This is a genomic window from Falsihalocynthiibacter sp. CO-5D18 (assembly GCF_041205445.1).
Classification (GTDB): Bacteria; Pseudomonadota; Alphaproteobacteria; order Rhodobacterales; family Rhodobacteraceae; genus Falsihalocynthiibacter; species Falsihalocynthiibacter arcticus.
In genome coordinates, this window is sequence record NZ_JBGFCF010000006.1 from 112,829 (window position 1) to 170,499 (window position 57,671).

At 51.7% G+C, this 57,671-nt stretch carries 53 protein-coding genes (2 of these 53 running past the window's edge); 35 read left to right on the forward strand and 18 right to left on the reverse strand.

The genetic code is table 11. The features are described from left to right. From AB9F27_RS10085 to AB9F27_RS10095, 3 genes are all read left to right on the forward strand, one after another. Positions 1 to 378: the 3' end of a tyrosine-type recombinase/integrase gene (locus tag AB9F27_RS10085; RefSeq protein ID WP_369757703.1), read on the forward strand. It extends 528 nt beyond the left edge of the window; the window shows 378 of its 906 coding nt (coding positions 529-906); its start codon lies off the left edge, out of view; its stop codon occupies positions 376 to 378. Positions 379 to 1,439: 1,061 nt separating this feature from the next. Continuing rightward, positions 1,440 to 2,243: an alpha/beta hydrolase gene (locus AB9F27_RS10090; RefSeq protein WP_335583972.1), complete on the forward strand. Its 804-nt coding sequence runs from the start codon at positions 1,440 to 1,442 to the stop codon at positions 2,241 to 2,243. A gap of 172 nt (positions 2,244 to 2,415) precedes the next feature. Further along, positions 2,416 to 3,753, forward strand: a complete 1,338-nt coding sequence (locus AB9F27_RS10095; RefSeq protein ID WP_369757704.1) for an APC family permease — start codon at positions 2,416 to 2,418, stop codon at positions 3,751 to 3,753. 15 nt (positions 3,754 to 3,768) lie between these two features. Here AB9F27_RS10095 and AB9F27_RS10100 read toward each other — a convergent pair whose 3' ends face one another. Further along, complete coding sequence (locus tag AB9F27_RS10100) at positions 3,769 to 5,928, reverse strand: glycoside hydrolase family 99-like domain-containing protein (RefSeq protein WP_335583970.1); 2,160 nt, start codon at positions 5,926 to 5,928, stop codon at positions 3,769 to 3,771. A gap of 110 nt (positions 5,929 to 6,038) precedes the next feature. Next, positions 6,039 to 6,833, reverse strand: a complete 795-nt coding sequence (locus AB9F27_RS10105; RefSeq protein ID WP_335583969.1) for an ABC transporter permease — start codon at positions 6,831 to 6,833, stop codon at positions 6,039 to 6,041. An 88-nt stretch (positions 6,834 to 6,921) separates the two neighbouring features. Between AB9F27_RS10105 and AB9F27_RS10110 the strand changes: the two genes are divergently transcribed. Continuing rightward, positions 6,922 to 8,226 carry a hypothetical protein gene (locus AB9F27_RS10110; protein ID WP_335583968.1) on the forward strand — a complete coding sequence of 435 codons (1,305 nt, stop codon included), beginning with the start codon at positions 6,922 to 6,924 and terminating at the stop codon, positions 8,224 to 8,226. Between the two features lie 4 nt (positions 8,227 to 8,230). Further along, complete coding sequence (locus tag AB9F27_RS10115; RefSeq protein WP_335583967.1) at positions 8,231 to 8,914, forward strand: ABC transporter ATP-binding protein; 684 nt, start codon at positions 8,231 to 8,233, stop codon at positions 8,912 to 8,914. Between the two features lie 21 nt (positions 8,915 to 8,935). Here AB9F27_RS10115 and AB9F27_RS10120 read toward each other — a convergent pair whose 3' ends face one another. Then, the gene (locus tag AB9F27_RS10120) at positions 8,936 to 10,102 is read right to left on the reverse strand and encodes a nucleotide sugar dehydrogenase (protein WP_335583966.1); all 1,167 of its coding nucleotides are present in this window, start codon (positions 10,100 to 10,102) and stop codon (positions 8,936 to 8,938) included. A gap of 267 nt (positions 10,103 to 10,369) precedes the next feature. On the opposite strand from AB9F27_RS10120, the gene AB9F27_RS10125 reads away from it, so the two are divergent. Then, complete coding sequence (locus tag AB9F27_RS10125) at positions 10,370 to 11,311, forward strand: bifunctional enoyl-CoA hydratase/phosphate acetyltransferase (RefSeq protein ID WP_335583965.1); 942 nt, start codon at positions 10,370 to 10,372, stop codon at positions 11,309 to 11,311. Next, positions 11,308 to 12,465, forward strand: coding sequence for an acetate/propionate family kinase (locus AB9F27_RS10130; RefSeq protein WP_335583964.1), 1,158 nt, complete (start codon positions 11,308 to 11,310; stop codon positions 12,463 to 12,465). The genes AB9F27_RS10125 and AB9F27_RS10130 overlap by 4 nt, the downstream gene beginning before the upstream one ends. Here AB9F27_RS10130 and AB9F27_RS10135 read toward each other — a convergent pair. From AB9F27_RS10135 to AB9F27_RS10145, 3 genes are all read right to left on the reverse strand, one after another. Next, positions 12,462 to 13,916, reverse strand: coding sequence for a heme biosynthesis HemY N-terminal domain-containing protein (locus tag AB9F27_RS10135; RefSeq protein ID WP_335583963.1), 1,455 nt, complete (start codon positions 13,914 to 13,916; stop codon positions 12,462 to 12,464). The genes AB9F27_RS10130 and AB9F27_RS10135 overlap by 4 nt on opposite strands. A 10-nt stretch (positions 13,917 to 13,926) precedes the next feature. After that, positions 13,927 to 15,168 (reverse strand): mitofilin family membrane protein, encoded by a 1,242-nt coding sequence (locus AB9F27_RS10140; RefSeq protein WP_335583962.1) that lies wholly within the window; start codon positions 15,166 to 15,168, stop codon positions 13,927 to 13,929. 87 nt (positions 15,169 to 15,255) lie between these two features. Continuing rightward, positions 15,256 to 16,035: a uroporphyrinogen-III synthase gene (locus AB9F27_RS10145; protein WP_369757705.1), complete on the reverse strand. Its 780-nt coding sequence runs from the start codon at positions 16,033 to 16,035 to the stop codon at positions 15,256 to 15,258. Here AB9F27_RS10145 and tsaD point away from each other — a divergent pair. The 8 genes from tsaD to speB are packed head-to-tail and all read left to right on the forward strand — an operon-like array spanning position 16,024 to position 24,001. Then, the gene (tsaD, locus tag AB9F27_RS10150; RefSeq protein ID WP_335583960.1) at positions 16,024 to 17,121 is read left to right on the forward strand and encodes a tRNA (adenosine(37)-N6)-threonylcarbamoyltransferase complex transferase subunit TsaD; all 1,098 of its coding nucleotides are present in this window, start codon (positions 16,024 to 16,026) and stop codon (positions 17,119 to 17,121) included. The genes AB9F27_RS10145 and tsaD overlap by 12 nt on opposite strands. Beyond that, positions 17,118 to 18,080, forward strand: a complete 963-nt coding sequence (locus AB9F27_RS10155) for an NAD(P)H-dependent glycerol-3-phosphate dehydrogenase (protein WP_335583959.1) — start codon at positions 17,118 to 17,120, stop codon at positions 18,078 to 18,080. Before tsaD ends, AB9F27_RS10155 begins: the two co-directional genes overlap by 4 nt. A 1-nt stretch (position 18,081) precedes the next feature. Beyond that, on the forward strand, positions 18,082 to 18,351 hold the full coding sequence (locus AB9F27_RS10160; RefSeq protein ID WP_039002912.1) for a YciI family protein: 270 nt from the start codon (positions 18,082 to 18,084) through the stop codon (positions 18,349 to 18,351). Then, on the forward strand, positions 18,351 to 18,770 hold the full coding sequence (locus AB9F27_RS10165) for an EVE domain-containing protein (RefSeq protein ID WP_335583958.1): 420 nt from the start codon (positions 18,351 to 18,353) through the stop codon (positions 18,768 to 18,770). The genes AB9F27_RS10160 and AB9F27_RS10165 overlap by 1 nt, the downstream gene beginning before the upstream one ends. 43 nt (positions 18,771 to 18,813) lie before the next feature. Then, positions 18,814 to 20,745 carry a biosynthetic arginine decarboxylase gene (gene speA, locus AB9F27_RS10170; RefSeq protein ID WP_335583957.1) on the forward strand — a complete coding sequence of 644 codons (1,932 nt, stop codon included), beginning with the start codon at positions 18,814 to 18,816 and terminating at the stop codon, positions 20,743 to 20,745. A gap of 22 nt (positions 20,746 to 20,767) precedes the next feature. Next, the gene (locus tag AB9F27_RS10175; protein WP_335583956.1) at positions 20,768 to 21,973 is read left to right on the forward strand and encodes a saccharopine dehydrogenase family protein; all 1,206 of its coding nucleotides are present in this window, start codon (positions 20,768 to 20,770) and stop codon (positions 21,971 to 21,973) included. A 2-nt stretch (positions 21,974 to 21,975) separates the two neighbouring features. Continuing rightward, positions 21,976 to 23,151, forward strand: coding sequence for a carboxynorspermidine decarboxylase (gene nspC / locus AB9F27_RS10180; RefSeq protein ID WP_369757706.1), 1,176 nt, complete (start codon positions 21,976 to 21,978; stop codon positions 23,149 to 23,151). Position 23,152: 1 nt separating this feature from the next. Next, positions 23,153 to 24,001 carry an agmatinase gene (gene speB / locus AB9F27_RS10185; RefSeq protein ID WP_335583954.1) on the forward strand — a complete coding sequence of 283 codons (849 nt, stop codon included), beginning with the start codon at positions 23,153 to 23,155 and terminating at the stop codon, positions 23,999 to 24,001. A 236-nt stretch (positions 24,002 to 24,237) separates the two neighbouring features. Here speB and AB9F27_RS10190 read toward each other — a convergent pair whose 3' ends face one another. Then, the gene (locus tag AB9F27_RS10190; protein WP_335583953.1) at positions 24,238 to 24,579 is read right to left on the reverse strand and encodes a DUF2853 family protein; all 342 of its coding nucleotides are present in this window, start codon (positions 24,577 to 24,579) and stop codon (positions 24,238 to 24,240) included. Positions 24,580 to 24,765: 186 nt separating this feature from the next. Continuing rightward, positions 24,766 to 26,160 carry an adenosylhomocysteinase gene (gene ahcY / locus AB9F27_RS10195; RefSeq protein WP_335583952.1) on the reverse strand — a complete coding sequence of 465 codons (1,395 nt, stop codon included), beginning with the start codon at positions 26,158 to 26,160 and terminating at the stop codon, positions 24,766 to 24,768. A 177-nt stretch (positions 26,161 to 26,337) separates the two neighbouring features. Between ahcY and AB9F27_RS10200 the strand changes: the two genes are divergently transcribed. Continuing rightward, positions 26,338 to 26,931: an HD family hydrolase gene (locus AB9F27_RS10200; RefSeq protein WP_335583951.1), complete on the forward strand. Its 594-nt coding sequence runs from the start codon at positions 26,338 to 26,340 to the stop codon at positions 26,929 to 26,931. A gap of 3 nt (positions 26,932 to 26,934) precedes the next feature. Here AB9F27_RS10200 and AB9F27_RS10205 read toward each other — a convergent pair whose 3' ends face one another. Continuing rightward, positions 26,935 to 27,489 carry an ActR/PrrA/RegA family redox response regulator transcription factor gene (locus AB9F27_RS10205; protein WP_039002900.1) on the reverse strand — a complete coding sequence of 185 codons (555 nt, stop codon included), beginning with the start codon at positions 27,487 to 27,489 and terminating at the stop codon, positions 26,935 to 26,937. A gap of 88 nt (positions 27,490 to 27,577) precedes the next feature. Further along, the gene (locus AB9F27_RS10210) at positions 27,578 to 28,195 is read right to left on the reverse strand and encodes an SCO family protein (protein ID WP_335583950.1); all 618 of its coding nucleotides are present in this window, start codon (positions 28,193 to 28,195) and stop codon (positions 27,578 to 27,580) included. Between the two features lie 87 nt (positions 28,196 to 28,282). On the opposite strand from AB9F27_RS10210, the gene regB reads away from it, so the two are divergent. The 8 genes from regB to trxA all read left to right on the forward strand — a co-directional run bounded on the left by regB (position 28,283) and on the right by trxA (position 40,282). Then, positions 28,283 to 29,683, forward strand: a complete 1,401-nt coding sequence (gene regB / locus AB9F27_RS10215) for a sensor histidine kinase RegB (protein ID WP_335583949.1) — start codon at positions 28,283 to 28,285, stop codon at positions 29,681 to 29,683. A 235-nt stretch (positions 29,684 to 29,918) separates the two neighbouring features. After that, complete coding sequence (locus AB9F27_RS10220; protein ID WP_335583948.1) at positions 29,919 to 31,436, forward strand: PAS-domain containing protein; 1,518 nt, start codon at positions 29,919 to 29,921, stop codon at positions 31,434 to 31,436. A gap of 40 nt (positions 31,437 to 31,476) precedes the next feature. Beyond that, complete coding sequence (gene tsaE, locus AB9F27_RS10225) at positions 31,477 to 31,947, forward strand: tRNA (adenosine(37)-N6)-threonylcarbamoyltransferase complex ATPase subunit type 1 TsaE (protein ID WP_335583947.1); 471 nt, start codon at positions 31,477 to 31,479, stop codon at positions 31,945 to 31,947. After that, on the forward strand, positions 31,940 to 32,929 hold the full coding sequence (locus tag AB9F27_RS10230; RefSeq protein WP_335583946.1) for a phosphotransferase: 990 nt from the start codon (positions 31,940 to 31,942) through the stop codon (positions 32,927 to 32,929). The genes tsaE and AB9F27_RS10230 overlap by 8 nt, the downstream gene beginning before the upstream one ends. Continuing rightward, positions 32,922 to 33,605, forward strand: a complete 684-nt coding sequence (locus tag AB9F27_RS10235; RefSeq protein ID WP_335583945.1) for a nucleotidyltransferase family protein — start codon at positions 32,922 to 32,924, stop codon at positions 33,603 to 33,605. The genes AB9F27_RS10230 and AB9F27_RS10235 overlap by 8 nt, the downstream gene beginning before the upstream one ends. Beyond that, complete coding sequence (addB, locus tag AB9F27_RS10240) at positions 33,598 to 36,519, forward strand: double-strand break repair protein AddB (RefSeq protein WP_335583944.1); 2,922 nt, start codon at positions 33,598 to 33,600, stop codon at positions 36,517 to 36,519. Before AB9F27_RS10235 ends, addB begins: the two co-directional genes overlap by 8 nt. Then, positions 36,516 to 39,902, forward strand: a complete 3,387-nt coding sequence (gene addA, locus AB9F27_RS10245; protein WP_335583943.1) for a double-strand break repair helicase AddA — start codon at positions 36,516 to 36,518, stop codon at positions 39,900 to 39,902. The genes addB and addA overlap by 4 nt, the downstream gene beginning before the upstream one ends. Before the next feature lie 59 nt (positions 39,903 to 39,961). Continuing rightward, entirely contained in the window at positions 39,962 to 40,282 is a 321-nt protein-coding gene (gene trxA / locus AB9F27_RS10250; RefSeq protein WP_039002893.1) for a thioredoxin, read from the forward strand. A gap of 53 nt (positions 40,283 to 40,335) precedes the next feature. Here trxA and AB9F27_RS10255 read toward each other — a convergent pair whose 3' ends face one another. After that, the gene (locus AB9F27_RS10255; protein ID WP_335583942.1) at positions 40,336 to 41,238 is read right to left on the reverse strand and encodes a hypothetical protein; all 903 of its coding nucleotides are present in this window, start codon (positions 41,236 to 41,238) and stop codon (positions 40,336 to 40,338) included. A gap of 105 nt (positions 41,239 to 41,343) precedes the next feature. Here AB9F27_RS10255 and hslV point away from each other — a divergent pair, with 105 nt between their 5' ends. Genes hslV through AB9F27_RS10280 form a run of 5 tightly spaced genes read left to right on the forward strand, consistent with a single transcriptional unit; the run spans position 41,344 to position 46,686 of the window. Next, positions 41,344 to 41,904: an ATP-dependent protease subunit HslV gene (gene hslV, locus AB9F27_RS10260; protein ID WP_039002891.1), complete on the forward strand. Its 561-nt coding sequence runs from the start codon at positions 41,344 to 41,346 to the stop codon at positions 41,902 to 41,904. Continuing rightward, positions 41,905 to 42,981, forward strand: a complete 1,077-nt coding sequence (locus AB9F27_RS10265) for a hypothetical protein (protein WP_335583941.1) — start codon at positions 41,905 to 41,907, stop codon at positions 42,979 to 42,981. Next, complete coding sequence (gene hslU / locus AB9F27_RS10270) at positions 42,978 to 44,285, forward strand: ATP-dependent protease ATPase subunit HslU (RefSeq protein ID WP_335583940.1); 1,308 nt, start codon at positions 42,978 to 42,980, stop codon at positions 44,283 to 44,285. The genes AB9F27_RS10265 and hslU overlap by 4 nt, the downstream gene beginning before the upstream one ends. Before the next feature lie 19 nt (positions 44,286 to 44,304). Then, positions 44,305 to 45,402 carry an alpha/beta hydrolase gene (locus AB9F27_RS10275; protein WP_052274903.1) on the forward strand — a complete coding sequence of 366 codons (1,098 nt, stop codon included), beginning with the start codon at positions 44,305 to 44,307 and terminating at the stop codon, positions 45,400 to 45,402. A gap of 60 nt (positions 45,403 to 45,462) precedes the next feature. Then, a complete protein-coding gene (locus tag AB9F27_RS10280; protein WP_335583939.1) occupies positions 45,463 to 46,686 on the forward strand; it encodes an MFS transporter in 1,224 nt (407 codons plus the stop codon). Here the strand turns inward: AB9F27_RS10280 and AB9F27_RS10285 are convergent. From AB9F27_RS10285 to AB9F27_RS10295, 3 genes are read right to left on the reverse strand one after another with little or no spacing between them, the layout of a single operon-like run. Continuing rightward, positions 46,669 to 47,265 (reverse strand): Smr/MutS family protein, encoded by a 597-nt coding sequence (locus tag AB9F27_RS10285; protein WP_335583938.1) that lies wholly within the window; start codon positions 47,263 to 47,265, stop codon positions 46,669 to 46,671. The two genes, AB9F27_RS10280 and AB9F27_RS10285, sit on opposite strands and share 18 nt — an antisense overlap. Next, positions 47,262 to 48,287, reverse strand: coding sequence for an MltA domain-containing protein (locus AB9F27_RS10290; RefSeq protein WP_335583937.1), 1,026 nt, complete (start codon positions 48,285 to 48,287; stop codon positions 47,262 to 47,264). The genes AB9F27_RS10285 and AB9F27_RS10290 overlap by 4 nt, the downstream gene beginning before the upstream one ends. Before the next feature lie 3 nt (positions 48,288 to 48,290). Next, entirely contained in the window at positions 48,291 to 48,947 is a 657-nt protein-coding gene (locus tag AB9F27_RS10295; RefSeq protein WP_335583936.1) for a Tim44/TimA family putative adaptor protein, read from the reverse strand. Between the two features lie 108 nt (positions 48,948 to 49,055). Here AB9F27_RS10295 and AB9F27_RS10300 point away from each other — a divergent pair, with 108 nt between their 5' ends. Together AB9F27_RS10300 and secB are read left to right on the forward strand one after the other, a co-directional pair. Continuing rightward, on the forward strand, positions 49,056 to 49,541 hold the full coding sequence (locus AB9F27_RS10300; protein WP_335583935.1) for an FxsA family protein: 486 nt from the start codon (positions 49,056 to 49,058) through the stop codon (positions 49,539 to 49,541). A 60-nt stretch (positions 49,542 to 49,601) separates the two neighbouring features. Next, the gene (gene secB, locus AB9F27_RS10305) at positions 49,602 to 50,117 is read left to right on the forward strand and encodes a protein-export chaperone SecB (RefSeq protein WP_039002881.1); all 516 of its coding nucleotides are present in this window, start codon (positions 49,602 to 49,604) and stop codon (positions 50,115 to 50,117) included. 1 nt (position 50,118) lies between these two features. On the opposite strand, the gene dnaQ is transcribed toward secB, so the two are convergent. From dnaQ to AB9F27_RS10325, 4 genes are read right to left on the reverse strand one after another with little or no spacing between them, the layout of a single operon-like run. After that, positions 50,119 to 50,808, reverse strand: coding sequence for a DNA polymerase III subunit epsilon (gene dnaQ, locus AB9F27_RS10310; protein ID WP_039002880.1), 690 nt, complete (start codon positions 50,806 to 50,808; stop codon positions 50,119 to 50,121). Further along, positions 50,801 to 51,400, reverse strand: a complete 600-nt coding sequence (gene coaE, locus AB9F27_RS10315; RefSeq protein WP_335583934.1) for a dephospho-CoA kinase — start codon at positions 51,398 to 51,400, stop codon at positions 50,801 to 50,803. Before coaE ends, dnaQ begins: the two co-directional genes overlap by 8 nt. Beyond that, a complete protein-coding gene (locus AB9F27_RS10320) occupies positions 51,397 to 52,233 on the reverse strand; it encodes a shikimate dehydrogenase (RefSeq protein WP_335583933.1) in 837 nt (278 codons plus the stop codon). The genes coaE and AB9F27_RS10320 overlap by 4 nt, the downstream gene beginning before the upstream one ends. Continuing rightward, positions 52,230 to 52,829 (reverse strand): nucleoside triphosphate pyrophosphatase, encoded by a 600-nt coding sequence (locus AB9F27_RS10325; protein WP_335583932.1) that lies wholly within the window; start codon positions 52,827 to 52,829, stop codon positions 52,230 to 52,232. The genes AB9F27_RS10320 and AB9F27_RS10325 overlap by 4 nt, the downstream gene beginning before the upstream one ends. A gap of 404 nt (positions 52,830 to 53,233) precedes the next feature. Here AB9F27_RS10325 and hemJ point away from each other — a divergent pair, with 404 nt between their 5' ends. From hemJ to mnmG, 4 genes are all read left to right on the forward strand, one after another. Continuing rightward, the gene (gene hemJ / locus AB9F27_RS10330; protein ID WP_335583931.1) at positions 53,234 to 53,686 is read left to right on the forward strand and encodes a protoporphyrinogen oxidase HemJ; all 453 of its coding nucleotides are present in this window, start codon (positions 53,234 to 53,236) and stop codon (positions 53,684 to 53,686) included. Positions 53,687 to 53,811: 125 nt separating this feature from the next. After that, positions 53,812 to 55,083, forward strand: coding sequence for a transcription termination factor Rho (gene rho, locus AB9F27_RS10335; RefSeq protein WP_335583930.1), 1,272 nt, complete (start codon positions 53,812 to 53,814; stop codon positions 55,081 to 55,083). Positions 55,084 to 55,132: 49 nt separating this feature from the next. After that, a complete protein-coding gene (gene mnmE / locus AB9F27_RS10340; RefSeq protein ID WP_335583929.1) occupies positions 55,133 to 56,416 on the forward strand; it encodes a tRNA uridine-5-carboxymethylaminomethyl(34) synthesis GTPase MnmE in 1,284 nt (427 codons plus the stop codon). A gap of 12 nt (positions 56,417 to 56,428) precedes the next feature. Further along, a protein-coding gene (gene mnmG, locus AB9F27_RS10345) for a tRNA uridine-5-carboxymethylaminomethyl(34) synthesis enzyme MnmG (protein WP_335583928.1) crosses the window boundary here: on the forward strand, positions 56,429 to 57,671 show its 5' portion. The gene runs 623 nt beyond the window's last position; 1,243 of the gene's 1,866 nt are visible here — the first part of the coding sequence; it begins with the start codon at positions 56,429 to 56,431; its stop codon lies beyond the right edge, outside the window.

Genomic DNA, 57,671 nt, shown 5'->3' on the forward strand with positions numbered 1-57,671 from the left:
GATGAGCTGATCGCTTTACCGCCAAAGCGTCCTAAAAACCGCAAGACAGGAAGCTTCATGTCCTGCCGTGTCTTTGGTTACGGCAGTTCAACCGGCTACAACAACCGCTGGAAGACGATCTGTAAGCGGGCGGGTATCCAATACCTGTCTGCCCATCCAGCTGGGCGGCATGGCTTTTTCACCGAATTAGTCGTTCGGCAGGGCGTCGATCCAGTCACAGCCGCCAAAGCTGGGCGCTGGTCAGACCCCAATTTGCCGATGCGCATTTATGCCCATGCAGAGACGGATGAGGCCGATGTCAGAGCCCGTTTTCGTACAAACCATGTACAGGAAGACCCTGTACAAACACCCAAACCACCGAAATCAAAGAAGGAATAATGCTATGAACGGTTCCCTCCTAAGGGGCAGGTTGGTGGTTCGAACCCACCCGGGGTCACCAACAAAATCAAGCCAAGACAATCGCTTGAAATCCCATCAACGCGCAGAGAAACATCATAATGTGTTTCGAAAATTTGCACTTTTTCTGTTCATTAGCTGAAAATGAAAACGCCGCGTCTTTTTATAAAGACAGCGGCGTTTGGTCTTCTGAGGCGTACGAAAACTCTCTAGAGGAATGTATCCCAATTTGAGGTATCTCTGCAACATCAATCGGCACACAAGACGAACACAAACGCAGTGCCTAAATGATGGTATTTAGTCAGTCTTTTGGAACTGAATGCACCTTACGGCGATCAGCTTCATGAACACGTCGGCTACCCGACCGGTCGTTTTGTCCCTTACCGCTCGTACAAAATTCTTGTGTTCAGTTGGATTAAGGCGCGCAGCACTGCACTTTAGCAATGCTGGCAAACGTCTACCAGCTTGGATGGGGCATTTCATGCATCCCTATACCCCCCACTGTCTGGTTCCTGAAATTGTCATACCATCCTTCCCCTAGTTGTTGGGAGAACGCGTACGCGGATTAGGCGGCGGTGTTCACCGCGAATTCCTTGGTGAAGTTTATAACTCACAAAGCCGTCGATTTGGGTTCGTGGAAACAGAATTGACACCTTGATGGATCGCCTCTGCCTCACGGGCAACGCTTACCAGCGACCTCGCCCGTGGCAAACAAATCACGGAATTTGGCATTCTGGGACAAAGCATGACTCGCTTTGTAGCGCGGCAGGACAAAAACGGTCCCGCCGGACAATGGACCGAAGATTTGGTAACACAGGTACTCTACAGGGACGGTGCTAGAGGGCGTGGGATGTGCCGATCGATTTTAGCTGCATCGAACGTCCACAGTATCCCCGCTTTTAGGGCGATGCTTCCGCAAAGGTGATTCATTCCTGAAAAAACGATATAGTGAGGTTATTCTTCCTCGCAGGCCTAGCGACAAATTAATGGCCTCTGACACGGTCCAATGTGCTACAAAGCGTCATTCCTAGGGAGGGAGAAAAATGCCTCACGTTGAGCTAAATGGTGCCCATATTCATTTCACCGACACCGGCGGGACTGGCGGCGTAATCGTGTTTTCCCACGGCCTCCTATTTAATGGCGCCATGTTTGAGGAACAAATTGCCAATTTCCAGAAACAATATCGCTGTATTACTTTCGATCACCGCGGCCAGGGGCAGAGTGGTGTGACCAAAGGCGGATACGATATTGACACACTCACCGAAGATGCTGCTGCCCTCATTGAGCATCTTGGGGTCGCGCCTTGTCACTTTGTCGGTTTGAGTATGGGTGGATTTGTTGGCATGCGATTGGCCGCAAAACATCCGGAATTGTTGAAAACGCTCACCCTGCTCGATACCTCCGCGGACCCTGAACCGATCGAGAACGGACCGAAATACCGTATGCTCAATTTTGTTGCCCGCTGGATCGGTTTGTGGGCCGTAACGGGGCGCGTTTTGCCGATCATGTTCGGGCAGACATTCCTGAACGACGCGGCTCGGGTGAAGGAAAAGAAACGGTGGGCGGATGCGATTGCAGGCAATCATCGCATTGGTATATCGCGGGCAGTGTCGGGTGTGATTGAGCGCGATGGCTGTGCCGAACTTCTGAACAATGTTAAATTGCCCGTCGGGATCGGGGTTGGAGAGGAGGATGTAGCCACTGACCTTGAAAAATCTGAACGCCTTCATGCGGCGATTGAGGGGTCGGAACTATTCGTCCTAAAGGGCGCAGGCCATTCTTCTTCAATCGAGACACCAAAATTGGTCAACGACCTCATTGAGCGGACAATAGGCCGTGTGACTTAGGGGGGTCTTTCGGGAGAACTTCCCTTTGTTGCGCTCCTATTGAAACACTGCCGCATTTCTTAATACTTGTGCACGGAAGCGACCTCTCCAATCAAGTGTTTCAGACTAGCTACCTATTTGAATACATTGCAGGATCAAGTTGAGCCCGCATGATTAATGGACACATCACCCAATGCCTAAGACCCCTTTTGAGACAGTAAATCCGGACTCTAAAAAACTTGGAACACTGTCGACCTTGTCGATTGGCCTCGGCGGAATGGTCGGCGGCGGAATCTTTGCTGTAACGGGGTTGACGATTGAGTTGACCAAACAGGCCGCACCACTTGCCTTTGTCATTGCTGGGATTGTGGCCTTGCTGACCAGCTATTCCTATCTGAAATTGACGCTGGCCTATCCGGGCGAGGGCGGCACTGTTGATTTCCTCTGTCGCGGTTTTGGTACGGGTTTATTCACAGGGGCCGCCAATATCCTCCTCCTGCTGAGCTACGTGGTTTTGCTGGCGATTTACGCCTATGCCTTCGGAAGTTATGGCGCGGATCTCTTTCCTCATGAGTCGCAAAATTTCCTGATACATTTATTAACCAGCGGCGTCATAATCGGCCTTGTCGGCTTGAACGTTCTGGCAGCTAAACTCGTCATCAAATCCGAAAACGTGTTCAATATCATCAAAATGGTCCTGTTGGTCGGTTTCATCATTGCGGGTTTCCTCACACCGATGGACTGGACACGATTGGACCCCGTCGGCGCCGTGACGCCCGTCGCTCTCATTGCAGGCAGTATGCTGATTTTTCTGAATTTTGAGGGGTTTGAGCTGATCGCCAATGCTTCCAAAGATGTGGCCGACCCGCGCCGCTCCTTACCGATTGCCTACATTGGCGGAGTGCTCATTGTCATTGTCCTCTATGTCCTGATTGTGAGCGTTGTTTTGGGACATATGAGCCTTGAGCAGGTCGGCGCCAATAGGGACACGGCTCTTTCCGCTGCGGGCCGAGAGGTTCTGGGCAAGAACGGATATATAGCTATAGTCGTGGCCGCCTTAATGGCCACAAGCTCGGCGATCAATGCAACGTTTTTTAGTACAGGTCGCTTAGCCTATGTCATTGCCAAGACGGGGCAGTTGCCTAAGGAAATCGAACGAACAATCAGAAACGAACATTCCGAGGGGGCCATCATTTGCGCGGCTCTGGCACTAATCGTTGCTAATTTCATTCCCCTGCAAGCCATTGCAACAGCGGGCAGCGCCGGTTTTTTGCTCCTGTTTTTCTTCGTGAATGTCGCGAGTGTCCGTTTAGCCAAAGAAACGGGTGCTCGGGCGTGGATATCTGGCCTTGCGGCCTTCACCACTGCGGGAGCCTTGGGTGCGCTATGCTGGAAAGTCGCTGAAAACCCAGCAACACGTAGCCACCTCGTAATTGTAGGCGCGATGATCGTGGCCTCTGTGCTAATCGAGTTTCTTTATCGCTCAGCGACCGGTCGCAAAATCTCCCTCAGACGCCATAAAGCAATCTGATATGGGCAGGTGTTTTTAGCCGAGGCTACGCGGTTTGATATTGCGTTTCGCCGTTTCCAAATATGCAGATCCATAATGCTTACTAGGCTCTAATATGGCGTTTTCGGCCCATTCGTTCCATGCGTTGATAAACAACTCGTTCCGATAGGACCCTTCAAGGCGATGGGCGCGTATCGACTTCAACCAACGATCAAATGATTGCGGGTTGGCCCCATATGCCATATGCGCGGCAGCCCCACGACGTGCGGTATTATCCCAGCTTGGCATAACCCCGGCAATTGTATTGGCAGGGAGGCCACGCACGTAGGATTTCTTCGCGCTGTTTTCAATCACACCGTCATAGCTATAGATAAGGCCTGAAAAAGAGCCTGAATATTCGGAATCAAGACTATCAATTTCGATCAAATCTTTTTCAACGACCATTCCGTGCGGCGGCATTTCAATCCAGAAATCAAAAACGTCTTCGGCGACAGATTGATCGCCCGAAATATGGAACCGTACCGCGCCCAACTCCACTTCACCAATTCCAGAATCGCGCCAAGCTTGCCGCATTAGAGCCACATTTTGAACGGGGTTCGGCATGTCTTCGGGGCGATAAATCACGAATCTTGGGTCGCGACCATTTGGCCGTTGATAGCGAGCGTCCCGCATATATGGGAGGCTGTCCTCGACCAAGCGCTCTTCAAAACCTTCACCATAGGATTGATCCAGAAGGATTTCGCCCGAGAGGCCATCCCAATTGCGCCGCCAGCTTTCGTTGGCCCAACAAAGATAGAATGGGAAGTCAATTTCTGGGGCGTTAAGGAGGTTATTCATCGGCGTTTCTAAGATACGCGTCCGATCAAACCAGTAGTGATAGACACAAAACGCGTCGATTCCGGCATCCTTGGCCAACTCGGCCTGCTGCCCCATGACCGACGGCAATCGCAAATCATAGAACCCTAAATCGGCGGGTAAAACGGGTTGTTGGTGGGTTTTGTACTGGGGTTTCGCAGCGACGGTCGACGTCCATTCGGTAAACCCTTTGCCCCACCATTTGTCATTCATTTCAGTTGGATGGAACTGCGGCAGATAAAAACAGGAGGTAAATTCAGGCAATGGCAATGGGTCAGCAACAGGTCTCGACATGATTTCGGAGGTTTGACGCGTGGTCTGCCCCCCATTTGTAGCCAAGAACCCGACACCGCGTTCAAACGCATGGGCGAGTGTTCCGTCGACCTGGCCCAACTCATATTCGAAATCGTCCTCTGTCAGACGCATCCCCTTTATCATAGACAAGATTTCGGGCTTCAACCAATAAATGGACCCCGCTGGGAATGAAATCCCCTTCTCTGTGATAGGAACTTCGACCCGCGCCAACATCGCTTTTGTCCGCTCGAAATTAGACCCCCACCAGCGCGTTTCGGTAAAATGTTGACCGTCTGCAACAAGGAACCCTGCGGTCTCATCTGCCAAGAATGCATCAGTGATAAGGGACGTATTTTGCCCATCTAGAAGACCCGAAATCAAGTGATCTCGCCATTTTTCGCCATCGGTTCGATGCGGGGATTTCTTGGTATGAAACTTACAAATCGCGGAATAACCGTCCAGAACACTCGAATTCGCGAGATAGACAAAAGGGAAGATATCGCGACCGTGGTTATGCAACTCAAAACAACGCGCAGACGGGAAAGTCGCGCGAATATCGGCGAACATTTCATCCGTTTCACTCGGATCAAAGGTCGCTGTCACAAACAGGTCAAATTCGATATCTAGATCCAACAGACGCGCCTTAAAGTCTGACCACAAGTCATGATAAAACACGTGGATGACGATGGCAAACTTGGCCTTTTGGCCCTCGATCAAGGGTCTGACAACTGCAGTTTTCTTCCCATCTCGCGAGGACGCACCCGGGCGCACAGCAGTCGCACGTCCTTCGTTTTTGCCGCGCTCCAGATAATGCCGCAGGGCCTGTCTATGTTCAGGGCCAATATCTTTATTCAAACGCATGTAATCTCTGGGAGCGAAATCTGGGTTGGGACGCAACCCCAAACTCTCGCCATAAAGCACATAATGCCGTTCAGGGAACCGATGGTAAAAACGATTGATATTACTGTTTGTACGCAAATAGAACCCGCGGTCAAACTCTGGACTGCGCTTCAAAATATTCACGTATTTAACCGCTGACGGCGTCATGAAAGCGACTTTAAAAGAGGCCTTAAACCTCCGCTTTAGTGTCTCAATAGTGTGAAAATCCAAAAGGCCCGTCCCGAAAATTTGCGATGGTGAAAAATTCAGATTTTTCATCAGTCATTGAGAATAGTGCGGTTGTAACGGTTGAGCAAGAGAAGCCCAATGCCAAAAGCCGCGAATGACCCCAAATAGACGTAAAGAGGCTCGATATAACTGCCCTGATAATTCGTGTAAAAGCCGCGCCGCATTTCTCCCACTACATGAACAAGGGGGTTAAATACCAAAAACTCATTAAACGGACGAGGAATTGAGTCAAAAAGAAACAATACCCCAGAAATGATGAGAAGGGGCTTGTTTACAATGGCCCAAGCTTGCCCCCAGATTGGAAACATCGACATAAGAAAACAGTTTAATGTTCCAACCCCAAGCCCCAAGGCTGCCGCCATGCACATCGCGTTGATTATATGAAAGGGATCGAGAATTGGTCGCATATCGCCAAACCAAATAATGCCCCATATCACGAGGGCAAATACCATTATATGGGTCAAACTCGTGAGCAAGAAACGTGCGAGTATGGCATCAAAATAGGTAACCGCCGGATAGCTCAAAAGGGATTTAGAAAACTGAATCGAGGCCGCAACCTTTGATGAGAGGCCGAGATAGAAAACAAAAGGCAAAAAACCGGACGCATAGAAAAGGGGGAAGCTCGTCCCGAGGGGGGGAGCGCGAAATGCCGCGGAGAAGACGATCGACAACAGGGCAATACCCGCGACGGGTTCAAGGATCGCCCAAGCATATCCCCCTGGCGATCGGCCATAGCTGGTCGCCATTTCTCGAAGCAACAATGCGCCAACCGTACGGGCCGTCTTGTGCCTTCTCGCATGCAGGCCTTTCGCGAAGAATGCCACCGATCCACCCTTTTTTGTTCTATGGTTTCCCTTTTAATAGATATGAAGGAAGTGTTATCAATAGGCAAATGATCAGATGGGGAATCCAGTGTCGACACAGAAGGTAAATCCGGGATCCGGTCCCGTTGCTCAGCCGGCGGCCCCCAAGAATGCAAACCCGAATCAAGGGACGAGCCCCATTCGCCCTACGACTCCAGCACAACCCAAGGCAAATCCTGCCGCTCCCAAACCAGCGGCGGCAACACCAAAGCCAACCGTGGTTACCATAGCACCGCCAGCAAACAGAGCCAAACTAGAGCGGCGGCATGGGCTTATCGCTGTCCTTTTCGCCCTTATTGTTGTTGTGCCAGTGGGCCTCTGGGCTGCTTACCTTTATCAACGTGCAGAAGATCAGTTCGTATCAACCGTTGGGTTTTCGGTTCGAACAGAAGAAGCGCAATCGCCACTGGATATATTGGGTGGCTTGGGTAGTCTCTCCGGATCGGGCTCCCGCGACGCGGATATTCTCTATGAATTCATCCAGAGCCAAATCATGGTCCAAACCATTGACGCACAACTCGACCTACGAAAGCTATTCTCTATTCCCGAAACCGATCCGATTTTCTCGTTTGATCCGGAAGGTTCAATAGAAGATCTGGTGAAGTATTGGCAACGCATGATCCGCGTAAACTACGATACCGGCACACAACTTATTGAACTCCAAGTTCGGGCCTTTACTCCGCAAGACGCCCAAAATATCGCACGGGCGATTTTTGAGGAAAACTCGCGAATGATTAACGCGCTTAGCGCGATTGCCAGAGAAGACACAACGCGTTACGCCCGCGAAGAGCTGGACAAATCCATCGCGCGCCTGAAAATCGCGCGGGAGAAAATGACCCAATTTAGGCTGCAAAATCAAATCGCCGATCCGGAAACGGAAATCGTGGTGCAAACTGGCTTGATGAATGCCCTTCAACAAAGGCTTTCGGACGCGCTTATCGAACTTGATTTGCTCAGTGACATTGCGTCGAAAACCGACCCTAGGATCACCCTCGCTCAGCGAAAAATCGATGTTATTCATGCGCGGATCAATGATGAGCGGCGGAAGTTTGGGTCCAATCCAACCGGCCAAGGTGGCGAAGATTTTTCCACAATGATCGGCGAATTTGAAAGCCTGATTGTTGATCGTGAGTTTGCCGAGAAATCCTATCTTGCCGCCTTGCAGGCCTATGATTTTGCTTTGGCCGAGGCCAGCCGTCAGAGCCGGTATTTGGCTGCCTATGTGAAACCAACCTTGGCAGAAACAGCCCTTCATCCAAAGCGCGAGCTACTGTTAGGTCTAGCAGCCCTGTTTTTATTCATGATCTGGGCAATTCTAACGCTGGTCCTATATTCCATCCGAGATCGCCGGTAATTCTATGATTCAGCTTTCGAATCTCAGCAAGACTTTCTTTCTTAATGGAAAGTCTAAAGTTGTTGCGCAAAACATTAACGCGGTCTTCCCGTCTGGTGTTTCGATTGGGCTTTTGGGGCGAAATGGAGCAGGCAAATCCACGTTGCTGCAAATGATTTCTGGCACGCAACGGCCAACCTCGGGTTCGATAAGTTCAACGGGGTCAATTTCCTATCCGGTTGGTTTTGCAGGAAGTTTTCATCCGGAACTCACAGGGTCTCAAAATGCACGGTTCGTTGCCCGTATTTACGGCGTGGATACGGAAAAATTGACCGAATTTGTTAAGGATTTCGCCGAATTGGGCGTGCATTTCGACCTACCGTTTCGAACCTATTCCTCGGGAATGCGATCGCGTTTAGCATTTGGCGTGTCGATGGGAATCAAATTCGATACCTACCTCGTGGATGAGGTCACATCTGTTGGCGACGCGGCGTTTCAAACAAAAAGTTCCGCGCTTTTTCAGGAACGCATGAAGACAAGCGGCGCAATTGTTGTGTCTCACTCCCTGCCGATGATAAGGAAATTGTGTTCGGCTGGTGCGGTCCTAGAGAAAGGCCGCCTTTTTTACTACGACGGTATTGAAGATGCGATAAAGCATTATAACCACGTGATTCAGGGCCGAACCCCGCCTTGGATTGTCGAATACTAGCCGTATTCCACAGAATTGATCCTAATCAGAGCCAAAAAGATCACGCGTAAACACTTTGTCAGCGACGCTAAGAAGCTCGCTGGATGTTCGATTTGCCACGATCACATCGGAACATCTTTTGAATTCCTCAAAGTCCGAGAAAACCTTGGAATGGAAAAATTCATTTTCATGCAAAGCGGGTTCATAGACAATTACGTCGATACCCTTGGCCTTAATCCGCTTCATGATCCCTTGAATCGAACTTTGGCGAAAATTGTCTGAGCCTGTTTTCATAACAAGGCGATATATACCGACAACTTTAGGGCCACGTGCGATGATTTGATCGGCGACAAAATCTTTGCGGGTGCGGTTCGCATCCACAATGGCACGGATCAAGTTTTGTGGAACTTCCGAATAGTTTGCCAACAATTGCTTGCTGTCTTTGGGTAGGCAATACCCGCCATATCCAAACGACGGGTTGTTGTAATGGCTTCCAATGCGTGGATCCAAGCCAACACCGTCAATGATCTGACGTGCATCCATTCCCGAAGCCAAGGCGTAACTGTCCAATTCGTTAAAATAGGCAACGCGCATCGCCAAGAACGTATTAGCAAAAAGTTTGATCGCTTCTGCTTCGGATGCGCCAGTAAAAAGGGTCTCGATGTCCTCTTTTATAGCGCCTTCCTTCAGCAGATCAGCGAATATCTTCGCCCGCTCGCTCTTTTCACCGACAACAATTCGGCTAGGATATAGGTTATCATAAAGTGCACTCCCTTCCCGTAGGAATTCAGGGCTAAAAACTACTTGATTAGTCTCTAACTCGGCTGAAATTCTCTTTGTAAAACCCACGGGTATCGTTGATTTTACAACAATGGTTGCCGTGGTGTTCACGGAAATGACTTCCTTGATAACCGCCTCAACTGTGGATGTATCAAAGAAATTTGTCGAGGGATCGTAATTGGTTGGCGTCGCAACAATGACATAGTCGGCATCACTATAGGCGCGATTCCGATCGTCTGTTGCCAACAGTGAAAGTTGCTTATTGGTCAAAAATTCCTGAAGTTCCGCGTCTTCAACTGGGCTCCGGCGCGCGTTCACCGCCTCCACGCGTGAAATGTCTAAATCCACAGCGATCACGTCGTTATTTTGTGCCAATAAGACCGCATTTGACAAGCCCACATACCCAATCCCAGCTACACAAATCTTCACGTCAATTCCTAACTTTAAAACTCATATTTTTGTACGCTTGGTCTATCAGAGGTTCAGAAAAGACACACACTGAATTCAACCCTTGCAAGAACACGGTTCGATTCTGTTGCTCAACTGGACAATTTCTTGCCTTGCGATCTAAGCTACCGGCTATACTGTTCCCAAATATTGTGTGGGTGGGATTTGGTTTTCGTGACAAGAAACGCACGAAAACCCGGCGTAAGACACGTATTGTTACGCTCAAACATGGGCAATTGAGGGCTAAGTATGAACATTCAGGAATTCCCCTTACAGCGGGCTGGTGCCGATCTTGACCATTTGCTGGAAAAAGCAAAATCCTTTGATCCCGTTGTGACCGCCGTGATCCATCCTTGTGATGCGCTGTCCTTAGCTGGAGCCCTTAAAGCGTGGGATCTTAAGCTCATTGTGCCCATTCTAGTTGGCCCAGAGAAACGAATTCGGAGCGTGGCCGATCAAGAAGGTCTTTCGTTGGACGGGGTTAGAATCGTTGACTCCGAGCATAGTCACGATTCGGCCGAGCGGGCGGTTCGCCTTGTCCGCGAGGCGAATGCTCAGGCCTTGATGAAGGGTGCGCTACACACTGACGAAATAATGACCTCCGTATTGGACAAAACGGAGGGTTTGCGAACAGAGCGCCGTATGACCCATGTGTTCTTTATGGACGTGCCAGCTTATCCCAAACCGCTCCTTATCACCGACGCTGCAATCAATATCGCACCCGACTTATTGACCAAGGCCGACATTGTTCAGAATGCGATAGACCTTGGGATTGCGCTTGGAATATCGGTACCAAAAGTTGCCATTTTGTCAGCCGTCGAAACGGTTAATCCGCGTATACCCTCAACAATTGAAGCTGCAGCGCTTTGTAAAATGGCGGAGCGTGGCCAGATAATAGGTGGCATCGTCGATGGCCCTCTGGCATTTGACAACGCTATTTCACCCCAAGCTGCCAAGGCGAAAGGGATCATTTCCGATGTCGCCGGCCACGCGGATATTCTTGTCGCCCCAGACCTAGAATCCGGAAATATGATCGCCAAGCAGCTTACGTATCTTGCGGGTGCGGAATCAGCGGGACTGGTTTTGGGCGCACGCGTCCCCATAATTTTAACCAGCCGCGCTGACGGAATCCGCAGCCGTATCGCCTCCTCGGCGCTCGCGTCCCTTTATAGAGCTTCTCAGTTCAAATGAAGGCGGTTCTTGCGCTCAATGCTGGATCATCCACATTGAAGTTCAGTCTCTATCGCGCCTTAAAAGAGCCGAAACTCATTTTGTCCGGCATGGTCGACAATATAGCAGGTGCCGCTGAACTTATCCTCAATCGAGGTGGCAAGAAGACCAATACTCCCGTCCAAGCGGCGACACCACAAAGTGCCTTGGACGCAGTTCTGTCGGGACTATCCAGCGATTTCGCGAAACTGGATATTGTCGCTGTCGGCCATCGGATCGTACATGGTGGTACCCGATTTGGTGCTCCCGAAATCCTCACACTCGAAACAATGGAAGCACTGGGCGACCTGACTCCCCTTGCGCCACTCCACCAACCATTCAATCTCGCGGGTGTACGAGTCGCGCAAATCGCCTTTCCGTCTGCGATTCAAATCGGTTGCTTTGACACCGCCTTTCACCGCGAGCACCCGTGGGTAAATGACACTTTCGCGCTGCCCCGAGAGTTCTATGATCAAGGTATTCGCCGTTACGGATTTCACGGGTTGAGCTATGAATTTGTAACCGAAGAACTCATGCGTCGCTATCCAGACCTCAAAGACAAGCGGATCATTATCGCTCACCTAGGGAACGGTGCGTCTATGTGTGCGATCAAAAACGGAAAAAGCCGCGCGTCTTCGATGGGCTTCTCGGCTCTTGATGGCCTACCGATGGGAACCCGCTGCGGACAAATTGATCCCGGAGTAATTCTCCACCTCATTGAGCAAAGAGGAATGACCCCACAGGAGGTTACGCATCTTTTGTACCATCAAAGTGGTATGAAAGGTTTGTCCGGAATTTCCGGTGATATGCGTAAGCTACTGGCGTCTGATGCGTCGGCAGCCAAGGAAGCGTTGGATTATTATGTATTCCGTGCCCGACGGGAAATTGGGGCTTTAACCGCAGTTCTTGAGGGCCTTGATGCCTTTGTTTTTTGCGGAGGTGTTGGAGAAAACTCCGCCGTTCTTAGGCAACGTATAACCAGCGGTCTTGGTTATCTCGGCCTCTTCGTAGACCCCATTAGAAACGCCCGAAATTCTTCGCAGATCGGTACAGGACCCGTTCAAGTATTGACGATCCCAACAGACGAAGAATATGTGATTGCTCGCGCGGCGGTGCAATCTCTAAACAGTCTCTAATCAAAGGTCTTTGGTTCATCTGGGACTATTTCCGCATCCTGAACGTCTTCCTCTGCATCCAAGTCGTCGTTACGAATACTCTCGGTAATGAGCGCCAGCATTGAAGCAGAATTTGTTGATTCACTTTCGGGTTCCGATGGCGTTTTCCAACTCAATGTATCAATGCTATTGCATTTGGTACAAACTGGCACCCAAACACCGTGCACTTGCCCACAGTTATCGCAAACCCATGCCTCGCTTCGGGGGGCGGTAACTGCTTTTGCAAGCCATCCCCGAACAGTCGCATCGTCCGCGCCTTCACCCCGTTCAATCGCCGCCATCAATGCCAAACTACGGGAGGACGGTGACGTTTCTGCCAATGTCCCCATTTTTCTCCGCGCCGTGGGAAAGTCTTCCGCAGAAATAAGGAGTTCCGCCAAAAGCATTATCGTCTCGGGGTGGCCTGTGCGCTGTGTGGTGAGGGCCTCAAATCGCTTCAACCGTGCTTTTGCATCTTCGTTTGTATCAATTCGAGCAAAGGCTGCCGCCAAATCGGGATGGGGTTGAGCAGCCCACGCTTTTTTCAACAACCGCGCGGCAAGCTTTGGTTTGCCCTGCTCCATATAGACATCCGCGGCTAAAACGGACGCCGGGATTAAGTCGGGAGATTGTTTTTGTGTGGCAATCGCGGCTTCACGTGCCTCGATCGTTGACTTTTCATCCAAAAGGATACTGACTTCGGACAACGCCAATACAGCGTCGCGTCGCTTATAAACATCTCTTGGAATCGCCCCTGTCTTGAGCTGAGATTTAAGGGTGCGGCGCGCGCCTTGCCAGTCGTGCTTTTCGGTCTGAAGCTGCAACAACGTGTTCTGGGTTTCTGTGTGTCGTGGTTTTAAGGCAAAAGCTTTTTCCGCAAGGGCCAACGCTGTGACTGTATCTCCCTGTGCAAGTTTCTGTTTCATTATCCCACGCACGCCAACGAAACGCGTGCGCTCGTCAGTAAGCAACCGCCTGTAAACTTCCTCAGCTTTTTGAGTATCACCAGAGATTTCAGCGGCCTGCGCCGTCAATAGATTCGTCAATTCGGGCCGGTTTAGATACTTGTCAGCACGCGCTGCCTTCGCCATCGCAACGCGACTTTCACCCGACGAAAGCGCCATCATTCCCTGCGCCAGTGCCTCATATCCCTTACGCTCACGGTTGCGATCGAAGTACCGCGAAATCGCGGTTTCGTCGCCACTCAGGAAACGTATGACGGCCACAATAAGTCCTACGATTTTGATCAGGAGCCACACCAAAACAAGGAGAGCTGCCAAAACGATTGCCGCCTGCAACGGCTGCAACGTAAATTCAGTGTTTGCGACCGCAATCCGAATTCCCTCGTTCGACTCAGCTAATATTCCAGCGCCCAGCGCGAGCGCAGCAATAAGAACCACAAAAGATAGAATTTTAACTAGTGACCAAATCATGAGGGCTCTCTTAATTTTCTGAAATTGAGGAAACGAAGGTTTGGATGGCGGCTTGTGTCTCTAATCGGTAAGTTGCGGACTTCACCCAATCCGCCATTGCTTCTTGGCTCGCTGAAGGGAGGGACGCAATTTCTGAAAGCGCCTCTTGGAGGTTTGCATCCCCAACTGCAGCCTCGGCCCTAGAAAGGATGGCATCAGGATCATCGCCGGCACGCGGTTCCAATGATCTCGCTCCAGTTTGACTGCGCAAAAAGGCGCCCAATCGGTCAATCGCACTTTCGTCCGTCGTTTCATACGCAACTGCAGCAATAGCGGCGCGTGCCGCAGATGGGAACGCTCTCCTCAGGTCCGCCACGGTCGCCACGCCGGAAATCGAAGCGGCTTGCAATTGAGCGGATGCTTCTTTTCCGGTTGCTTTTGTAATATCAGCCAAAGCGGCGTCAAAAGAGTTACCGCCTTCAATCGCCGAATTAATATTGGACATTCCAGCCCTTAATAGAGCCGCATTAGCGATCGCAGTTGCCCCAGCCTGAAGCTCTTCGGCTTGGCTTGTGGCCATAGATATCTTGGCTTCCGCCTCTTTGGCAACGGTTTCAATCTGGGATTTTTGCGCCGCCAATGTTTCACGCATAGCTGTCAATTCCCGCTCGTAAGCAGCTACCGCAGCATCAGATGCATCATTGCTAGAAATCGGGCGTTTCTCAAGGTCGGTTAACCTCACCGAAAGCTGTTCGACACTCGCACTCAATGCATCAAGTTCAGCATTTACGCCTACAACATCCTGCTTGCTTTCTTGAGAAAGCGCCGTCAGTTCAGTGGTGTATTCCGCGCTATCGACTTTGCTTCCCAACGCGCTCGCTTGTGTCTCAATCATTCGTCTGAGTTCAACTATTTCGTTTGATTGGGATGCGATCTTGGCGTCCATTTCACTAGTATCTATGCCCGCGACAGGCCACCCTTCGGGCACGAATTGTGCCACACCAAAGCCAAGTATTGCAGCAACCGCACCACCAACAAACGCGGGAACCCCTGCCCTTTTTTTGGCAACTGGTTCGATATGGTCGTCGGCATCCGGTTTTTCCGAAGCCACGTCTGCATCTGGCTCGATATCTGGAATGACAGCCTCATCCTGCGCTTCAACTTCGACCGTTTCAATATCGACCGTTTCAATATCGACCGTTTCGACAACAGGTTCAGATTCCGCGTTCGTTTCTTCAATTTGTGCGTTTTCGGGAGAAGTCTTATTGGTCACGAAAAGTCCCTTTCTAGCGTCACATTAACAATAGCCATCCGTGACGCATATCACAATCAAGTTAGGTCTACGCGCGCGTTGCGAGGTTCAATCGCAGAAATATCGCGCTACAATTTGAAGCATCATATCTCCGGTTGGTAGTCGAGGTACAACAATATTTTTGCGAAAAGGTGTTGGAAGTTGGCTGGCTACATTTTGACTCAGCGCAACGATCTTTATTTTATGAGTGCGCGCAAGAGGAAGAGCGAGGTTTTGAATTTGTTCAGAAAACAATTCGGCCGTTCGTGGCGAAAACAGCGGAGCCACCACAATATCTTCTCCTTTTAAAAGGGATTGCGCCTTTTGCGTCAACGGCAACGCATTTTGCATGTACACAACTTGCTCTAAACACCTGACCCCAGCAGATTTCAATCGACCGGCAACATCGCCACGCGTAAACGCGCCGTGTAGGTGAACGAGCTCCATTTCTGGCGGGTTAGAGACTATTTTTTGCACGAGAGCTGAGGCTGTTTCGCCGACCTCTCGCACGTCAAAGCCAGCCTTTCTCGCGAATTCTGCCGTGATGTCGCCGACGCAATATGCGGGCCTTCCAGCGCCCGCCCCTGCTCCAATAACTCCGTTTCGGGATGAAAAAATCGCAGCTTCAAACCCCACATCATACTGCAAATATTCGATCTCAATAAGAGGTGAGTAAGTCACGTCCTCTTCAGGCCCAAGATTTAGCCTGTTAGCAAAGTCTTGGGCAGCTTGGATGGGACGTGTAAGTAATAGGGCTGGATGTTTTGAAATCATTGACGAACTACTGGATTGTTTAGATTGAGCGGGAATGTTACCTGCGAATAGAAAGGAGCGCCAATGCCAAAGCAACTCACAGTGCTGGGAATCGAAAGCAGCTGCGATGATACCGCCGCGGCAATTGTACGCCACGAAGTTGGTAGCGCCCCACAGATTTTGTCGCAAGTAGTGGTCGGACAGGCCGACCTTCACAAGGATTTTGGTGGTGTGGTCCCCGAGATCGCCGCACGTGCGCATGTAGAAAAGCTCGATTACTGCGTCCAAGATGTCATGAGCCTTGCAGGTCTCAGCTTTTCTGACCTTGACGCAATTGCCGTAACATCCGGCCCCGGTCTCATTGGCGGTGTCATTTCGGGCGTCATGTGCGCCAAAGGAATCGCAGTAGCAGCGGGCTTGCCGCTGATTGGCGTCAACCATCTTGCGGGGCACGCCTTGACCCCCCGCCTGACGGATTCCCTCGATTTCCCCTATCTCATGCTGCTGGTCTCGGGAGGGCATTGCCAATTTTTGATCGTTCGCAGCGAAAACGAATTTACCCGCCTAGGGGGCACCATCGACGACGCCCCCGGTGAAGCCTTTGACAAAATCGCGCGGATTTTGGCGCTACCGCAACCCGGTGGTCCGAACATCGAGAAATGTGCGCTTTCCGGTGATCCGGCGCGTTTTCGTTTTCCGCGCCCGCTTCTTGATCGGCCGGGATGCGACATGTCGTTCTCTGGGTTAAAAACGGCCGTTCTCCGCGCCCGTAATTCCGTGGTTTCCGACAAGGGCGGGCTTACCAAGAAAGATCAAGCCGACCTGAGCGCGGGTTTTCAACAGGCGGTCACGGCGGTGTTGATAGAGAAAACACGCCGTGCCCTTGCAGTTTACTTGTCTGAAAACCCAAGTGTGCCGGCCTTTGCTGTTGCGGGAGGCGTTTCGGCCAATATGGAAATTCGAGCTGCATTAGAGACTGTTTCTGCGGAAAACGGTGCGCGTTTCATCGCGCCTCCGCTTGCCCTATGCACGGATAACGCCGCGATGATCGCTTGGACTGGGCTTGAGAGATTTCGGGCAGGTCACGAGGATGATATGACACTAGCCGCTCGCCCTCGATGGCCACTCGACACCAAAAGTGGTTCAATGCTTGGGTCTGGCAAGAAAGGGGCCAAAGCGTGAGTATTTCTGTTTTAGGTGCTGGCGCCTTTGGCACGGCGTTAGCGATTACATTGTCCAATGCGCGCACCGACGTTACGCTGTGGGCGCGTGATGAAATCGCAGTGAAGACAATGCAAACGACACGGATGAACGCCGCGCGCCTTCCGAAGGCCCGTTTTCCCAAAACCTTGACCGTGTCATCCGACCTAGAGACGGCATGCAAAGCGGACACCATTCTTCTCGTCATCCCAACCCAGAAACTCGCCGCCTTCCTTCATTCGCATGCGACATTGTTGGATGGAAAAACGCTGGTTGCATGCTGTAAGGGCGTAGACCTCGCAACGGGTTTAGGTCCGGTGCAAACCATTGCGTCAACAATCCCATCGGCTCAGGCCTGTATTTTGACTGGGCCGAGTTTTGCAGTAGATATTGCCGCGGGCCTCCCGACCGCCCTCACACTTGCTGGCCCCAAAAATTGCTTGGAACCGCTGCAAGAAATGCTGTCGACACCTGCCCTGCGGCTCTATTGGACAACCGATACGGTTGGCGCTGAACTCGGTGGAGCCCTTAAAAACGTCATTGCAATCGCGAGTGGCGCGGCCATTGGGGCCGGTTTCGGGGAAAGCGCCCGCGCCGCCGTTATGACGCGGGGGTATGCCGAAATTCAACGCCTTGCGATTGCCCTTGGTGCCATGCCGCAAACCCTTGCAGGCCTTTCCGGCTTCGGGGATTTGGCGCTTACCTGCACATCCACAAGAAGTCGCAATTTTAGTTTTGGGTTTGCACTGGGGGCAGAAACGGAATTTGATTCTGGTTTGACGGTTGAAGGCGCGAAAACCGCCGAAGCTGTCTCTAATCTGGCTAAAAAACATGGTATCGAAATGCCCATCACAAATGCCGTGGCCGCAATTTTGGCTCAACGTCTAACAGTTTCCCAAGCGATGGAAGCCCTCATCGCGCGCCCTTTAAAGGAGGAATAACATGTTCGTAGCCCTAATCGCCAAGGATAAACTTGGCTCCCTCGACGTACGCAAAGCCAACAGAGACGCGCACGTGGCCTATCTTAAGTCCACCGGTGTCGCGCAAGCAGGTCCATTTCTGGACGAAAATGGCGACATGTGCGGCTCGCTTGTAATACTGAATGTTGAAACCATCGCAGATGCACAAGCATGGGCCGACCAGGACCCCTATGCCAAGGCAGGCCTGTTCCAATCTGTTGACCTACAACTTTGGAATCGGGTCATTGGCTAATGGCGTATTGGCTGTTCAAATCAGAGCCTAATGCATGGGGTTGGGACGATCAGGTCTCCAAAGGCGGTGTGGGCGAGGAATGGAACGGGGTGCGCAATTATCAGGCGCGCAACAATATGCGGCTGATGGAAATCGGCGACTTGGGTTTCTTTTATCACTCCCTCAAGGAAAAGGCCGTTGTCGGCATTGTTGAGGTCTGTGCCCTCGCGCATCCAGACAGCACAACCGACGATCTGCGCTGGGAATGTGTGGATATTCGCGCTGTGAAACCTGTAGTAAAACCTGTTACCCTCGCCATGTGCAAAACGGACCCGCGCCTTGAAAACATGGCTTTGGTCAAGAATACGCGTCTCTCGGTTCAACCCGTAACAGAGGCTGAATGGACTATCATCTGCGAGATGGCTGGAGTGACTTTTTAAGGTTTGCGAAGTTTTCCGATTGCAATATGGAATTAAGGTTATATTGAGCGAAGAAACTGGAACTCTGACGGAATTGGACACTGCCTTGACCCATGACAACACTGCCGCAAATTCTGTTTATGCGATCGAACGCTGGGGTAAGGATCTAGTCGGCGTGCTTCCCAATGGCGATCTTGGGCTTCGGAACCCCCTCAAGCCAGACGCGCCTATGGTGAGTTTGCCTGTGATTTTGCAGGACCTCGAAGAACGCGGCGTTCATGCACCCCTTTTGTTGCGTGTAAGCTCGTTTCTGGAAAGCAGTATCCGCGCACTCAACGAAAGTTTTGCCTCCGCGATCAAACGTGCAGGATATAAAAACGATTATCGTGCGGTTTTCCCCGTCAAAGTGAACCAGCAAGCACAGGTTATCAGCCGGATTGTTGAATTCGGCAAGCCATACTCCCATGGCCTTGAAGCGGGTTCCAAGCCTGAATTGGTGATCGCCCTCGCCCAACCTTTGGCGCACGACGCGCTTATTGTTTGCAACGGTGTTAAAGACGCGGAATTCATCCGCCTTGCCATTTTGTCGCGTAAACTCGGGTTCAACACCGTGATTGTTCTGGAAAGCCCGAAGGAATTACAGACCGTTCTTGCCGTGGTTAAAGAATTGGGCGAGGAGCCACAACTTGGTGTTCGGGTAAAACTTTCCAACCGAATTTCTGGGAATTGGGCAGAGAGTTCCGGCGATCGTTCGACCTTCGGGATGCACACAGACCAACTTGTTGACGTTGTTGATAGCCTCAAAGAAGCAGGCCTCATTCACTGTCTCAAATTTCAGCACAGCCATTTGGGCAGTCAAATTCCGGACGTAAATGACGTGCGCCGCGCTACTGGCGAAGCATGCCGTTATTTCGTCGAACTCACACGCGAAGGGGCGCCCCTGACTCACCTCGATTTGGGTGGCGGACTTGGTGTTGACTATACGGGCGAGAAATCAACCAACGAGAACTCGATCAACTATTCGGTCGACGAATATTGCACGAACATTGTTGAGACCGTGTCCTATGCATTGGATGAGGCGAAAATCCCGCACCCAATTCTTGTAACCGAGAGCGGTCGGGCCGTTGTTGCGACCTCGTCGATGCTTATTTTTAACGTCCTTGAGGCCACACTTTACGACTCTCACAACCCAACCGTACCTGCGGCTGAGGATCATCACTTTGTTTCCGACCTTGCTGCGGTTTCTGGCTATTTAGAGCCACAACGCCTTCAAGAGTGCATTAATGATTCCAGCTTTTATCGCAACGAATTGCGGGCCTTGTTTCGGCGGGGATATATTGACCTGCGCCAAATGGCGCGCGCAGAGCGTATTTATCTCCACCTCATGTCCAAGATCAAAAGCCTTGCGCCCGAAGTGGGCACGGCCCCAGATGTCGATGCTCATTTGGAGCAGTTGGCGGATATCTATCACTGTAATTTCTCACTGTTTCAATCGCTTCCTGATGTTTGGGCAATCGACCAAGTTCATCCTTTGGTGCCACTACAAATGCTCAATGTTGCCCCCGACAGACGCGCGGTTTTGTCGGATATCACGTGTGATTCCGACGGAAAAATAGACAAGTTCATCCTTGCGGACGGAATTTCGCCTTCGCTTCCTGTTCATACTCTGGACGAAAGCAAACCCTATTACATCGGTGTCTTTTACGTCGGGGCCTATCAGGAAACTCTGGGCGATTTGCACAACCTATTTGGCGATACCAATGTGGCGACAATCGACCTGCGCGACGACGGAAGTTTCGACCTTTTGCACGAACAGGAAGGCGACACGATTGCCGAGGTTCTGTCCTATGTCGAATACGATCCGCGCGATTGTGTCGATGCGTTCCGTGCAAGGATCGACAACGAGATTTCTCACAAGCGCCTAAATCCCAAAGACCGCAAAACACTTTTGGCGGCTTACCGCGACAGCATTAATGGCTATACTTACTATGAATAACAACGAGACGAGGAGAGACGTCATGGGCAAAACATTAGTAATCGGCGCGGGCGGTGTATCGTCCGCCGCTGTGCATAAAATGGCAATGAATTCGGATGTTTTCACCGAGATCACCTTGGCTTCACGGCGCCTTTTCAAGTGCGATGAGATCGCGGCGGGGGTTAAATCCCGCACAGGCGTCACGATCAAGACGGCCCAAGTGGACGCAATGGATGTTCCTGCCGTTGTGGCTTTGATCCGCGAAACGGGTGCGGAATTACTGGTCAATCTTGCGCTTCCCTATCAAGACTTGGTTCTGATGGATGCCTGTCTTGAAGCTGGAATCCACTATCTGGATACCGCTAACTATGAGCCAGAGGACGAAGCCAAATTTGAGTATCACTGGCAATGGGCCTATCAGGACAAGTTTAAGGCTGCGGGTCTAACCTGCATTCTTGGCTCTGGTTTTGATCCAGGGGTGACCTCGATTTACGCCGCTTGGCTCAAGAAACACAAGTTGGATACCATTCGCCAAATCGACGTCCTTGATTGCAACGGCGGCGACAATGGCAAAGCGTTTGCCACCAATTTCAACCCCGAGATCAACATCCGAGAAGTCACCGCAGACGCGCGTCACTGGGAAAATGGCGATTGGGTGACGAGCCCCGCTATGACCCACAAAGTAGCCTTTGATTTCCCAGAAGTGGGCGAGAAGAACATGTACCTCATGTATCATGAGGAACTCGAAAGCATGAAAACCCACTTCCCCGAAATCGAACGGGCGCGGTTTTGGATGACGTTCGGCGATGCCTATATCAATCACGTGCGCGTGCTTGAGGGCATTGGCATGACGTCCATTGAGCCTATTATCCATAACGGCCAAGAAATTATCCCGCTACAATTCCTTAAATCCGTGTTGCCAGATCCGTCCGATTTGGGCGAATTGACCAAGGGCAAAACCTGTATCGGGGATATTGCGACGGGTCTCAAAGATGGCGTGGAAAAAACCTATTATATCTACAATATCTGCGACCACGAGGAGTGTTACGCCGAAGTTGGAAGCCAAGCGGTTTCTTATACGACCGGTGTTCCAGCCATGATCGGCGCGGCTATGGTTCTCAAGGGAATTTGGCGCGAGCCAGGCGTTTGGAATACCGAGCAGTTGGACCCAGACGCCTTTATGGACATGCTCAACGAACATGGTCTCCCGTGGGAAGTCCATGAGCTTAGCGGCCCTGTGGAGTTCTAAACATGGCTCAAATCATGCAAACACAAGCTGGCGACGCAGGTGCCTTTTCGCATTTTGATTTGTCACGCGTTCCCAGCCCGTGTTTCGTGGTGGATGAGATCGCCATCGCACGCAATTTGGCGATTTTGGCTGAGGTTGCGGATCAATCCGGCGCACATATTCTGTCGGCACTCAAGGCCTTCTCGATGTTCGCCTTGGCGCCGATGGTCCGTCAATATCTGCATGGGACATGCGCCTCAGGCCTCTATGAGGCGCGCCTAGCGCGTGAAGAATATGGTGGCGAAGTTGCGACCTATTGTGCGGGCTACAAAGAGAGCGAGTTCGCTGATATTCTCGCTCTTTCCGACCACATAATCTTCAATTCTGCGGCACAGAAAAATCGCTTTCTGCCACAGGTTAGGGCCTTATCACGAGAGGTTTTGGTTGGATTGCGTATCAATCCGGAACACTCAGAGGGCGAAATTCCAAAATACGACCCCTGTGCGCCAAATTCACGTTTGGGAATGCCAATTTCCCAACTGACGCCTGCATGTTTAGAGGGCGTGGACGGACTGCATTTTCATACGCTTTGCGAACAGGGGTTCGCCCCTCTTGAACGCACATGGTCGGCTGTAGAGGCGCAGATTTTGCCGTATGTTTCGCGTCTTAAATGGCTCAACTTTGGGGGCGGGCATCACATCACACGCGGCGATTATGATCGCACGGCCCTTATTCAATTTATACGTGATTTAAGGGCCAAAACAGGCTTGGAAATATATCTTGAACCAGGCGAGGCCGTCGCCCTTGATGCGGGAATACTTGTCGGCGAAGTTCTAGACTTGCCCACAAACGGAATGGCGCTTGCGATTACCGATATTTCGGCCACATGCCACATGCCAGACGTGATCGAAGCGCCCTATAGACCCGCAATGCTAGACGAGGATCCAAATGGCCACGTCTATCGGCTAGGTGGCCCATCTTGTCTCGCTGGCGATGTGATTGGCGACTACGCCCGCGCAGCCCCACTCGCGATTGGTGATCGGATCGCCTTTCTTGATCAGGCCCATTATTCCATGGTAAAAACAAATACTTTCAACGGCGTAGCCCTTCCCTCGATTGCACTTTGGAATTCCGAAACCGACGAATTGACCATGGTGAAGCAGTTCTCTTACGACAATTTTCGCAACAGGCTATCATAACATGAGCATTTTTCTTGAGAGCGAACTCAGCCCCTCCGAACGCGATGAGACGGCGCTGTTTCGCGTCATTCCGATGCCGTTGGAGAGCACGGTTTCCTATGGTGCGGGCACGCAGGCAGGCCCCGCCGCCATCATCGAGGCGAGCAATGAACTTGAGCGACTTTGCCTAGGGATTGTCCCCTGTTCCGAAGGAATTTTTACCGAATCAGATGTGGATTGCAGCGGCCCCTTGCCCGAAATCATGGAACGCCTAGCACAGCGCACCGAATTCGCCGTTCAGAATGGCAAAATTCCGGTCACTTTGGGAGGCGAACACTCTCTTTCCTATGGTGCGGTGATGGGGGTTGCGCGTGCGCTGAAAAAACCAGTCGGGATTATTCAGATTGATGCACATGCAGATCTGCGGATTGCCTATCAGGGGGAAAAACACTCGCACGCGTCCGTAATGCATTTGCTAAGCGAAGAGGGCATTCAACTGGCGCAATTCGGCGTTCGCGCACTGTGTGAACAGGAAGTTGAAAGTCGGGCGCGGAACAAAGTTTTCTTCGTCGATGCGGAAGAGCTTGTTACCAACAATATCCACGCGATCGACCTGCCTGAAGATTTTCCCGAGCATGTGTATATTTCCTATGACGTGGATGGTTTGGACCCGTCACAGATGCCCGCCACAGGTACCGCCGTTCCTGGGGGACTTAGTTATTACCAGTCACTACAACTGGTTGAACATGCCCTCAAAGGCCGGAAATGTGTGGGGATCGACGTGGTAGAGCTTGCTCCAAATGGCGAAATTGCTTGGGATTTTACTGCCGCCCAGATCGTGTATCGATTGATGGCTGCAGCCCTCAAATAAAAAAGGAGGGCTCCGACCCCTCGGAACCCTCCATCACCCCACGCGCTCCACTTTGCACCACACGTGTTATGTTAGGTTCCTGTCGTCCTGACGGGATAGACCAACCCTAGACCGCCCTGCCCCATGTGGCAAGTATGTTTTTAGGGATAACTGTTAAAATTCAACATGTTATAGTTCTATTAACTAAAAAGGCGCACCCGTAGATGAGAACGCCTTTTAATAATAGCTTCTGCGGATTACCCGTAGACAGCTTCTTTTCCAAAATGTTTTACCAGCAAGTAATACACAACAACGCGATATTTGGTGCGCTCGGATTTACCGTAGGTTTCGATGACGGATTGAATGGCCTCCATCAATTTCGGACCTTCAGCGAGCGAGAGCTTTTTGATGAGGAAATTGTTTTTTACCGTTTCAAGTTCGGAGTCCTGAGAGCCTGCAACAGTTGATGCGTCGGCGTTGTAGATTGCCGGACCACATCCGATGGTCACTTTTGTCAAAAGATCCATATCGGGCGTTACCCCACATTTATTTTTCAAGTCGTCCGCGTATTTCGCAATTAGATCGTCCCGTTTTCCCACAGTCAAACTCCATAAATTTCTGGGCAGCACCCGTTAAAATGAACCTTTTCCGGCCCTACGACACGGTAGCCAAGTCGGGGATAATCACAAAGAAAAAATTTCACCAATTGGACGAGAACGCAAAAAGGCGCCCCAATTTGCGTGGGGCGCCTTAAAATACTGATGAATTATACCGCGACAGCTGTTTTAGTAGCGGTAATGCTCGGGTTTGAACGGCCCATCAACGCTGACGCCAATATAGGCTGCCTGCTCCGGAGCCAATTTCGAGAGCTTCACACCGATGCGATCAAGGTGAAGACGCGCAACTTTCTCGTCCAGATGTTTCGGCAGAATATACACGTCGTTTTTATAGTCGTCTCCCTTCGTCCAAAGCTCGATTTGCGCCAGAACTTGGTTAGTGAAACTTGCGGACATCACAAAGGAAGGGTGACCCGTCGCGTTTCCAAGGTTAAGCAAACGTCCCTCGGAAAGAAGGATCAAACGCGCGCCAGACGGCATTTCGATCATATCCACTTGGTCTTTGATATTGGTCCATTTGTGGTTTTTGAGCGCCGCAACTTGGATTTCATTGTCAAAGTGGCCGATGTTGCCAACGATCGCCATGTCTTTCATTTCACGCATGTGCTCGATGCGGATAATGTCTTTGTTGCCTGTTGTGGTCACAAAAATATCGGCCGTCGAAACGACATCTTCGAGAAGGACAACTTCATAGCCATCCATCGCCGCTTGCAACGCACAAATAGGGTCGATTTCAGTAACTTTGACGCGTGCGCCCGCGCCCGAAAGGGAAGCTGAACAGCCTTTGCCAACGTCGCCATAGCCACAAACAACCGCCACTTTGCCGGCCATCATTGTGTCTGTTGCGCGGCGAATACCGTCAACGAGGCTCTCTTTACAGCCGTATTTGTTGTCGAATTTCGACTTGGTGACGGAGTCATTCACGTTAATCGCGGGGAACGGCAAGTGGCCAGTTTTCACCAAGTCATAGAGGCGGTGAACGCCGGTTGTTGTTTCCTCGGAAACACCTTGGATCGCATCACGTTGCTTTGTGAACCAACCGGGCGAAGCGGCAAGACGTTTTCTGATTTGTGCGAAAAACGCCACTTCTTCGTCGCTTGTTGGGACATCGAGAAGGTTGGTTTCGCCAGCTTCGACGCGCGCACCCAGAAGGATGTACATGGTTGCGTCGCCGCCATCGTCGAGAATGAGGTTACATGTGCCGCCGTCAAAATCAAAAATTTTGTCCGCGTAATCCCAATATTCTTCCAGCGTTTCGCCTTTGATTGCGAAAACGGGTGTACCACCAGCGGCGATCGCTGCGGCAGCGTGGTCTTGAGTTGAGAAAATATTGCACGACGCCCAGCGCACATCGGCACCCAAGGCCACCAAAGTTTCGATCAAAACCGCTGTTTGGATCGTCATGTGAAGCGAACCGGCAATGCGCGCGCCTTTGAGCGGTTTGCTCTCGCCATACTCAGTGCGCAGCGCCATCAAGCCAGGCATTTCGGTTTCTGCGATGTCCAATTCCTTGCGGCCATATTCTGCAAGGGCAATGTCTTTGATGATATAGTCGTTCGCCATGGGGCTGATTCCTCATAAATTTAGTTGAACGCCAGATACCACCACAATCGCGTCTAAGCAACAGAGGCCCAACAAACCCGCGTGATCCAGCACGGCTCAAAACCGAGCATCTTTACTTTTGGCAGGTCGGGGTCTAGCCATAACAAGATTGAGCGCGTGTAAAACAGAGGCAAAACAATGGCAAATCAACCCCGCGCGTGGCAACGCATGCTTTCTGGTCGTCGGCTGGACTTGCTCGACCCAACGCCGATGGATATCGAAATCATTGATATTGCGCATGGCCTTGCGTTTGTTGCACGTTGGAATGGTCAAACCAAAGGCGATTTCGCTTATTCTGTGGCGGAACACTCCCTGCTGGTCGAACGTTTGTTTTGCCGCATTGTGCCAAACGCTCCTGCAAGATGGAAGCTGGCCGCGCTTTTGCATGACGCGCCAGAGTACGTCATTGGCGATATGATTTCCCCCGTAAAATCCGCGGTTGGAACGGGTTACGAAGCCTTGGACACGCGACTTACTGCGGCGATTCATCTTCGGTTTGGCCTGCCCGCGTCGATCCCTGTATCGGTTAAGAAACAGATTAAAAAAGCAGATAAAATCTCGGCCTGGATGGAAGCGACCCAGATTGCTGGCTTCTCAGAACGCGAGGCAGACAAACTCTTTGGCAAACCAGACGCCGCAGTTTTAGAAGGGCTAGCGATTGAATTGCGTTCACCGCTCCTCGCACGCAATGATTTCACCGCGCGTCACGAAGAGCTTCTTGCCGAAATATAGAGCCTAACGCGGCGATCTTTTCGCCAAAATGCGTTGAAGCGTGCGCCGGTGCATACTCAAGCGCCGCGCGGTTTCGCTCACATTTCGGTCGCATAATTCGTACACGCGCTGGATGTGCTCCCAACGCACCCTATCCGCAGACATTGGATTTTCTGGCGGCGGGGGAAGCGCATCTTTTTTTGCTAACAGCGCTCCAAGAATGTCATTGGCATCTGCAGGCTTTGACAAATAATCCGTCGCCCCGATTTTAACCGCAGCAACGGCCGTCGCAATGGCGCCGTACCCCGTTAAAACAACGATCTTCGCATCTGGCCGCTTTTCGCGTAGCAATTCGACAACGTCGAGGCCATTGCCATCTTCAAGGCGCAGATCAATCACCGCATAGGCGGGTGGCCGCGCCGTGGCGATCGCGCGCCCAGCGGCCACGGAACCGGCCATTTCAACCACAAACCCGCGTTTTTCCATTGCGCGCGCAAGACGACGCAGAAACGGCTCGTCGTCATCAAGGAGCATGAGAGATTTGTCTTCGCCGATGTCCTGCAATTCACGATCTTTCATTTAAGCGCCCTAATTTTATCTCTGTCCCCCTGTTCTATGCAGAACCGCAAGGCAGGTCAAATATCGTTAAACCTGAATGGATGCCAAATCAGGAGTTTTCGACAAAACACGCGACCCGATTGGCCATATCCTCTGGTGTATCATCGCGATTGAAATACTCCACGACCCCGTGTTCGGGCAGATAGAGATAGGTGAAGGTCGAGTGATCGACGAGATAATATTCGTCATCGCCCTCATTCTTTTTGTAATAGGTTTTATAGGCCCGCGACGTCGCTTTTACGTCCTCTTCGGTCCCTGTGAGGCCAATCATACGATCATGCATCACGTCGGTATATTCGGCCAAAACCTCTGGCGTGTCGCGCGCGGGATCAATTGAAATAAAGATCGGAGTGGTCTCGATACCGACTTCATCCAGCAAATCCACCGCTGCCGCATTGCGCGCAGAATCCAGCGGACATACGTCGGGACAGAACGTATAGCCGAAGTAGATAATCGACGGTTTGGTCAAAACGTCAGTGTCGGAAACGCGGGTGCCCGTTTCGTCAATAAGCGAGAACGGCCCGCCAATGGAGGACGTACCACCGGCAATTTTGTTCACACTGCATTGCTCAAATTCGGATTCGCCCGAACTCATTTTCAGATAGGCGGTTGAGCCCAGTAAAATAGCGGCAACACCAACTGCGGCAAATGCGAAAATCCGACCCATTGTTCAATCCTTTTTGGTTTCGCCGCTTGATCGCTGTGTTTACCATGACAATCAACTGTGCAACTTGCCGCACAACATGGGGTGCCAATGATCGAAACACAATCGCTCTTCATCAATCAATCCGCGCGCAGCGATTGGATTCGGCTGCGCACGCTGATTGTCCTGCGCTGGGTTGCGATTGCGGGGCAAATAATTGCAATTTCGGTTGCACGGAGCCAGTTCGACATCCAGCTCGATTTGGGCCTTTGTTACTTAGTGATTGCGGCCTCGGTTATCGCAAATTTAATTGCGATTTTCGTCTACCCAGAGAACAAACGCCTCAGCGAGGGGCAAGCCGTCTTGATGTTGCTCTTCGATATTTCGCAACTCATGCTACTGATTTATTTAACCGGTGGGCTGCACAATCCCTTCGCGCTTCTAATTCTCGTTCCAGTCACAATTTCGGCAACGGTTTTAACCCTCCACTCCACAATTCTTCTGGGCACGGTTGCTTTGTGCCTCACTACCCTTGTCGCTCTGCGGAGCACCCCCCTTCAAAACAGCGCGGGTCGCATTTTTCAGGCCGATCCCTTCCTTCTGTTTGGGTTTTGGCTGTCTATCGTCATCGGCACAGTATTTCTCGCCATGTATGCGCGGCGGGTGACCAGCGAGATTCACTCCATGTCCGAAGCACTTTTGGCGACGCAAATGGCACTGGCTCGCGAGCAGAAATTGACTGATCTCGGGGGGGTTGTGGCTGCAGCAGCGCACGAATTGGGCACCCCTCTCGCGACAATAAAACTCGCGGCCTCCGAGATGCTAGACGACCTTGAGGACGGCTCTGACCTTATGGCCGACGCCTTGCTCATCGGCGAGCAAACAGACCGATGCCGCGAGATTTTGCGTTCCATGGGGCGGGCAGGAAAAGACGACCTCCATATGCGTACTGCGCCATTTGAGGCCGTGGTGCGCGAAGCGGCAGAGCCTCACACGAAACGCGGTCGTGACATTCATTTCAACATCGGCCCTGCCCCAAGTGGTCTGCGCGAACACCCCGAAATTCATCGAAGTCCAGAGATTATTCACGGCTTGAGGAACCTCGTTCAGAATGCGGTGGATTTTTCACAGGCAAATGTTTGGATTGATCTCGCATGGACGAACAACCGCATCCAAATTCGAATTGCGGACGATGGCCCCGGTTTTCCGCCGCATTTGATTGGCCGTATTGGGGAGCCTTTTGTCAGACGCCGCGATGCAGGGGTGAAACCGCGCCGCCCGGGTTATGAGGGGATGGGACTCGGACTTTTTATAGCGAAAACACTTCTTGAGCGCACGGGGGCCGAACTAATTTTTGCCAACGGATCGGACCCCTTTTTAACCGAGCAAGAGCGGCCCCTTAAGTGTGGTGCCGTGATCCAAGTTGTCTGGCCTCTCGATGTTCTTGTTGCGTCTGCGGAGGCAACGCGTGGGCGTCTTGGTGAAAACAGTCTTTTTGTACCAAAAGCATAGCCATAGACTCCTTTTTTAAGAAACCTTAATAAGGCGTTAACCTTTCCGGAGCGAATATCCTCCCGTACCCATCAAATGGAATGATTCCTTGTCTGTGCTCTCTTCAGAAACCCTTTTACTGGTGGCGCTCTCTTCATTTTTCGCCGCGGCATGTGGTGTATTCGGTGTGGGTTACTTTTCCGGTCGTGGAAACAAACAATCACATCGGGCACTCCTTCAAGGGGCGGAAAACTCCTTGGTTTTTCTCTTCGACGACGAAAAATTGGTCGATGCCACGACGCGCGCCCGCGCCTTGTTAAATTCCCGCCCGCAAGGGTCATCAGAATGGCGCCAATTTTGCGTTCTCGCCCAGACCCGCTTCCCGGATTTGCCCCTCGAAATGGCAGAGCTGGCGAGTGAGGGTTCCCTCACAATCCAAGCGAGCGATCCCGCCGACTTTGCCGAAATCCGAGCTGAATGGTGGAACGGTGTGGCCCGAATTGAGCTGGTCGAAGACGCAACCGCAAGCACTGAAACGGTAGTTGACCCTCACAGTATGAATGCCATGAAGCGAGAGTTGGAGACTTTGCGTGGGACGGCCGAAATGTCCCCGTATTACGTCTGGCAGCAGACAGTCGACGGCGTGATTACATGGGCTAATTCGAGTTACTTCACCCTGTCGCAAGAATTTGATGGCAGTGCAGAGAAGCCCGTTCAAACATGGCCGCCCTCGCGTCTCTTCCAATCTGTCTCACTCGCCCAAGGCTCGCCCGAAGGACGGGCACATCGTGTTTCAGTGAAATTCCCCGAAGAGACAAATGGTCGTTGGTATGAAGTTTTCAGCACAACTATTGGCGACGAGTCATTGCATTTTGCAACGAGTGCCGACGGGGTTGTTCGCGCCGAAACCGCTTTGCGGGATTTCGTTCAAACGCTGACAAAAACGTTTGCTCACCTCCCGACCGGATTGGCCATTTTCGATAAAAAACGTCAACTCGCGCTCTTTAACCCTGCCCTCACCGACCTCACGGGCCTTCAGCCTATGTTTTTATCCCTTCGTCCAACGCTGGTTAGTTTTTTGGATAAATTACGCGAAGGGCAAGTGATCCCCGAACCTAAGAACTACAAAGGCTGGCGCGCTCAAATTTCCGCACTTGAGGCCGCAGCAGTCGATGGCACCTACTCTGAGACTTGGACGCTCCCGTCGGGCCAAACATATCGCGTAACGGGCCGCCCTCATCCGGATGGGGCTGTCGCGTTTCTTTTTGAGGATATTTCCGCAGAAGTGTCTCTCACACGGCGGTTTAGGCGGGAACTCGAGATCGGACAGGCCGTTCTCGACAGCTTCAGCGAGGCGATTGCAGTTTTTGCATCTGACGGAATGCTCACGATGTCAAACTCTACCTATACATCCCTTTGGGGTGTCGACCCAGGAACCACTCTCGGCGAAATGAGTGTGGTTGACGCAATGGCGCACTGGCGCGCCAAATGTGAGGACAGCCCATTGTGGTCGTCCATTCAAAGCTACATCGCAACAAATGGATCTCGCGAAGAAAAGAGCTTCAAACTTCGCTTGTTGGAAGGCGGTAATTTGACTTGCCGACTTGCCCCAGTCGCTGGTGGAGGAACCCTTATCGCATTTGCGGTAATAAGCAGCCCTGCACTTACCCCTTTGGAACCCATCGAACCCAAAGCTCTCGACACGGAGGAGGTCCCACACGCGGATAGAGCTTCAAAACCAAAGGAGCCACTTCTTTTCAAAATCGAAGCATGATCTCCCTTGCGGTTGGATGTGGCTGCGTTAAATTCGCTACATGTTACCGTTTTCACATCAAATTTCACTTTCCTCTCCTGAGGAGACAGAAGCGCTCGCCAACCGTCTAGCGCCGCATCTTACGTCTGGGGACACAATTCTTCTTGAAGGGCCTATCGGGTCCGGGAAAAGCCTATTCAGTCGATCCCTCATTCTGTCAATTCTAACCCATCCCGAAGACATTCCCTCGCCAACCTTTACACTTGTTCAGGTTTATGATGGGCCTAAGTTTCAGATCTGGCACTGTGATTTGTATCGCCTAGCCCATCCCGACGAGGCATGGGAACTTGGTCTAGAAGAGGCATTCGACGCCTCGCTTTGTTTGATAGAATGGCCAGATAGGCTCGCGGGGCAAGAACCCAAAGACGCCCTGCACATCACTTTTGTTCCCGAAAACGATGAAGTTCGTCTTCTGAAATTTCAATCTCATTCGGCGCGTTGGAACATTTTGACAGAGGTTTTGAATGCCTGATCGCTTTGCACAACTCCTCTTTAGCCCAAGTGGTGTGACCGTAACGCCTCTCGCGGGTGATGCATCCGGTCGCAGATATGCGCGCTGGCGCCACCCTGCATTTGGCAGCATGATCCACATGGACGCCCGCAATGATCGTCCTGACGGCGTTGCGGACTTTATCAAAATTGATATTCACTTGCGAAGCCTCGGCCTCTCTGCACCAGTTATTTTGGCGCAATCTGAGGAAGAGTTACTCCTTGAAGACCTCGGCGACGAGCTCTTTGCCAATATTTTATTGCAAAAGCCAAAGATGGAGACCGACCTTTACATTGGCGCTGCAAACCTTCTCCTCGAAATTCAGACAGCGCCGACGCCAAAAAATCTACCAACGCTTGATCCAGCAACCATGGCAAGGGCCATTGCTCCGGCTTTTGATGCCTATCTCTTGGGCGCAACCGGAAAGGAAAATCCGAGTGCTCAAAGCGCGATATCCCTCGAATTGGAGCGCGTATTGGTTAGGTCTAATTCAAAAGAAACCAAGCTTTTGTTGCGTGATTTCCACGCAGAAAACCTGCTCTGGCTTCCAGATCGCTTTGGTGTTGCCCGCGTTGGTGTTTTGGATTTTCAGGACGCACACGTGGGACACTCGTGCTATGATCTCGCATCATTGTTGGAAGACGCGCGCCGCGATGTTAGCGAGACGACTCGCAAATTCGTTCTCGACCACTTTCTCGACCATTCAAAGCTTGATCCAGATATTTTCCTTGAGGGATTTTGTGCTCAAGCCGCGCAAAGGAACCTTCGTATTTTGGGTGTTCTGGCGCATCTGTCACTTAACAAAGGAAAGCGGCGATATCTAGAGTTTTTACCCCGTGTCTGGGGCCATTTGATGCGTGATCTAGAGCACCCTAACCTTACCAATTTGAAGGCGATCCTCATGGATACCTTGCCGCCGCCATCGCCCGAGGTGCTTTGCCGTCTGGAGGGTCCAGATGCCTAAATCGATCATGATTTTCACGGCTGGCAAGGGCACACGCATGTTGCCCCTTTCCGAAACCCTTCCAAAACCGATGATTTTGGTGAACGGCAAACCACTCGCCGACTATGCTTTTGCACTCGCGCAGGATGAAAACCTTCAAACCGTGATGAACCTTCATTACCTTCCAGACAGTATCGTCCAACATTTCGGACCAAAAGGCGTTCAGTTCTCGAACGAAAAATCCCAACTTCTTGAGACAGGTGGGGGCCTGCGCAAAGCCCTTCCAATTTTACAGAACGCCCCCGTTTTTACCCTTAATTCTGACGCCATTTGGTCCGGCCCCAACCCGCTGACCCTGTTGCGAAAGACTTGGAATCCTACCCAAATGGACGCGTTATTGATGCTCGTTCCCTTAACTCAATCCTTTGGGCACCACGGAAGTGGAGATTTTTCGTCCGATCAAAATGGGCACCTAACGCGCGGTGGCCCCCTCCTTTATACGGGCGCACAGATCATCAAAACCGACCGCCTTGCGGAAATTTCAGAAACCGCATTTTCACTAAACCTATATTGGAATCTTCTCATGCAAAGCGGCCGCGTTTTTGGCGTTACTTATTCAGGGAAATGGTGTGACGTCGGGCAACCCTCGAGTGTGCCTATCGCCGAATCTCTCCTGAAACGTGCCCACGATGTTTAAGCCGAACATCTATGGCATCGCCCCTGGATGTGATTTCCCGGCGGTACTGGTTCATGGCCTTCTGGACCGATATCGCGACAAGCCTCCAGAAGAACTGGCGCGCGTCCAGTTAGTCGTCAATACCGAGCGGATGAAGCGGCGGGTTGTCAGCCTTTTTGCTGCTCAAGGTGCAATTCTATGTCCAAAAATCGGCCTCGTTACGGACCTCGCGTTTGGGGCCGCGGCGGGTATAGAAAAGGCGGTTTCGCCCCTGAGAAGGCGGCTCGAACTCACCCAACTCATCGCCCAACTCCTTGATCAGCAACCAGACCTTGCCGCGCGCGATGCTCTCTATGACCTCGCCGATAGTTTGGCGACTTTGATGGATGAAATGCATGGCGAAGGCGTGGAACCCTGCCGCATTTCGTCCCTTGATGTGTCTGATCAATCGGGGCATTGGGCGCGTTCCCTTGAATTTATTGGTATCGTTGACCGGTATTTCGACAACACCACCGAACCACTGGACAAAGAAGCGCGCCAACGCCTCGTTATCGAAGCGCTTATTTCTTCATGGCAAGATAATCCGCCCAAAAACCCAATTATTCTTGCGGGTTCAACGGGATCGCGCGGGGCAACCCATAAGTTAATGCGCGCGATTGCGGAGCTTCCCAACGGGGCGGTTGTGCTTCCGGGGTTTGATTTTGACATGCCCGCCGAGGTTTGGTCCGGGCTCGATGACGCCCTAACAGCCGAGGATCATCCGCAATATCGGTTCCACCATTTGTTGCAGTCGTTTGAAGTGACCAGCGACAGTGTTTCACAGTGGAGCCTAACACCTGCTCCAAGCCCAGAACGCAATGCACTCATTTCGCTGGCTCTGCGTCCCGCCCCCGTAACCGACCAGTGGATGTCCGAAGGCAAACATCTACCAAGCCTCGCGTCAGCCTGCGAAAACGTCACTTTGGTCGAGGCCTCCTCGTCTCGCGAGGAGGCGGGAGCTATAGCGCTTAGGTTAAGAGAAGCTGTTGATAAAGGCCAGAAAGCGGCTCTAATAACGCCTGATCGTGTGCTGACGCGACAAGTGACCGCCGCCCTTTCGCAGTGGAAAATTGAACCCGACGATAGCGCAGGCACGCCACTTGCTCTTTCCGCTCCCGGTCGGTTTTTACGCCATATTTCCGCACTAATGGGGCAGCAATTGACATCAGAGGCTCTCCTCACCTTGCTAAAACACCCGCTGACAAACACGGGAAGTGGGCAACGGGGCGCGCACCTCAAATTGACACGCGAGTTGGAACTCAAGCTGCGCAGATTTGGCCCGCCCCACCCGCACGCGGATGACCTTCAACTGTGGGCCTCCACGCTGAAGGGCGACGAAAACGCGAACCTCTGGGTCGAGTGGATCATAGGATGTTTATTTGAACTTTCGACCGTTGGGACGCGGAGTCTTTCGGAGCAGTTAGATTTTCATTTGGCTATCGCCGAAAGGCTCGCAAACGGCCCCGCCCCACAGCATCAAAGCCAGTTCTGGTTGAAAAAAGCTGGTGAAAGCGCGCTCCAAACCGTTGAAGCATTGAAGTCTGAAGCGGGCTATGGCGGCGATTTTGCGCCCAGAGATTATGTCGACCTCTTTCGGTCCGTGCTAGACAAAGAAGTTGTGCGCGACCCGATTCAACCTCATCCAAACATTATGATCTGGGGAACACTTGAGGCCCGCGTTCAGGGCGCAGATCTGGTTATTCTTGCAGGTTTGAACGAAGGCGTGTGGCCGGAATCACCAAAACCCGATCCGTGGTTGAACCGAAAAATGCGTGCCGATGCGGGTCTATTGTTGCCCGAACGGCGGATCGGGCTCTCAGCGCACGATTTCCAACAGGCCGTTTGTGCACCAGAAGTCTGGATTACACGCTCTATTCGCAGTTCGGAAAGTGAAACGGTTCCGTCGCGCTGGGTGAATAGATTGGTGAACCTATTGGATGGTTTGCCAAAAACTGGTGGCAAAGAAGCCCTTGATCAAATGCGACGTCGTGGGAATACCTATTTGGCCCTCTTCAAAGCACTTGAGACACCAGAAAAACGGATTGAAAGCGCTAAGCGGCCCTGCCCGCAACCACCAGTCCATGCGCGGCCCAAAAAGCTTTCCGTAACCCAGATCAAGACACTTATTCGCGACCCCTATGCCGTTTACGCGCGCCATGTGTTGCGACTCAAACCGCTGGATCCCCTGCGACAAGTTGCGAGTGCGCCACTGCGCGGAACGGTTCTGCATAGTATTTTCGAGGCAGTCGTGCGCGACATCCCCCTATCCAAACTGAATACCGCCTCCCTTATGGCGGTGGCCGACAAAATCCTGGAAGCTGAGGTTCCTTGGCCCGCAGCGCAACGTATATGGCGCGGGAAATTGGGTCGCTTGGCCGAGTGGTTTGTCGCAACGGAGCACGATAGGCAAAGCAAAGCCACGCCAACTTATTTTGAAAAACGAGGCGAATTGAGGCTGGATAGGCTCGATTTCACGCTTTCTGGAATCGCCGATCGCATCGATGTTGCTCCCGATGGGCGCGCCGTGATCTACGACTATAAAACGACGCCGCCCACTGCAAAAGTGGAACATCTCTTCGACAAACAGCTCTTGCTTGAGGCGACAATGCTTGAACGCGGTGCCTTCCTTGGCGTTGCGGAAAACAGTGTTCAACGCGCGAGTTACATTGGCATCGGCTCATCCCCTGAAGAACGCGACGCGAAACTCGAGGAAACTTCTACGACCGACATTTGGGCGGAGCTGCACACATTGATTGAAAGCTATTTCGCACCCGACCAAGGTTATACCTCGCGTCGCGCTACGAGTGTCGTGGCCCACTACGGCGATTACGACCATCTTGCGCGTTTTGGCGAGTGGGAAGAAAGCGACGCCCCCAACCGTGAGGTGGTATCATGATGCGCCGCGATCAAGCCTCAGAACGCCAAGTCCAAGCGGCCAGCCCCAAAGATTCAACGTGGCTCTCGGCGAACGCAGGGTCGGGGAAAACCCGTGTGCTGACGGATCGCGTTGCGCGCTTATTGCTCGATAAAGTTCTTCCCCAACATATTCTGTGCTTAACTTATACAAAGGCTGCTGCCAGCGAAATGCAGAACCGTTTGTTTGCCCGTTTGGGCAGTTGGGCCATGTTAGAGACGGACGAGCTAAAGGCCGACCTCAAAAAACTTGGGTTCGAGGGGCAAGTCGGCGACGCTGAACTGAAAGAGGCCCGCCGCCTTTTTGCCCGTGCAATCGAGGCTCCCGGTGGATTGAAAATTCAAACAATCCACTCGTTTTGCGCTTCACTGCTGCGCCGTTTCCCTCTTGAGGCAGGCGTTTCGCCCCAGTTTGTCGAAATGGATGATCGGGCAGGCAACCTTCTGCGGGAGGAAGTAGTCGATGAAATGGTACTTGCCGGTGACCAATGGACCGTTGATGGCGTCGCTGCATTACTCACGGATCAAGATTTGACCAAGTTCACTGCTGAAATCTCTAAATACGCCGCAAATTTTCCAACCAGTCCGGATGCAGATGATATTTGGGCGCGATTTGAATTGACCGAAGGGTTTTCGCTGCTCGACCTCGAAGAACGCACGTTTTTGCCCGACGACGGTGCCCTCCTAGAAAGCCTAATGCCCTATTTGGAGGCGGGATCATCTAACGACCACAGAACTCACGCACACCTTCGCGGACTCAACTTTTCGACTCTATCAATTTCCGACCTTGCAATACTCGAAGGCACTTTCTTGACTGGTCAAAAGACAAAGGAACCGTTTACCGCAAAGATTGGTGCCGTTCCAACCAAGCCAGTTCAGAAGCAATTCAGTGACAGCATGGATCGGCTGAATAACTTCATGATGCGCATTGAAGATGCACGCGACACTAAAAACAGGCTCTATGCCGCGCGAAAAACCCTCGCACTGCAGGAATTTTCCGCCGCATTTTTACCCCGATATCAGGCAAAGAAACTCTGGAGGGGTTGGTTGGATTTTGACGATCTCATTCTAAAAGCACGCGATCTTTTGACCGATCCCTTAGTCGCGCAATGGGTCTTGTATCGTTTGGACGGCGGAATTGACCACATTTTGGTGGATGAGGCCCAAGACACCAGCCCCGCGCAATGGAGCGTTATTGAAAACCTTGCCCAAGAATTCACCAGCGGTGCAGGCGCGCGTTCAGACCAAACGCGTACAATTTTCGTGGTTGGCGACAAAAAACAGTCAATTTATTCGTTCCAAGGTGCCGATCCGTCCGAATTTGACCGCATGCAAAAGCACTTCGCCGCGCGTTTGACCCAAATTGGCGTGGGCCTCCAGAGTTTGCAATTGGAACACTCCTTTCGGTCTTCCAGTTCCGTTCTTTCTGTTGTGGACCACAGTTTTTCGGCGCGCCAAGGGCACGGCGTGGGTGGCGAAATGACCCATATCGCCTTTAAGGACGCGATGCCGGGCCGCGTAGATCACTGGCCGATCATTGAGAGTGTTTCGGACGAGGATGATCGCCATTGGGCCGACCCCGTTGATCGTCTTTCTCAAAATCACCACAATGTTCAACTCGCGCGGATGATCGCGGGTGAAATTCGCCGGATGATCGATGAAAACGTCACTATTCCGCAAGAAATTGGCATTTCAGGAACCTATGCGCAACGCCCTGTTACCGAGGGCGATTTCCTCATTTTAGTGCAGGGTCGGAGCGGTATTTTTCCGGAAATCATCCAAGCCTGTAAGGCTGAAAAGCTGGCAATTGCGGGGGCGGACAGGTTTCGGATTGGCGCAAGCCTTGCCGTGAAGGACATCACCGCGCTTCTATCCTTCCTTGCCACGTCCGAGGATGACCTCTCGCTCGCCGCGATTTTGCGCTCGCCGCTCTTTGGTTGGAGCGAACAAGATTTGTATGACCTAGCTCAGAAACGGACGCAAAAGTATCTCTGGCGCGCGCTTCAGGAACGTAAAAAGGAATTCCCCGAAACCGTCTCTATCCTCGAAGACCTCCGCGATTCAGCCGATTTTCTTCGCCCCTATGAACTAATTGAACGCTGCTTGACGGATCATAAAGGCCGCATAAATCTGGTTGCCCGCCTTGGGGCAGAAGCCGAGGATGGCATTGATGCCCTTTTAAGTCAGGCGTTGAGTTTTGAGCAGATGGAAATCCCGAGTCTTACGGGTTTCCTCACGTGGCTTCAATCTGAAGAGGTTGAAATCAAACGGCAAATGGACAGTGCAAGCGACCAGATCAGGGTGATGACTGTGCACGGGGCGAAGGGGCTTGAGGCACCAATCGTTATCCTTCCAGACACACATGCACGCGCAAATGTTGTGAAATCTGAGCTTATACCGCTTGAGGATGGGTTGGTGACGTGGAAAATGCGGGCCACCGAAATGCCGCCCAATATGGCCGATGCCATCGACACGAAGAAGGAACTTCAAGCGCAAGAAAAAATGCGCCTTTTGTATGTGGCGATGACGCGGGCCGAAAAATGGCTCATCACCTGCGGCGCTGGCAAGCTGAACAAAGACGGCCTCGCGTGGCACCAATTGATCGAAGAAGGCATGAAGCAAGCGGGCGCGGTGACGCATACGTTCCCGTCAGGGTTAGGACTTCGATATCAGAGCCTATCGTGGGACGACCTTCCACAAATGCCATCTAAACAAGCTTCGGAAATGCACTCTCCAATCAAGCCTAACTGGGCAATTACTCCCGCACCCGCGCCCATAAAAAATGTCAAACCGCTTTCGCCATCAGACCTAGGTGGCGCAAAGGCGCTCGCAGGCCCAAGCGGGCTGAGTGAGGATGAAGCCAAGGAACGGGGCACGTTGATTCACCTCTTGTTGGAGTACCTTCCTGAGATTTCAGAGGATGAGTGGCCCGCACGGGCGGAAATTTTGGTTGGTGAGATGTTTACTGAGTTACTGCCTGAGGCCGTGCAATGCTTGAAACACACTGATTTGGCGTTTCTATTCTCGGGCAACGCTCTTTCGGAGGTGAATATATTTGCCACCCTACCCGAATTGGCAAAGGGCAATTATACGACGGCGGAGATCTCGGGCTCGGTCGACAGACTGGTGATTGATGAAACTGAAATACACGTGATCGATTTCAAATCCAACGCCGTCGTTCCCGCATCGGCTGATGACGTGCCCGAGGGATTGATGCGCCAAATGGGCGCCTACTGTTCCGCCCTAAGCCAGATTTATCCGAACCACACACTCCGACCCGCGATTTTATGGACTAAAACCGCGACCCTCATGCCGCTCAGTCACGCGAGTGTGACAGATGCCCTTGCGCGTGTGAACATGCCTTGACGATGCCGCGCCGCGTACCTAGGTTTGAGACCTAACAAATTTCCTCTAGGAGAGAGCCGATGGCTACAGTTGCCGTAACCGACCAAACTTTTGACGCCGAAGTCCGCCAGTCTACCGTCCCTGTTGTTGTAGATTTTTGGGCGGAATGGTGTGGTCCATGTAAACAAATCGGCCCTGCTCTTGAGGAGCTTTCCGCCGAATACGGCGACAAAATCAAAGTCGTTAAAGTAAATGTCGATGAAAACCCACAGTCCCCTGGTCAAATGGGCGTGCGCGGGATTCCGGCATTGTTCCTGTTTAAAAACGGCGAAGTTTTCTCCAACAAAGTTGGCGCTGCCCCTAAAGCAGCATTGAAGAGCTGGATTGACGAAGCACTTTAAGCCTTCTTGAATTCGAGTATTAATTGGGCGTCCGTTTTGGGCGCCCATTTTCGTTAAAGTTCCCAGCCACTTTTTCGCATCGCGGCCAAAATGCGCGCTTCTGCATTTTCATTTCCTGCATTGATCGCGGTTTTACGCAGAAACCACAGGAGATAGCTGTCATAACTCTGCGCGGGTTGGTGCACATGTCGAAACGCGGCCTCCAACCCAACGCGACCCACGTTTCCTGCGATGTGGTGAAAATCAATCTGGGCAAACAAAACGGCTGGCTTCTGCAGGAAAAACCCTTTTAGCGCGACCGATGAATTTTGGGTCACAACATAATCGCAGGACGCCAAAAGCGCGTCTGACGGCGTGTCGCTTAACCGAAACCGAGTGTGTTTACCTTCCAAGGCACGCAAACGCGCCAAATCACCTTCAGAATAGGCCTCATTGGGGTGCAGACTGGCGATCACAGAGCGAGTTGCATCAGTGGCAAGTGTTTGTTCAATCATCTCAAGCGGCGAGCAGGATTGAAAGCTTCGGTGTTTCGAAATTTTACCCTGCAATGGCATGAAAATATGCCCCTCACGGGTGACAGGCTGATCGCCAAAATGCCGCTTCCGCATCGAGTTTGCGAACGTTTTTGCCATGTTGGACTCTTGTTTGTCGGCGGGGTAAGGCATACTTGCGACCCGAAAATTCCACCGTTCGGCAACTTTCTCAATGCGCCAAAATGGATAGAAATACGCCCGCCGAAGATTAAGTGCGCGATCATGGAAGGGATCCTCCATGTGAAACAGTGAATACCCTTGAAAATCCTGCGACGCATTTCTATTTTTGGCCGTGTTCAAATGGTAGTCGACCGATACCCCAACACTCGACATCGCTGTTTCAATGCGGTTCATGAGATTGTGGGCACCATTTTCAGCGCTTTTTTTAAAGCCCTCTTCGAGGAAGATATGTAGCGTTTTCAAGGAGTCCATGCTGCAGAACTTAGGTCGCCTTCGGAATATTTCCAAGCAAAGAACTTGTGGGATAGCCCCTAGACGGCCATATACCTAGAAACGACGAGGGGTTTTATGTCAGACGATCAATTTCCAGGGTGGCACGGCACCACAATCATCGGTGTGAAAAAAGACGGTAAAGTTGTGATTGCGGGGGACGGACAAGTCAGTCTTGGACCCACAGTTATCAAAGGGACTGCGCGCAAAGTGCGGCGTTTGTCGCCCGGTGGACATGATGTTGTGGCTGGGTTTGCCGGTTCTACGGCGGACGCGTTTACGCTTCTTGAGCGGCTTGAGGCCAAACTCGAAGCAACCCCCGGACAATTGGCGCGTGCTAGTGTGGAGTTGGCAAAGGACTGGCGCACCGACAAATACCTGCAAAAACTCGAAGCGATGCTGATCGTGACAGATGGTACCGATATTTTGGTTATCACGGGAGCGGGCGATGTGTTGGAGCCAGAACATAACGTAGCCGCCATCGGATCAGGCGGGAACTTTGCACTCGCGGCTGCGCGGGCTCTGATGGATTCTGATCTGGACGCCGAAGCGATTGCGCGCAAGGCGATGTCCATCGCGGCCGATATTTGTGTTTATACCAACGGTAAATTGACCGTTGAAACCATCGAAGCTGTATAAATGGCCGAGTTGACCCTAGATGATGTGCGCGCCGCAGTGGCCGCTGGTGTCCTCAACGAAGTGCAAGCGTCGAAATTGATCACCATGGCCCAATCGCGTCAGGGCGTGCGCGATTTCCTCTCCGGAGAAGACGAGCCGTTCGAGTTTTTTCGCGGCTTCTCTGAAATTTTTGTGACCGTCGGCTTGGGCCTGTTATTCTCGGGCCTGCTGGCGATCACATGGCTAATTGGCGGCGGGGTTTTCGTGCCGATAGTGGGCGTCGTCCTCACGGCACTTTTCGCGATCTACTTCACGAAAAAACGCCGCATGAGCCTGCCAAGTATCGCGTTATCTGCCGGATTTGGCTTGTTTCTGGCCGTCTCGACGGTAACTTTCCTTGGGATTTCGGGAGCAACCACACCAAATGCGAGCCAAGGATTAACGATTGGCCTTGTCGGCATGGTGGGCATGGCTTGGTATTTCTCCTATTTCAAACTCCCGTTTTCGATGTTCGTCCTTGGTGTTTTTGGGATTGTCAGCGTCCTTTCTATTGCAGGAATAGTGTCTGACGACCGGCGCTTCATCTTTGATTTACCCACGTCGCTGTTTGATTTGGGCGCAGGATCGGCCATGGCTTATGGATCGCTAATCTTCGGCCTTCTGGCATTTGCGGGCGGTATTTGGTTTGATCTAAAAGACCCCTATCGCATCAGCCGCTTCGCATCTTCAGCCTTTTGGCTGCACATATTGGCCGCCCCTGCCCTTGTGAATGTGATCGCGCTATCGCTTTTTAATCTGGGTGGTACCTTGGGCGCATTGCTCACGGCTCTCGCTCTCGTGCTGGTAACAATCTTGGCTTTAATCATCGACCGACGCTCTTTTTTGACCGCTGGAATTGGGTACATTGCGATCCTTATTTCCATGGCCATTCAAAACTCCTCCGACGGCGATATCTCTATCGTTGCTACTCTGCTCTTGCTTGGTGGCGGCATTACAATTCTCGGCACATGGTGGGTGCAAATCCGCGCAACCCTCATGCAAAAGCTTCCCGATTTTCCCCTTAAAAACCGCTTTCCCCCCTACTCGGAGTCCGTATGACCGACCTTACGCCCCGCGAAATTGTATCCGAACTTGACCGTTTTATCATCGGCCAGAGTGACGCCAAACGCGCCGTTGCCGTGGCGCTTCGCAGCCGCTGGCGCCGCAATCAGTTGTCGGACGATCTGCGCGATGAAGTTTACCCTAAAAACATCCTGATGATTGGGCCAACTGGCGTCGGAAAGACCGAAATTTCCCGCCGTCTGGCAAAACTGGCGAAGGCTCCGTTCATTAAAATTGAGGCCACCAAATTCACTGAAGTTGGATACGTTGGCCGCGACGTAGAGCAAATCATTCGCGATCTCATGGATAGCGCTATTACCCAAACCCGTGATTTCATGCGCGAAGACGTCCGCGCAAAGGCCCGCGAAGCCGCAGAAGAGCGCGTGATCGAGGCCATTGCCGGCACCGATGCCCGTGAGCAAACCCGCGAGATGTTTCGCAAGAAACTTCGCTCCGGCGAGTTGGACGACACCATTATTGAACTCGAAGTCGCGGACACTTCGAACCCGATGCAAGGTCTCGACATTCCCGGACAACCGGGCGGTGGCGCGACAATGATGAATCTTGGCGATCTATTCGGGAAAGCCATGGGCGGACGCACCACCCGTAAGAAACTAACCGTCGCTCACAGCTTTGAAGTGCTTCTTGGTGAAGAGGCCGACAAGCTGCTGGATGATGAAATCGTGGTTAAACGCGCGCTCGAAAGCGTCGAAGAAAACGGCATCGTGTTTTTAGATGAAATTGACAAAGTCTGCGCACGCTCTGACGCGCGGGGCGCTGATGTTTCGCGCGAAGGCGTGCAACGTGATCTCTTGCCGCTAATCGAAGGCACCGTCGTTTCTACAAAACATGGCCCTGTTAGAACGGACCATATTTTATTTATCGCATCCGGTGCATTTCATGTGGCAAAACCCAGCGATCTTCTGCCAGAACTTCAAGGCCGCCTCCCTATTCGGGTTGAGTTACGCGCCCTAACCGAAGAAGATTTTGTGCGTATTCTGACTGAGACCGAAAACGCACTAACCCTGCAATACACGGCTCTCATGGCGACCGAAAAAGTGAACGTGACCTTTGCCCCAGAGGGTATCGCTGCGCTTGCAAAAATCGCGGCGGAAGTGAACCGGACCATTGAAAACATCGGGGCCCGTCGACTTTACACTGTTTTGGAGCGGGTTTTTGAGGAGCTTTCGTTTACAGCACCCGACCGAGCCGACGAACATATCGTGGTCGACGCCGAATTCGTTGAACAACATCTTGGTGCGTTGGCAAAATCGACCGATATAAGTCGATACGTCCTCTAGGACTAATAAGGTTCAAAATATGCGCGTTCTTTTTGCCTTATGGTTGGTCGTTTTGTCTGGTTGTGCAATTCAAAACGACCTGAGCTACACTGATCGCGCCGATGTGGGGGCCGTGGTGCCGATCTACGTGGGCACCACGCGCAATCCTACCAACGATGGAACTTTCAACAGTTCACTCGCGGACGCCACCAATTACGTACGCTATGATGTATCCATTCCACCCCTGCATGAGCCAGGAAAAATTGAATGGCCATTGGGTAAAACACCTAATCCCGAAAAGAATTTTGCGGTTACGGCGAAATACACCTACGCGGACGACACTGCGTTCAAGGCATCCCTGCGTAAGCAAATTATAGAAAAATCGCCCGTAAAAAAGCGCGTGTATGTCTATGTACATGGTTTTTACAACACATTTGGCGACGGGCTTTACCGTGCTGCTCAAATTTCAAATGATTTTTCAGTGAATGCTGTTGTTACGCATTTCGCTTGGCCCAGCACCGGAAGTGCTTTTGGATACGCCCATGATCGCGATGCCGTTTTGACTGCGCGCGACAGCTTTCAGGAATTTCTCGAAACTGTAAAAGACGCGGGCGCTTCTGAAATCGTTATTGTAGCGCACTCGCTCGGGGCCGCCCTCACGATGGAAACCTTGCGCAGCATCGCCATTGAGGACGAAGGCGCAGTCACGCGTATGATCAAGGGGGTCGCCTTAATTGCCCCTGACCTCGATGTCGATTTATTCGTAAGTCAGGCGTCGCGCATTGGGAAACTTCCCGATTTCTTTGTGATTTTCACGTCCTCACGTGACCGCGCTCTGCAACTCTCGGCGCGCGTGTCTGGCGAGACCGCTCGCCTCGGAAATATTCAGGATGTAACGCCAATCGCGCATTTGGAAACAGTTGTTTGGGATATCTCGGCTCTGGATGGAATTCAAAAGAGCAACCACTTGGCAGCCTTCGAAAATCCCGAAGCGCTTGAGTTTATTCAACTCATTCAAGGGCGTGAGGCCGTTCTTTCGGTAAGTGGGAAAACGCTTCCCGGCCCGTTCCCGAGCGTTGCGATTTCAATCAACAACCTAACGCGTATCGTGCTGTCACCCGAGAGCGCTAACAATTAGGGCTTTTCGCTCCGCGATCTTTGCGCCACAAGGTAGGCTCCCTTACAGCAAAGTTATGGTATGACTTACCCCTCTTTTTTACTGGCCAACGCCCGTTGGCTTTCCGCCGGATTTTTGATCGCATTTGTTTCAAGTTTTGGGCAAACGTATTTCATCGCAATTTTCGCGGGCTCAATACGCGCTGAATTTGATCTTTCTCATGGGGCTTGGGGTGGGATTTATCTTATTGGAACGTCTGCTTCTGCCATCCTGATGGTTTGGGCGGGTGGTTTGGTAGACCGTTGGCGTATCCGTACTTTATGCGCGGGTATATTTGCACTGCTGGCGCTAGCATGCCTCGCGATGGCCACGGTTCCAAATGCGACAGCCCTCATCTTCGTGATCTTTGCTCTTCGATTCACGGGTCAGGGCATGTTGGCGCACGCTGCAATGGTTTCAATGGCGCGCTGGTTCGTTGCAACGCGTGGGCGGGCCTTGGCGATTGCTTCGCTTGGCTTCAAAACGGGCGAGGCCGCGCTCCCGATTGTTTTCGTGTTCCTTATGACGTGGATGTCGTGGCGCGGATTGTGGGTTTTGGCTGCAGGCTTGACCTTTATCATTCTTCCAATTGTCCTTGCCCTCCTCAGTAACGAACGAACTCCACAATCCCTCGCCAAAATGGAACATTCCAAGGGGATGAATGGTGTGGATTGGACGCGCAACCAAACGCTGAAGCACTGGCTTTTTTGGCTGATGATCTTGGCGATTGCTGGGCCGCCCTGCTTCATAACGACATTCTTTTTTCAACAGGTGCACATTAGCGAAGTTAAAGGGTTTTCTCATATTAGTTTTGTGGCACTTTTCCCCATTTTCACGGTCGTAAGCTCCCTTTCGATGATCGCCGCGGGTTGGGCGATTGACCGGTTTTCAACGCCCCGCATCTTGGCCGTGTACCTCGTCCCGATGATCGTCGGATTCATACTCGGTGCGCAAAGCGGCACCTTGTTTGAAATGGCGGTCGCTATGTCCTTTTTAGGGCTATCCCAAGGGGCGGCGTCCGTGCTTTTGCCCGCGTTTTGGGCCGAGTTTTATGGGACGCGTAACCTTGGCTCAATCAAGGCAATGGCGGCGGCCGTTATGGTAGCAGCATCGGCGATTGGACCCGGATTATCGGGGGTATTGATTGATCAAGGAATTGATTTTTCAAAACAAATGATTGGAATTGCGATCTATTTTGTCGTCGCAATTGTTGGGGTATGGATCGGAATGTTCCGTGCCACGCCTTTGTTATCTGTGGCGCCGTAGGTACACATAATAGGCGCCACCGCCGCCATGTTTGAGATGGGCTTCGCTGATTTGGAGTACGGCGGAGCGTAGAGGTGGCATCATCAACCACTGTGGTACTTGATGCTTGAGAACCCCATAGGGAACCGGAATTGGGCCGGGCTCATCACGGTACTTGCCCTTGCCCGTCACAACCAAAACCAGACGTCTTCCATCGGCATATGCATCCAGAATAAACCGATTTAGGGCGGGGTGGGCGTTGGCCATTGTCATCCCATGTAAATCCAGTTTTCCTTCGGGCGAGAGCCTGCCTTTTTTCATTTTGCCAAAGGTTTTGTGATCCATTTGAACGGGCGCTTGCGAAATACGGTCCGCGAGACTTGGGAGCAGGGCATGCCCCTTAACATGCGGGATTGCCGTTTCACCAATATGGAATGCCCGTAGCCCTGATTTGTTTATTTTCAACGGTTTGCGCGTGGCTTGCACGGTTCTGTCGCTCAACGATTGTGGTTGGCGGATGGGGTGAAGGGGGTTGGTTTGAATGGCAACCGTTTGCCATAATTCTTCTTCATCCGGCCTTAAGCCGCGAGGTTTTTTCATTCCTGAGCCCCCTCCGGAGCCATGGCAAATGCCAGTTGAATGGGCATCAGAACAACCATCCTGCCGCCATCTTTGGTTTGCCCTGCAATTTTCCCCGCAACCTCCCCCGTGCCGAAGAAAATATCTGCGCGTTGAGCACCTTTAATCGCTCCACCTTTATCTTGAGCGACCATAAGCCGCTGAAGGCTTGGGCTGCCTGATTTTTCAATCCAAACTGGCGCACCGAGGGTGGTGTATAGAGGATCAACAGCCAAAGATCGCATAGATGTAAGCGGACGGCTCATCGCGCCGTGCGGCCCCTTGTGCGACGGTAGAGACAGTTTGCGAAAAAAGACATACGAGGGGTTCGACCAAAGAATCTGCTGCCCAAAACCTGGGTTTCGGCCAAACCAATCGCGAATCCGCGCAGCTGAAGCTTGGCTACGAGGTATAATCCCCTGATCAATCATCGTCTGAGCGATGGAGCGATTTGGGTGCCCGTTTTCGCCGCTATAGCCCACGCGGATACTGCTTCCGTCGGTCAGGTTCACACGGCCAGACCCTTGAATTTGCAGGTAATAAACATCGACGGGATTATCGACCCACGCAATCTCAAGACCGCGCAGCGCTCCCGTTTCATCTATCTGTTGGCGTGTGTAATTAAGGAAGGGTTCTTGTGGCCTGCGATACAACGGGTAGCGATAAACACTGTCTTGAAACCGCGCGCCGTTTAATTCGGGTTCAAAATACCCCGTAAAAAGGGTTGGAGTCCCGTTTTCAATTATGACGGGCCGAAAGAACAACTCAAAGAAAGCTTTTGCATCCGGATTCGATTGGGCAAACGCGCAAAGGCTGGCCCATTCCTGATCCTCCATCCGTGAACAGGTCCCTTGATACGCTTCAAGGGCAGCTTGGTGATTGTCCGAATGCCAACCAGAAAGAGAATCAAACGATAGAACACGCGCGGTCGCCTCGGCTGAAGCCTCAGAAACAACAAAGGGTGCCAGAAGCACCCCAAGTCCTATTTTTAGCCGCGATATCACGCGTTATCCGCCCGTTTGTACAAGCTGCCAGTTGGGATCGGCGGCACCTAAGGTCCGAGCAAACGTCCAGACATCTTTCTGACGTTTCACTGTGGTCGCATCGCCCTCAATAATTTCACCCGAATTATCGCGTACAATAGATGTCAATTCTCCGGTAAACTTAATCGTTACTTCACCAACTGAGCTTTTCGGATCAAATTCAGCGCCAACAAGCGCCAAGTCACGCACGCCGATGAACTGCGCTTCGATGGTCAAACCACGATCTTCGCGATCCGCGATAACATCCACAAAGCTCTGATGAACATCTTCAGAAAGATAAGGCGCAATATCGTCCAAATCCCCATGCTCAAAGCCCATTAGAATCATTTCATACGCACCGCGTGCGCCGCCTAGAAACTCTGTAATCGAAAGATTTGGTTCAATCTTTTTCATTTGAGTGATCGCGGCGATTGTGTCGGCGTCGTCCGTGTGATCGACGATGTCGCGATCTGGCCCACCTTCAATCACCGAAAAAGTTGGCCCTTTGACAGCTTTCGGCGCAAGGGTGTCCTCGCGAGGGGGCTCAAACCCGTCGCGTGTCCCAAGCACATCTTTCAGCTTGAGAATTAAAAATATCGCGATTCCAGCCAATACCAGAAGTTGCAGTCCGCCACCGTTCATCGAAACCTCGTCCAAAATGGAAATAGTTGGAAACTTTCCTTGTGAGAACATATGTAAGGTACCGAAGCACTAGAAACAACTGGTGCAAGCAAAGTCTTAGGGGGTCTTATGTGGCTTTTAATCGCTTTTATCGCAATTCCGATAATTGAAATCACACTTTTTCTCGAAGTTGGCGGAATTATCGGGACATGGCCGACAATTGGCATCGTAATTCTGACCGCTGTTGTAGGGTCGTATTTGATGCGGGTGCAGGGTGCGATGGCGCTTTCGTCGCTTCAGGCGTCCTTTCAGGAGATGCGCGACCCCACGGTTCCGATTGCAAACGGCGCGATGATCTTGCTGGCCGGGGCGCTCCTCGTGACGCCTGGATTTTTCACCGACAGCATCGGGATTTTGCTCCTGCTGCCGCCGTTTCGGGCTTTAGTGATCAAATTCGTCGGGTCCCGGATGAACGTTCAGAGCTTTAGCACGTCAGGCTTCTCAAACAATCCGCGCTACAAATCCGACGAAGAGGGAGTCATTGACGGCGATTATGCGCGCGTTGAACCGGATGCGCCCCATATTGACCCGCCTTCAAACGGGACCAAGGATTGAGCGTCGCCCACCAACCTGATACATGAAATTAGAATTTACGATTTTTAGGAGAACTAAGGAATGACCGAAGAAACAACCGGTGCACCAGAAGCGCCAGCGGCGGCGGCACCGACTGCACCCGCGATGCAAGTTTTAGCTCAATTCATCCGCGATCTTTCGTTTGAAAATATCGTGGCGCAGAAAGGTATTACCAGCGCTTCGCAGCCTGATGTGCAAGTTCAAGTGAACCTAGATGCGAAAAAACGGACTGTGGATAAGCAATTCGAAGTTTCCATGAAGCTGAAAATCACCAGCAATGTTAAAGAATCTGGCGAGCCAATGTTCCTTATGGAGCTTGATTACGGCGGAATTTTCCACATCGACAATGTGCCAGAAGATCAACTGCACCCGTTCTTGTTGATTGAATGCCCACGGATGTTGTTCCCTTATGTGCGCCGCATTGTTGGCGACGTTACACGGGATGGTGGCTTCCCACCGCTAAACCTTGAAACGATTGATTTTCTTGCTCTTTACCGTGCCGAACTTACTCGTCGCGCACAAGCTGAAGCAGCGGCGAGCCCCGCTCCAGTTTCCTAAATCAGAGCTTTTTCCAAAGCGCGCCGTCGCCTATTTTGTTGATAAATTCAACATGGGCGGCGGCTTCTTCCTCGGTTAGGCGGCTTGGCAAAGCTGTTTCTCGCCGCTTCGGACGCCAAGAATCTCCATTCGAACCGTCATTCTGCGATTGCTCGCTGGTTTTTAGGGCGAAATCAGGCTGACGACCGCCAATAAGCTCCAAATACACTTCCGCGAGGATCTCAGAGTCAAGAAGTGCGCCGTGAAGGGTGCGCGACGAATTATCGATGCCAAATCGACGGCACAGCGCATCGAGGGAGGCGGGCGATCCGGGAAACCGTTTGCGCGCAATCGCCAGAGTATCCAGCGCTTGTGACATCGGTAGGAGAGGGCGGTTAACCCAGCCCAATTCGGCGTTCAAGAACTTCATGTCAAAAGCCGCGTTGTGAATGACCATGCGGTCATTGCCAACGAAATCCACGAAATCCTGCGCGATATCCGCAAAAACTGGCTTATCTGAAAGGAATTCAATCGACAGGCCGTGAATCTCGAACGCCCCCTGCGGCATATCCCGTTTTGGGTTAATATATTGGTGATATGTCCGGCCTGTTGGCAATTGGTTCATCAGTTCGACAATGCCAATTTCAACGAGGCGGTCGCCCTCTTCAGGCTTGAATCCTGTGGTTTCTGTGTCGAGCACGAGTTCACGCATGGAACGTCCCTTTTTTTATCCGCTCTACAATATCAGCAACGATTTGTCTTGTCTCGTCGATGTTCAGGGTTGGGATGACGATATCTGCACGCGCACGTTTTTGCGCATCGGGCATTTGTTTGGAGAGGATTATGTTGAATGTATCTTCGCTCATCGTACCACGAGCCAAAACCCGTTTGCGCTGAATTTCTGACGGGACTGAAACCACAGCAACCGCGTCCATCTGCATTTGTGTACCGTTCTCAAACAAGAGAGGGATATCCAAAACGATGATGTCGGCGGTATTTTGTTCAACAAAGGCTTGCCGATCTGAAGCTACAAGCGGATGCACAATCGCTTCGATGCGGGACAGGGCCTTAGAGTCTGTGGCAATCCACTCCTTCAAGCGGTCCCGGCTTACGGCACCGTTTACAACCGCCTTAGAATGGATTTCGGACAAGGGTACAGCGGCCAATCCGCCCTTTTGATACAGGCGCGCAACTGCCGCATCTGCATCCCAAACGGCACACCCCAAGTCAGCAAACATTTGGGCGGTTGTCGATTTACCCATGCCTATTGAGCCGGTTAGACCAAGTATGAAGGGATTTTTCACGCTTCTAGAACTGCGCGGCGCAATTCATCGTCAACTTCGGGGCGCACGCCAAACCACCGCTCAAACGCAGGGGCGGCTTGATGCAGGAGCATTCCCAAGCCATCCACGGTGTGGCATCCCATTAAATCGGCATCATCAAGGAATTTGGTGCGCAGCGGGGTATAAACAAGGTCGGTTACGACCGTACCTTTGCGCAACCCGTCTAGAGGAATTCGAAACTCAGACCCACCCGTCATCCCTAACGACGTCGTGTTTACGACGGTAGCGGCATCTTCGAGCATGTTGCCCGCCTGAACCCAATCAACCACGGTCACCTTTTGCCCAAACTCACTTCGCAACGCTTCTGATCGGTTTTTGGTGCGATTGGCGAGGAGAATTTCCGGAACGCCAACCTCAAGCAAGCTGGCAATCACCGCGCGCGCCGCACCACCAGCCCCGATAACGGCTGCGGGGCCGAGTTTTGGTTGCCACGTGGGTGCGCCCTGTTTCAGGTTTTCGATAAAGCCGAACCCGTCGGTGTTATCAGCATGAACTTTGCCATCTTTGCGAAAAATCAGAGTGTTGGCTGCGCCGATGAGCGACGCGCGATCGGTAACAAGGTCGGCGAATTCCAGAACGGCTTCTTTATGGGGGATCGTCACATTAATCCCAACGAACCCAAGCTTGGGCAAGGTTTGGATCGCTTCCCCAAGGTCCGCGCGTTCAATGTGCATCGGGATGTACTGCCCCGCGATCCCATATTTTTTGAGCCAATAGCCGTGAAGGGCAGGGGAGCGGCTGTGAGCAATAGGGGCGCCAATGACGCCGGCGAGGGGAATTCTGGTCTCGCTCATGAAGGAAGGTCTCCGCGTAGGGTTAGAAAGGACAGGACTTCGAGTAGGGGCAGGCCGAGAACGGTGAAGTAGTCGCCCTCAATACGGGTAAACAGGCGCACGCCTTCTTTTTCAAGCTGATATCCGCCGACACAGTGGCGAATTTCTTCCCAGTTCCGCTCTACATAGGACTCTATATAGGTGTCGGATAAAGTGCGCATTTGCAGGCGGACAACGCCCACATGCCGCCACAAGGGTTTCCCGTCGAGATAGATGACAGCCGCCGAGAGAAGTTGATGTTTCTGACCTGACATGGCTCGCAATTGTGCAATGGCCTCGTCCTTGGTCGTGGGCTTGTTGAATATGGCTCCCTTGAAGTCGAGAACTTGATCGCATCCAAGCGTCAGCGCATCTGGATTTTTCTGACTGACCTTGCGGGCCTTATACTCGGCGAGAGCATCGGCAATATCCCTTGGTGCTGCTTTTTCGGCAACAAGAGCGGCTTTTATCGCCTCTTCGTCCACACGCGGCTTTTGCGCGGTAAATTCAACACAGGCGTTCGTGAGCATCTCAGCACGAATTTGTGAGCCTGAGGCCAAAATGAGTGGAGAGGGCATGTGGACGATCCTGTGGGCGAATCCCCCGTTTAATCAGGGGTTGAATTGTTGATAACTGGGGCTCTTCTCGAAAACAGGCAATCTCACTGAGTTTGTCAAGGTTCACAAAGCATTTATGCACTGTGGATGAGGATAACTTGTCGCGGTGTACAACTGAAAAATGCAAGAGATGTCTACATTCTATACTCAAGCTATCCACATTTTAACTTCTCAAATGCCACTAATTATATGGCGCAATGGGACTTACCCACAGGCAAGAACGCTTAGACTATCAAAGAATCTGACCTTGTATGAAACTGGGGAGAAATCAATAATCCACAGAAAGAGCGACCCCTACTTAATCATCATCCTTCTATAAATACTTTATTATTATTATAGGGAGGATATGAAACCTCGAGGTGCCCATGTTTGATATTCTCCAGTCGATTTACCCTTGGGTGAAATCCCTGCATGTAATTTCGGTTATCGCTTGGATGGCTGGAATGTTCTATTTACCACGATTATATGTCTATCATGTCGAAAGCGTTAAGAAGGGCAGTGAAACAGATGCGCTTTTTCAACTTATGGAGCGACGCCTTCTCAAGGTCATCATAAACCCAGCAATGATCGCCACATGGGTGTTTGGAATATTACTCGCGCTTACCCCAGGTATTGTTGATTGGAGCGCTGTATGGCCCTATGCGAAGTTTGCGAGTGTTTTGGGATTAAGTGGCGTGCATGGAATGCTATCAAAGTATCGCCGCGCCTTTGAAGCTGGCGAAAACGTAAAATCCGGTCGGTATTTTCGGATGCTGAATGAAGTTCCGACGGTTCTAATGGTTATTATCGTCGTATCAATTATTGCGCGCCCATTCTAAAATATTGACTTAAGCAAAGATGCGTCCTATTTAGCCCCTAGGCGGCCGTCCGGCCGTTTGCTTTCTGTATCCATAACCTAAATGCCCGCGTGCCAAATCTTTGGCCGGACAAGGACGTACCCCCCATGAGTGAGAACACCCTTAATCTTTCTGAACTTAAGGCGCTTAAGCCCAAAGACCTGTTGTCTATGGCGGAAGAGCTTGAGATCGAAAACGCCTCTACTATGCGCAAGGGCGAGATCATGTTCCACATTTTGCGCGAACGTGCGGATGATGATTGGGAAGTGTCGGGCGACGGCGTTCTTGAGGTTTTGCAGGACGGATTCGGATTTTTGCGCAGCCCAGAGGCAAACTATTTGCCCGGCCCAGATGATATTTACCTGTCTCCAGAGATGATCCGCTCGTTTTCCATGCGCACCGGCGACACGGTAAATGGGGTTGTGAAGGCTCCCGGCGACACAGAGCGTTATTTTGCGATGACAAAAGTGACGTCAATCAATTTCCAAGAGCCTGAACGCAATCGTCACAAAATCAACTTTGATAACCTGACGCCGCTCTATCCTGATGAGCGTTTGATCATGGAAACCGACGATCCAACCACAAAAGACCGCTCTGCGCGGATCATTGATTTGGTTGCGCCGATTGGTAAAGGTCAACGTTCGTTGATTGTTGCGCCGCCACGGACCGGTAAAACGGTTTTGTTGCAGAATATTGCGTCTAGCATCGAGAAAAACCATCCTGAGTGTTATTTGATCGTTTTGCTGATCGATGAACGCCCAGAAGAGGTGACGGACATGCAGCGTAGCGTGAAAGGCGAGGTTGTTTCCTCAACTTTTGACGAGCCTGCAACGCGTCACGTCGCCGTTTCCGAGATGGTGATTGAAAAAGCCAAACGCCTTGTCGAACATAAACGTGATGTTGTGATCCTGCTGGATTCCATCACCCGCCTTGGTCGTGCCTTTAACACGGTTGTACCGTCCTCGGGTAAGGTACTGACAGGCGGTGTTGACGCGAACGCCTTGCAGCGCCCTAAGCGCTTTTTTGGTGCCGCACGTAACATCGAGGAGGGTGGAAGCCTGACCATTATCGCGACTGCGCTTATTGACACGGGCTCGCGTATGGACGAGGTCATCTTTGAAGAATTCAAAGGCACGGGTAACAGCGAGATTGTTCTCGATCGCAAGGTGGCTGATAAACGTGTCTTCCCTGCGATGGATATTCTGAAGTCTGGTACGCGCAAAGAAGAACTTCTGGTGAATAAAATAGACCTCCAGAAAACCTTTGTTCTGCGTCGCATTTTGAATCCAATGGGCACAACCGATGCCATTGAATTCCTGATTTCCAAGCTGAAACAGACCAAAACAAACTCCGACTTCTTTGATTCGATGAATACCTGAGCCTTTTTGGTTTTCATCACTTATTGTTTTAAAACAATGGGTTGTATATATGGACACGATCTACGCACTTGCGTCGGCGTCGGGTAAAGCTGGCGTCGCAATCGTTCGGATTTCCGGACCTGATGCGCATTCGGCGCTTACCCATTTTGGTGCGCGCATTCCAAAAATGCGGGAAGGCGTAGTTCGGAAACTCGTCGATTCTCAGAAGGTGCTTTTGGACGAAGCCTTGGTTTTGTGTTTCGCGGCGGGAAAAAGTTTTACCGGCGAGGAGATTACCGAATTACATTTGCACGGCTCGCAAGCAATTATCCGCGCGGTTTTGAAATCCCTTTCTGAATTTGAGGGTTTTCGCCTCGCAGAACCTGGAGAATTTACCCGTCGCGCCTTGGAGAATGGCTGTTTGGATTTAGCCCAAGTCGAGGGCTTAGCAGATCTGATCGATGCAGAAACCGAGATGCAACGCAGGCAAGCGTTGAGAGTTCTATCGGGTGCGCTGGGCGCAAAAGCGGAGGAGTGGCGTCGGAAACTTATCCGTTCGGCGGCTCTACTCGAAGCGACGATTGATTTTGTCGATGAAGATGTTCCGATTGATGTAACGCCAGAAGTGCTTGAACTAATTAATGGCGTTCAGGAAGAGTTGAAAGCCGAATCCGCAGGAAGCCATATTTCTGAGCGTATTCGTGAGGGGTTTGAAGTGGCTATCGTCGGCCCACCCAATGCTGGAAAATCTACATTGCTGAACGCACTGGCGGGCAGGGATGCTGCGATCACTTCAGAATTTGCTGGCACAACGCGGGACGTTATCGAAGTTCGGATGGACCTTGAGGGGTTGGCGGTTACGATTTTGGATACAGCGGGTTTGCGCGAGACAGAGGACTTTGTCGAAGGTATTGGCATTGAACGGGCCATTGAGCGTGCCAACAGTGCCGACTTGCGCGTACTTTTATCTGTAGACAATTCTGGCTATCCAGGGTTAATTCAGCACCCCGATGATATTCTCATTTCTGGTAAGGCTGACCTTTCTGGGAATGGAGGTGTTTCAGGAAAAACGGGGCAGGGTGTTTCTAGTCTCGTTCACCAAATATCGCGTATTCTATCTGAACGTGCACAAGGTGCAGTAACCGCGACCCATGAACGGCATAGGATTGCGATTGAGCATGGAATTGGGGCTTTAGAATCGGCGCGAGCTGAGGTATTGCAAGGGTCTGAACGGGCCGAATTTGCAGCTGAAGAACTTCGGTCTGTGGTGAGACGGCTTGATGCGATTGTTGGCCGTGTTGATGTTGAACATCTGCTGGATGAGATATTTAGCAGTTTTTGTCTTGGTAAATAGGGAGTGTTTCACGTGAAACATTCGGATTTTGATGTAATTGTTGTTGGTGGTGGACATGCGGGCACAGACGCTGCGCATGCATCAGCACGTATGGGCGCCCGAACTGCGCTGGTAACGCTTAATTTGAGTGGGATCGGAGTTATGTCATGTAACCCCGCGATCGGTGGTTTGGGAAAGGGGCATTTGGTTCGCGAAATCGATGCTCTCGACGGACTCATGGGGCGCGTTGCCGATAAGGCAGGGATCCAATTTCGATTGCTCAATCGCGGTAAGGGCCCTGCTGTACAAGGACCGCGCGCGCAAGCGGACAGAAAAATTTATCGTACCGAAATGCTTAAAGAAATTCAGGCAACCCAGAATTTGACGGTGGTCATCGGAGAGGCAATTGATTTTGTAATGGATGGCCATAAAGTGGCTGGCATTGTGCTTCAGGATGGATCCGAACTCTCATCAAAGTCGGTTATTTTGACTACGGGTACATTCCTCCGCGGAGTCATTCATATTGGCGACGTGCGTCGGCCAGGTGGACGTATGGGAGATAAACCCAGTGTTCAGCTTGCAGAGCGAATGGACTCATTTGGGTTGCCGTTGGGACGCCTAAAAACAGGCACGCCCCCTCGGTTAGATGGGCGATCTATCAATTGGGATATTCTTGAAAAACAGCCGGGTGACGATGAGCCAGTTATGTTTTCGTTTCTTTCCAAAAGGGTGTCCGCGAAACAAATATCTTGCGGCATTACCCATACCAACGAAAAAACGCATGATATCATTCGCGAAAACCTGGGTCGTTCCGCGATGTATGGCGGCCATATTGATGGCGTAGGTCCACGATATTGCCCGTCAATCGAAGATAAAGTCGTTCGCTTTGCCGACAAAAAATCGCATCAGATTTTCTTGGAACCCGAAGGTGTTGACGATTTCACGGTGTATCCGAATGGAATCTCGACTTCATTACCTGAAGATGTGCAAGAGGCGTATGTTCGATCGATTGTTGGACTTGAAAAGGTTGCAATCCTTCAGCCTGGGTATGCGATTGAATATGATTACGTAGACCCATTGGCGTTAAAACATACATTGGAACTTAAGGATGTACCGGGACTTTTCCTTGCTGGGCAGATAAATGGTACTACTGGGTATGAGGAAGCGGCGGCACAGGGTCTTGTTGCGGGTTTGAATGCAGCAAGGCGAGCCTTTGACAACGAGGAAGTAATTTTCAGTAGGGCGGAGTCCTACATAGGCGTCATGATCGATGATC

Bases quoted from the DNA above. Each gene is read 5' to 3' on its own strand.
- AB9F27_RS10090 (WP_335583972.1), top strand. From the start codon at position 1,440: ATGCCTCACGTTGAGCTAAATGGTGCCCATATTCATTTCACCGACACC.
- AB9F27_RS10095 (WP_369757704.1), top strand. From the start codon at position 2,416: ATGCCTAAGACCCCTTTTGAGACAGTAAATCCGGACTCTAAAAAACTT.
- AB9F27_RS10100 (WP_335583970.1), bottom strand. From the start codon at position 5,928: ATGACGCCGTCAGCGGTTAAATACGTGAATATTTTGAAGCGCAGTCCA.
- AB9F27_RS10115 (WP_335583967.1), top strand. From the start codon at position 8,231: ATGATTCAGCTTTCGAATCTCAGCAAGACTTTCTTTCTTAATGGAAAG.
- AB9F27_RS10125 (WP_335583965.1), top strand. From the start codon at position 10,370: ATGAACATTCAGGAATTCCCCTTACAGCGGGCTGGTGCCGATCTTGAC.
- AB9F27_RS10130 (WP_335583964.1), top strand. From the start codon at position 11,308: ATGAAGGCGGTTCTTGCGCTCAATGCTGGATCATCCACATTGAAGTTC.
- AB9F27_RS10135 (WP_335583963.1), bottom strand. From the start codon at position 13,916: ATGATTTGGTCACTAGTTAAAATTCTATCTTTTGTGGTTCTTATTGCT.
- tsaD (WP_335583960.1), top strand. From the start codon at position 16,024: ATGCCAAAGCAACTCACAGTGCTGGGAATCGAAAGCAGCTGCGATGAT.
- AB9F27_RS10160 (WP_039002912.1), top strand. From the start codon at position 18,082: ATGTTCGTAGCCCTAATCGCCAAGGATAAACTTGGCTCCCTCGACGTA.
- AB9F27_RS10165 (WP_335583958.1), top strand. From the start codon at position 18,351: ATGGCGTATTGGCTGTTCAAATCAGAGCCTAATGCATGGGGTTGGGAC.
- AB9F27_RS10175 (WP_335583956.1), top strand. From the start codon at position 20,768: ATGGGCAAAACATTAGTAATCGGCGCGGGCGGTGTATCGTCCGCCGCT.
- nspC (WP_369757706.1), top strand. From the start codon at position 21,976: ATGGCTCAAATCATGCAAACACAAGCTGGCGACGCAGGTGCCTTTTCG.
- speB (WP_335583954.1), top strand. From the start codon at position 23,153: ATGAGCATTTTTCTTGAGAGCGAACTCAGCCCCTCCGAACGCGATGAG.
- ahcY (WP_335583952.1), bottom strand. From the start codon at position 26,160: ATGGCGAACGACTATATCATCAAAGACATTGCCCTTGCAGAATATGGC.
- AB9F27_RS10200 (WP_335583951.1), top strand. From the start codon at position 26,338: ATGGCAAATCAACCCCGCGCGTGGCAACGCATGCTTTCTGGTCGTCGG.
- AB9F27_RS10205 (WP_039002900.1), bottom strand. From the start codon at position 27,489: ATGAAAGATCGTGAATTGCAGGACATCGGCGAAGACAAATCTCTCATG.
- AB9F27_RS10210 (WP_335583950.1), bottom strand. From the start codon at position 28,195: ATGGGTCGGATTTTCGCATTTGCCGCAGTTGGTGTTGCCGCTATTTTA.
- regB (WP_335583949.1), top strand. From the start codon at position 28,283: ATGATCGAAACACAATCGCTCTTCATCAATCAATCCGCGCGCAGCGAT.
- tsaE (WP_335583947.1), top strand. From the start codon at position 31,477: ATGTTACCGTTTTCACATCAAATTTCACTTTCCTCTCCTGAGGAGACA.
- AB9F27_RS10230 (WP_335583946.1), top strand. From the start codon at position 31,940: ATGCCTGATCGCTTTGCACAACTCCTCTTTAGCCCAAGTGGTGTGACC.
- AB9F27_RS10235 (WP_335583945.1), top strand. From the start codon at position 32,922: ATGCCTAAATCGATCATGATTTTCACGGCTGGCAAGGGCACACGCATG.
- addB (WP_335583944.1), top strand. From the start codon at position 33,598: ATGTTTAAGCCGAACATCTATGGCATCGCCCCTGGATGTGATTTCCCG.
- addA (WP_335583943.1), top strand. From the start codon at position 36,516: ATGATGCGCCGCGATCAAGCCTCAGAACGCCAAGTCCAAGCGGCCAGC.
- trxA (WP_039002893.1), top strand. From the start codon at position 39,962: ATGGCTACAGTTGCCGTAACCGACCAAACTTTTGACGCCGAAGTCCGC.
- hslV (WP_039002891.1), top strand. From the start codon at position 41,344: ATGTCAGACGATCAATTTCCAGGGTGGCACGGCACCACAATCATCGGT.
- AB9F27_RS10265 (WP_335583941.1), top strand. From the start codon at position 41,905: ATGGCCGAGTTGACCCTAGATGATGTGCGCGCCGCAGTGGCCGCTGGT.
- hslU (WP_335583940.1), top strand. From the start codon at position 42,978: ATGACCGACCTTACGCCCCGCGAAATTGTATCCGAACTTGACCGTTTT.
- AB9F27_RS10275 (WP_052274903.1), top strand. From the start codon at position 44,305: ATGCGCGTTCTTTTTGCCTTATGGTTGGTCGTTTTGTCTGGTTGTGCA.
- AB9F27_RS10280 (WP_335583939.1), top strand. From the start codon at position 45,463: ATGACTTACCCCTCTTTTTTACTGGCCAACGCCCGTTGGCTTTCCGCC.
- AB9F27_RS10285 (WP_335583938.1), bottom strand. From the start codon at position 47,265: ATGAAAAAACCTCGCGGCTTAAGGCCGGATGAAGAAGAATTATGGCAA.
- AB9F27_RS10295 (WP_335583936.1), bottom strand. From the start codon at position 48,947: ATGAACGGTGGCGGACTGCAACTTCTGGTATTGGCTGGAATCGCGATA.
- AB9F27_RS10300 (WP_335583935.1), top strand. From the start codon at position 49,056: ATGTGGCTTTTAATCGCTTTTATCGCAATTCCGATAATTGAAATCACA.
- secB (WP_039002881.1), top strand. From the start codon at position 49,602: ATGACCGAAGAAACAACCGGTGCACCAGAAGCGCCAGCGGCGGCGGCA.
- dnaQ (WP_039002880.1), bottom strand. From the start codon at position 50,808: ATGCGTGAACTCGTGCTCGACACAGAAACCACAGGATTCAAGCCTGAA.
- AB9F27_RS10320 (WP_335583933.1), bottom strand. From the start codon at position 52,233: ATGAGCGAGACCAGAATTCCCCTCGCCGGCGTCATTGGCGCCCCTATT.
- AB9F27_RS10325 (WP_335583932.1), bottom strand. From the start codon at position 52,829: ATGCCCTCTCCACTCATTTTGGCCTCAGGCTCACAAATTCGTGCTGAG.
- hemJ (WP_335583931.1), top strand. From the start codon at position 53,234: ATGTTTGATATTCTCCAGTCGATTTACCCTTGGGTGAAATCCCTGCAT.
- rho (WP_335583930.1), top strand. From the start codon at position 53,812: ATGAGTGAGAACACCCTTAATCTTTCTGAACTTAAGGCGCTTAAGCCC.
- mnmE (WP_335583929.1), top strand. From the start codon at position 55,133: ATGGACACGATCTACGCACTTGCGTCGGCGTCGGGTAAAGCTGGCGTC.